49 protein-coding genes and 1 tRNA gene (1 of these 50 cut by a window edge) are annotated in these 57671 nt (G+C 65.2%); 17 read left to right on the top strand and 33 right to left on the bottom strand.

The annotated features are described in order from the left end of the window. The first annotated feature begins 9 nt into the window (after positions 1–9). On the top strand, positions 10–1383 hold the full coding sequence (locus tag ACSYHF_RS15890; protein ID WP_447575792.1) for a sigma-54-dependent transcriptional regulator: 1374 nt from the start codon (positions 10–12) through the stop codon (positions 1381–1383). Positions 1384–1552: 169 nt separating this feature from the next. Here ACSYHF_RS15890 and pilB read toward each other — a convergent pair whose 3' ends face one another. The 3 genes from pilB to ACSYHF_RS15905 form a co-directional block, all read right to left on the bottom strand. Beyond that, a complete protein-coding gene (gene pilB / locus ACSYHF_RS15895) occupies positions 1553–3283 on the bottom strand; it encodes a type IV-A pilus assembly ATPase PilB (RefSeq protein WP_053499192.1) in 1731 nt (576 codons plus the stop codon). A 224-nt stretch (positions 3284–3507) separates the two neighbouring features. Beyond that, entirely contained in the window at positions 3508–3915 is a 408-nt protein-coding gene (locus ACSYHF_RS15900; RefSeq protein WP_262090268.1) for a pilin, read from the bottom strand. A gap of 80 nt (positions 3916–3995) precedes the next feature. Next, entirely contained in the window at positions 3996–4409 is a 414-nt protein-coding gene (locus ACSYHF_RS15905; RefSeq protein WP_075076079.1) for a pilin, read from the bottom strand. 356 nt (positions 4410–4765) lie between these two features. On the opposite strand from ACSYHF_RS15905, the gene ACSYHF_RS15910 reads away from it, so the two are divergent. The 4 genes from ACSYHF_RS15910 to ACSYHF_RS15925 all read left to right on the top strand — a co-directional run bounded on the left by ACSYHF_RS15910 (position 4766) and on the right by ACSYHF_RS15925 (position 8177). Beyond that, positions 4766–6025 carry a type II secretion system F family protein gene (locus ACSYHF_RS15910; protein WP_447575793.1) on the top strand — a complete coding sequence of 420 codons (1260 nt, stop codon included), beginning with the start codon at positions 4766–4768 and terminating at the stop codon, positions 6023–6025. A 7-nt stretch (positions 6026–6032) separates the two neighbouring features. After that, entirely contained in the window at positions 6033–6896 is an 864-nt protein-coding gene (locus ACSYHF_RS15915) for a prepilin peptidase (RefSeq protein WP_005418626.1), read from the top strand. 11 nt (positions 6897–6907) lie between these two features. Continuing rightward, positions 6908–7519 (top strand): dephospho-CoA kinase, encoded by a 612-nt coding sequence (gene coaE, locus ACSYHF_RS15920; RefSeq protein ID WP_447575794.1) that lies wholly within the window; start codon positions 6908–6910, stop codon positions 7517–7519. Positions 7520–7643: 124 nt separating this feature from the next. Beyond that, a complete protein-coding gene (locus ACSYHF_RS15925) occupies positions 7644–8177 on the top strand; it encodes a hypothetical protein (RefSeq protein WP_447575795.1) in 534 nt (177 codons plus the stop codon). A 609-nt stretch (positions 8178–8786) separates the two neighbouring features. Here the strand turns inward: ACSYHF_RS15925 and ACSYHF_RS15930 are convergent. From ACSYHF_RS15930 to ACSYHF_RS15975, 10 genes are all read right to left on the bottom strand, one after another. Then, positions 8787–8978: a hypothetical protein gene (locus tag ACSYHF_RS15930; RefSeq protein ID WP_134955241.1), complete on the bottom strand. Its 192-nt coding sequence runs from the start codon at positions 8976–8978 to the stop codon at positions 8787–8789. 443 nt (positions 8979–9421) lie between these two features. Next, positions 9422–14155 (bottom strand): RHS repeat-associated core domain-containing protein, encoded by a 4734-nt coding sequence (locus tag ACSYHF_RS15935; RefSeq protein ID WP_447575796.1) that lies wholly within the window; start codon positions 14153–14155, stop codon positions 9422–9424. Between the two features lie 486 nt (positions 14156–14641). After that, positions 14642–15028 carry a hypothetical protein gene (locus ACSYHF_RS15940; protein ID WP_005418641.1) on the bottom strand — a complete coding sequence of 129 codons (387 nt, stop codon included), beginning with the start codon at positions 15026–15028 and terminating at the stop codon, positions 14642–14644. Between the two features lie 541 nt (positions 15029–15569). Continuing rightward, positions 15570–16940 carry a sensor histidine kinase gene (locus ACSYHF_RS15945; protein WP_061479297.1) on the bottom strand — a complete coding sequence of 457 codons (1371 nt, stop codon included), beginning with the start codon at positions 16938–16940 and terminating at the stop codon, positions 15570–15572. After that, positions 16903–17580 (bottom strand): response regulator transcription factor, encoded by a 678-nt coding sequence (locus ACSYHF_RS15950; RefSeq protein ID WP_005410804.1) that lies wholly within the window; start codon positions 17578–17580, stop codon positions 16903–16905. The genes ACSYHF_RS15945 and ACSYHF_RS15950 overlap by 38 nt, the downstream gene beginning before the upstream one ends. A 162-nt stretch (positions 17581–17742) precedes the next feature. Beyond that, positions 17743–18204: a hypothetical protein gene (locus ACSYHF_RS15955; protein ID WP_065178936.1), complete on the bottom strand. Its 462-nt coding sequence runs from the start codon at positions 18202–18204 to the stop codon at positions 17743–17745. Between the two features lie 115 nt (positions 18205–18319). Further along, a complete protein-coding gene (locus ACSYHF_RS15960) occupies positions 18320–18790 on the bottom strand; it encodes a hypothetical protein (RefSeq protein ID WP_005418647.1) in 471 nt (156 codons plus the stop codon). Positions 18791–18884: 94 nt separating this feature from the next. Then, positions 18885–19364 carry a hypothetical protein gene (locus ACSYHF_RS15965; RefSeq protein ID WP_447575797.1) on the bottom strand — a complete coding sequence of 160 codons (480 nt, stop codon included), beginning with the start codon at positions 19362–19364 and terminating at the stop codon, positions 18885–18887. A gap of 258 nt (positions 19365–19622) precedes the next feature. After that, positions 19623–20501: a 30S ribosomal protein S6--L-glutamate ligase gene (gene rimK / locus ACSYHF_RS15970; protein ID WP_005418651.1), complete on the bottom strand. Its 879-nt coding sequence runs from the start codon at positions 20499–20501 to the stop codon at positions 19623–19625. Positions 20502–20598: 97 nt separating this feature from the next. Then, positions 20599–20841: a hypothetical protein gene (locus ACSYHF_RS15975; RefSeq protein WP_005418653.1), complete on the bottom strand. Its 243-nt coding sequence runs from the start codon at positions 20839–20841 to the stop codon at positions 20599–20601. A 145-nt stretch (positions 20842–20986) separates the two neighbouring features. Between ACSYHF_RS15975 and ACSYHF_RS15980 the strand changes: the two genes are divergently transcribed. After that, positions 20987–21490 (top strand): hypothetical protein, encoded by a 504-nt coding sequence (locus ACSYHF_RS15980; protein WP_141239336.1) that lies wholly within the window; start codon positions 20987–20989, stop codon positions 21488–21490. Positions 21491–21540: 50 nt separating this feature from the next. Here the strand turns inward: ACSYHF_RS15980 and ACSYHF_RS15985 are convergent. Both ACSYHF_RS15985 and ACSYHF_RS15990 read right to left on the bottom strand, forming a co-directional pair. Next, positions 21541–21614, bottom strand: a tRNA-Gly gene (locus tag ACSYHF_RS15985). Positions 21615–21730: 116 nt separating this feature from the next. After that, positions 21731–23584: an autotransporter outer membrane beta-barrel domain-containing protein gene (locus tag ACSYHF_RS15990; RefSeq protein ID WP_447575798.1), complete on the bottom strand. Its 1854-nt coding sequence runs from the start codon at positions 23582–23584 to the stop codon at positions 21731–21733. A 207-nt stretch (positions 23585–23791) separates the two neighbouring features. On the opposite strand from ACSYHF_RS15990, the gene thiS reads away from it, so the two are divergent. The 4 genes from thiS to ACSYHF_RS16010 all read left to right on the top strand — a co-directional run bounded on the left by thiS (position 23792) and on the right by ACSYHF_RS16010 (position 27513). Further along, positions 23792–23992: a sulfur carrier protein ThiS gene (gene thiS, locus ACSYHF_RS15995; RefSeq protein ID WP_005418796.1), complete on the top strand. Its 201-nt coding sequence runs from the start codon at positions 23792–23794 to the stop codon at positions 23990–23992. Between the two features lie 117 nt (positions 23993–24109). After that, entirely contained in the window at positions 24110–24904 is a 795-nt protein-coding gene (locus ACSYHF_RS16000; protein ID WP_005418798.1) for a thiazole synthase, read from the top strand. After that, positions 24904–25638 (top strand): tRNA (guanosine(46)-N7)-methyltransferase TrmB, encoded by a 735-nt coding sequence (gene trmB / locus ACSYHF_RS16005; RefSeq protein ID WP_111201586.1) that lies wholly within the window; start codon positions 24904–24906, stop codon positions 25636–25638. Before ACSYHF_RS16000 ends, trmB begins: the two co-directional genes overlap by 1 nt. A gap of 27 nt (positions 25639–25665) precedes the next feature. Continuing rightward, positions 25666–27513 (top strand): SLC13 family permease, encoded by a 1848-nt coding sequence (locus tag ACSYHF_RS16010; protein ID WP_005418803.1) that lies wholly within the window; start codon positions 25666–25668, stop codon positions 27511–27513. 132 nt (positions 27514–27645) lie between these two features. Here ACSYHF_RS16010 and ACSYHF_RS16015 read toward each other — a convergent pair whose 3' ends face one another. Next, the gene (locus ACSYHF_RS16015; RefSeq protein ID WP_065185296.1) at positions 27646–27981 is read right to left on the bottom strand and encodes a Rieske (2Fe-2S) protein; all 336 of its coding nucleotides are present in this window, start codon (positions 27979–27981) and stop codon (positions 27646–27648) included. A 178-nt stretch (positions 27982–28159) separates the two neighbouring features. On the opposite strand from ACSYHF_RS16015, the gene ACSYHF_RS16020 reads away from it, so the two are divergent. From ACSYHF_RS16020 to ACSYHF_RS16035, 4 genes are all read left to right on the top strand, one after another. Further along, positions 28160–28441, top strand: coding sequence for a hypothetical protein (locus tag ACSYHF_RS16020; RefSeq protein WP_005410817.1), 282 nt, complete (start codon positions 28160–28162; stop codon positions 28439–28441). A 75-nt stretch (positions 28442–28516) separates the two neighbouring features. Continuing rightward, positions 28517–29233 (top strand): fumarylacetoacetate hydrolase family protein, encoded by a 717-nt coding sequence (locus ACSYHF_RS16025; protein WP_005418807.1) that lies wholly within the window; start codon positions 28517–28519, stop codon positions 29231–29233. A 54-nt stretch (positions 29234–29287) separates the two neighbouring features. Continuing rightward, entirely contained in the window at positions 29288–29692 is a 405-nt protein-coding gene (gene mscL, locus ACSYHF_RS16030) for a large-conductance mechanosensitive channel protein MscL (RefSeq protein WP_005418809.1), read from the top strand. Positions 29693–29935: 243 nt separating this feature from the next. Beyond that, on the top strand, positions 29936–31357 hold the full coding sequence (locus tag ACSYHF_RS16035) for a M28 family peptidase (RefSeq protein WP_447575799.1): 1422 nt from the start codon (positions 29936–29938) through the stop codon (positions 31355–31357). 127 nt (positions 31358–31484) lie between these two features. On the opposite strand, the gene ACSYHF_RS16040 is transcribed toward ACSYHF_RS16035, so the two are convergent. The 10 genes from ACSYHF_RS16040 to ACSYHF_RS16085 all read right to left on the bottom strand — a co-directional run bounded on the left by ACSYHF_RS16040 (position 31485) and on the right by ACSYHF_RS16085 (position 45973). Further along, a complete protein-coding gene (locus tag ACSYHF_RS16040; RefSeq protein ID WP_065179504.1) occupies positions 31485–32936 on the bottom strand; it encodes an alanine/glycine:cation symporter family protein in 1452 nt (483 codons plus the stop codon). Between the two features lie 10 nt (positions 32937–32946). Then, positions 32947–33933: a hypothetical protein gene (locus tag ACSYHF_RS16045; protein WP_447575800.1), complete on the bottom strand. Its 987-nt coding sequence runs from the start codon at positions 33931–33933 to the stop codon at positions 32947–32949. A gap of 182 nt (positions 33934–34115) precedes the next feature. After that, positions 34116–34949 (bottom strand): TrmH family RNA methyltransferase, encoded by an 834-nt coding sequence (locus ACSYHF_RS16050; protein ID WP_005418814.1) that lies wholly within the window; start codon positions 34947–34949, stop codon positions 34116–34118. Beyond that, positions 34950–36458, bottom strand: coding sequence for an alanine/glycine:cation symporter family protein (locus ACSYHF_RS16055; protein WP_447575801.1), 1509 nt, complete (start codon positions 36456–36458; stop codon positions 34950–34952). It abuts the gene before it with no gap. Positions 36459–36636: 178 nt separating this feature from the next. Continuing rightward, positions 36637–37221: a GNAT family N-acetyltransferase gene (locus tag ACSYHF_RS16060; protein WP_447575802.1), complete on the bottom strand. Its 585-nt coding sequence runs from the start codon at positions 37219–37221 to the stop codon at positions 36637–36639. Beyond that, the gene (locus tag ACSYHF_RS16065; RefSeq protein ID WP_447575803.1) at positions 37214–40339 is read right to left on the bottom strand and encodes an efflux RND transporter permease subunit; all 3126 of its coding nucleotides are present in this window, start codon (positions 40337–40339) and stop codon (positions 37214–37216) included. The genes ACSYHF_RS16060 and ACSYHF_RS16065 overlap by 8 nt, the downstream gene beginning before the upstream one ends. Further along, on the bottom strand, positions 40336–41442 hold the full coding sequence (locus ACSYHF_RS16070; RefSeq protein WP_447575804.1) for an efflux RND transporter periplasmic adaptor subunit: 1107 nt from the start codon (positions 41440–41442) through the stop codon (positions 40336–40338). The genes ACSYHF_RS16065 and ACSYHF_RS16070 overlap by 4 nt, the downstream gene beginning before the upstream one ends. A 273-nt stretch (positions 41443–41715) precedes the next feature. Next, the gene (locus ACSYHF_RS16075; protein WP_375365956.1) at positions 41716–43779 is read right to left on the bottom strand and encodes a TonB-dependent copper receptor; all 2064 of its coding nucleotides are present in this window, start codon (positions 43777–43779) and stop codon (positions 41716–41718) included. A 72-nt stretch (positions 43780–43851) separates the two neighbouring features. Next, positions 43852–44271: a DUF2946 family protein gene (locus ACSYHF_RS16080; RefSeq protein WP_005418850.1), complete on the bottom strand. Its 420-nt coding sequence runs from the start codon at positions 44269–44271 to the stop codon at positions 43852–43854. A 718-nt stretch (positions 44272–44989) separates the two neighbouring features. Continuing rightward, positions 44990–45973, bottom strand: a complete 984-nt coding sequence (locus tag ACSYHF_RS16085) for a LysR family transcriptional regulator (RefSeq protein ID WP_005418854.1) — start codon at positions 45971–45973, stop codon at positions 44990–44992. A 209-nt stretch (positions 45974–46182) separates the two neighbouring features. Here ACSYHF_RS16085 and cysK point away from each other — a divergent pair, with 209 nt between their 5' ends. Both cysK and ACSYHF_RS16095 read left to right on the top strand, forming a co-directional pair. Further along, positions 46183–47142, top strand: coding sequence for a cysteine synthase A (gene cysK / locus ACSYHF_RS16090; RefSeq protein WP_005418856.1), 960 nt, complete (start codon positions 46183–46185; stop codon positions 47140–47142). A 210-nt stretch (positions 47143–47352) separates the two neighbouring features. Further along, entirely contained in the window at positions 47353–47952 is a 600-nt protein-coding gene (locus tag ACSYHF_RS16095; protein WP_447575805.1) for an O-acetyl-ADP-ribose deacetylase, read from the top strand. A 92-nt stretch (positions 47953–48044) separates the two neighbouring features. Here the strand turns inward: ACSYHF_RS16095 and ACSYHF_RS16100 are convergent, their stop codons facing one another. From ACSYHF_RS16100 to ACSYHF_RS16120, 5 genes are all read right to left on the bottom strand, one after another. Then, the gene (locus ACSYHF_RS16100; RefSeq protein ID WP_447575806.1) at positions 48045–49187 is read right to left on the bottom strand and encodes an ABC transporter substrate-binding protein; all 1143 of its coding nucleotides are present in this window, start codon (positions 49185–49187) and stop codon (positions 48045–48047) included. A 129-nt stretch (positions 49188–49316) separates the two neighbouring features. Next, positions 49317–50321 carry a class I fructose-bisphosphate aldolase gene (locus ACSYHF_RS16105; RefSeq protein ID WP_329916192.1) on the bottom strand — a complete coding sequence of 335 codons (1005 nt, stop codon included), beginning with the start codon at positions 50319–50321 and terminating at the stop codon, positions 49317–49319. 224 nt (positions 50322–50545) lie between these two features. Next, on the bottom strand, positions 50546–52012 hold the full coding sequence (pyk, locus tag ACSYHF_RS16110) for a pyruvate kinase (protein ID WP_005418863.1): 1467 nt from the start codon (positions 52010–52012) through the stop codon (positions 50546–50548). Between the two features lie 178 nt (positions 52013–52190). After that, on the bottom strand, positions 52191–52844 hold the full coding sequence (locus ACSYHF_RS16115; protein WP_329916193.1) for an HAD hydrolase-like protein: 654 nt from the start codon (positions 52842–52844) through the stop codon (positions 52191–52193). Beyond that, positions 52841–54016 carry a phosphoglycerate kinase gene (locus tag ACSYHF_RS16120; RefSeq protein ID WP_329916194.1) on the bottom strand — a complete coding sequence of 392 codons (1176 nt, stop codon included), beginning with the start codon at positions 54014–54016 and terminating at the stop codon, positions 52841–52843. The genes ACSYHF_RS16115 and ACSYHF_RS16120 overlap by 4 nt, the downstream gene beginning before the upstream one ends. 738 nt (positions 54017–54754) lie before the next feature. Here ACSYHF_RS16120 and ACSYHF_RS16125 point away from each other — a divergent pair. Continuing rightward, positions 54755–55669, top strand: a complete 915-nt coding sequence (locus ACSYHF_RS16125) for an IS110 family transposase (protein WP_111126928.1) — start codon at positions 54755–54757, stop codon at positions 55667–55669. Between the two features lie 214 nt (positions 55670–55883). Here the strand turns inward: ACSYHF_RS16125 and ACSYHF_RS16130 are convergent, their stop codons facing one another. After that, a complete protein-coding gene (locus ACSYHF_RS16130) occupies positions 55884–57260 on the bottom strand; it encodes a DUF3999 domain-containing protein (protein ID WP_329915713.1) in 1377 nt (458 codons plus the stop codon). Further along, positions 57257–57671: the end of a DUF2339 domain-containing protein gene (locus tag ACSYHF_RS16135; RefSeq protein ID WP_065185304.1), read on the bottom strand. 2258 nt of this gene lie beyond the right edge of the window; only the last 415 of its 2673 coding nucleotides appear in the window; its start codon lies off the right edge, out of view — the gene reads right to left on this strand; the stop codon is at positions 57257–57259. Before ACSYHF_RS16135 ends, ACSYHF_RS16130 begins: the two co-directional genes overlap by 4 nt.

Below are 57671 nucleotides of genomic sequence, written 5' to 3' on the forward strand. Positions count from 1 at the left end.
TTCACGCCCATGAACGAAACCCGCAGCGCCCTCGTCGTCGACGACGAACGCGACATCCGCGAACTGCTGGTCCTGACGCTCGGCCGCATGGGGCTGCGCATCAGTACCGCAGCCAACCTTGCCGAAGCGCGCGAACTGCTGGCCAGCAATCCGTACGACCTGTGCATCACCGACATGCGCCTGCCCGACGGCAATGGCATCGAGCTGGTCAGCGAGATCGCCCAGCACTACCCGCGCACGCCGGTGGCGATGATCACTGCCTTTGGCAGCATGGACCTGGCGGTGGAAGCGCTGAAGGCCGGCGCCTTCGACTTCGTCAGCAAGCCGGTGGACATCGCCGTGCTGCGTGGCCTGGTCAAGCACGCGCTGGAACTCAACAACACCGAGCGCCCCGTGCCCGGCCCCGCCGCCGAACAAGGGGCGCGCCTGCTCGGCGATTCGCCGGCCATGGACGTGCTGCGTACCACCATCGGCAAGGTCGCGCGCAGCCAGGCGCCGGTCTACATCCTCGGTGAATCCGGCGTGGGCAAGGAGCTGGTCGCGCGCACCATCCATGCCCAGGGTGCCCGCGCGGCCGGCCCGTTCGTGCCGGTCAACTGCGGCGCCATTCCCGGCGAGCTGATGGAGAGCGAATTCTTCGGCCACCGCAAGGGCAGCTTCAGCGGCGCCCACGCCGACAAGCCCGGGCTGTTCCAGGCCGCGCATGGCGGCACCCTGTTCCTGGACGAAGTGGCCGAGCTGCCACTGCAGATGCAGGTGAAGCTGCTGCGCGCGATCCAGGAAAAGTCGGTGCGTGCGGTCGGCGCCGCCACCGAGGAGCCGGTGGACGTGCGCATCCTCTCGGCCACCCACAAGGACCTGGCCGAGCTGGTCGAGGACGGCCGTTTCCGCCACGACCTCTACTACCGCATCAACGTGATTGAGCTGAGGGTGCCGCCGCTGCGCGAGCGTCGCCAGGACCTGCCGGAACTGGCCGCGTCGGTGCTGGCACGGCTGGCCCGCAGCCATGGCCGCCCGACGCCGTTGCTGGCGCCGTCGGCACTGGACGCACTGGCCCAGTACGCCTTCCCCGGCAACGTGCGTGAACTGGAGAACATCCTGGAGCGTGCACTGGCACTGGCCGAAGAAGACCGCATCGGCGCCGACGACCTGCGCCTGCCGCAACATGCCCCGCGCACGCCCGGCAGCGCAGCACATGCCGAAGCCGTGGCTGACCTGCAGCCCGGCAACGCCGCCCTGCCCTCGTACATCGAACAGCTCGAGCGCAGCGCCATCCAGCGCGCGCTGGAAGAAAACCGCTGGAACAAGACCCGCACCGCCGCGCAGCTGGGCATCACCTTCCGCGCGCTGCGCTACAAGCTGAAGAAGTTGGGCATGGAGTAAGGACAGGGCCCGACGCGGGCCCACCAACCTGGTAGTGCCGGCCGCTGGCCGGCAAACTCATGCATCGCGGCATCCACGCATGGCGTGGATCTACCCACCAATGTGGTAGTGCCGGCCGCTGGCCGGCAACCTCATGCATCGCGGCTTCCACGCATGGCGTGGATCTACCTCAATCCTTGGTAACGCGGTTGATCTCGGCCAGGCTGGTGATGCCCGCAGCGGCCTTTTTCAACGCCGACTGGCGCAGATCGTTCACCCCGATCTGCTGCGCGGCCTCGGCAATCTGCAACGCATTGCCGCCAGCCAACACGATCGTGGCGATCTCGTCGGTCATCGGCATCACCTGGTAGATACCGGTACGGCCCTTGTAGCCCTCGGTGCACTCATCACAGCCGACCGCCTCGTACAGCTCGATACCCGCGTCCAGCTGCGCCTGGGTGAAGCCTTCGGCCAGCAGCGCATGCTCGGGCAGGTTGGCCGGGCGCTTGCAGTTGTTGCACAGCCGGCGCGCCAGGCGCTGCGCGATCACCAGCGTCACCGAGCTGGTGATGTTGTACGGCGCGATGCCCATGTTCATCAGGCGCGCGATGGTCTGCGGCGCGTCGTTGGTATGCAGCGTGGACAGCACCATGTGGCCGGTCTGCGCCGCCTTGATCGCGATCTCGGCCGTTTCCAGATCGCGGATTTCGCCGACCATGATGATGTCCGGATCCTGTCGCAGGAACGAGCGCAGTGCCGCGGCAAAGGTCATGCCGCGCTTGTTGTTCTGCTGCACCTGGTTGACACCGGGCAGGCGGATTTCCACCGGGTCTTCGGCGGTGGAGATGTTGCGCGTCTCGTCGTTGAGGATGCCCAGCGCGGTGTACAGCGACACGGTCTTACCCGAACCGGTCGGGCCGGTCACCAGCACCATGCCGTACGGCTTGTGGATGGCTTCCAGGAACAGCTTCTGCTGGTCCGGCTCGTAACCCAGCTTGTCGATGCCCAGCTTGGCCGCGCTGCCATCCAGGATACGCAGCACCACCTTCTCGCCGAACAGGGTCGGCAGGGTGCTCACGCGGAAGTCGATCTGCTTGGTCTTGGACAGGTTGAGCTTGATGCGTCCGTCCTGCGGCACGCGCTTCTCGGCGATGTCCAGCTGCGCCATCACCTTCAGGCGTGCGGCAATGCGCTGGTTCAACTTCACCGGCGCGCGCGCGACCATCTTCAGCAGGCCATCGATGCGCAGGCGCACGCGGTAGTCGTCTTCATAGGGCTCGAAGTGGATGTCCGAGGCGCCCTTGCGGATCGCGTCCACCAGCACTTTGTTGACGAACTTCACCACCGGGGTGTCGTCGCCCTTGGCATCGATGCCGGAGTCGCCGCCGGCGCCGAGATCCTCGTCTCCGGCTGCAACATCGAGGTTGCCCATGCCATCGTCGTCACCGCCCAGCGCGTCGCCCAGCGTGTCATGGCTGGCATGCCACTGCTCGAGCGTGCGGCGGATCTGGTCTTCATCCACCAGGATCGGCTCCACCACCAGATTGGTGTGGAACTTGATCTCGTCCAGCGAATGGGTCGGGTTGCTGGTGCCCACGAACAGCTTGCCGCCGCGCTTGAACAGCGGCAGCACGTTGTGCTTGCGCAGCAGCTCCTCGCTGACCAGGCTCATCGCGTTCTGGCTGGCGTCGAACGTGGACACGTCGAACAGCGGCATGCCGAACTCGACCGCATTGGCGGCCGCCAATTGAGCAGCCCCAACCACCTTGTTCTGCGCGAACCAGGTCGGCAGCGGCTGGCGGGCCGCAGCGGCCTTGGCCATGGCGTCGCGGGCGGAAGCCTCGTCCAGCGCACCATCCTGGACCAGGCGACGGGCCAAGCCGGTGATGCCGACGAGATTGGCGGTGGTTACGGCGTTCATATGAATCCTTGGCTCATCATGGGTCAGGCAGTGCGGCGCGCCCTCCAAGGGCACCGCACAGGGCAGCAGAACCTGCCGCGACCCGCTGGCCGACGACGACGCCAATCCTTCAGCATGACTGCCTCGCCCGGCACTCCCAGCCCGGCAGGCACGATCCTGACTCCCCCCGGGATGATAGCCCCGTCAACGGCCCGCCGACATCCCATTGGCAGGCCGAAGTGTGATCAACAGCCGGTTGGGCGATAGCGCGCTTCGAAGGCACTGCCGTCGCAGGTCCAGGTGCCGTCGGCTGCGCGACGGAGGACCAAATTCTTGCCCGATACTGGCGCCCCTCCAACGAGAGTGCACGTGATGCTGCCCGCGCCCGTCGTCGCCAGTTCCGCTGAAACCGCAGAACACCTCGTACTCGGCTTGAGCCCAATGTATTCCGCGTTAACCAGAGATGCGTTCTGGTTGTCCTGGGCAACGGACTCCATCGTGGTCTTACCCGGCCGGATATCCGACAAAGCTGCGGCCAAATCAGCCTTGGCCACGTAATCCTGATACATCGGCAATGCAATAGCTGCCAGGATGGCAATGATGGCAACTACTATCATCAGCTCGATCAGTGTGAAACCCCTAGTTCGCTTCATGGCTCCCCCAGCTCATGAGTGAGTTATCGCCCTTCCAAACGAAAGAAGCCCCGCTTTCGCGGGGCTTCTTCCGGAGCGCATTAGGCGCCGGTGCAGCCCGTCGGGGCGTACTTCTTCAGTACGGTCGTGGCACAGGTCCAAGTACCGTCAGCAGTGGCGCGGGTCAGGGTGATGGTCTTGTCCTTCACCTGAGAGTTACCAGCAAGGGTGCAGGCGATCGAGGCTGCACCGGAAGAGGCGGTGCCCTTCACGGTGACGGTCGGGCAACGGGTCGAAACCTTCAGACCGATGTCAGCCGGATCAGCGAAATCCTTGCCTTCGTTGAGTGCGACCTCAGCAGCGGTCTTGCCGCTGGTGACTTCAGCCAGACCCGCAGCGGTCTGCGACTTGGCCACGTAGTCCTGGTACATCGGCAGGGCGATGGCGGCCAGGATGGCGATGATCGCAACGACGATCATCAGTTCGATAAGGGTGAAGCCCTTCTGGTTCTTCATTTTGGTACATCCCCAAGATAAGTGGTGGTTGATTTCAGAGCACAGGATCGGTCTGGTCAGCGGCCAGCTGAGCGGGTCCTGCCCCCTGCGGGTGGATCAACGCAGGTTGCGTGCCAACCCCGGCACGCCTCCCCCTGGATTTCCCCGCGCCCATGATGGCAGCTATTTCTCGGATGGGAACCCCCCGGATGCGAATCTGCGATGGACGCGGCAATGTGACGCAGTGCGTCACCTTTGGTCGGCACCCGGCACGAATTCGCATCATGGGCCCCTTGGCAACTGCCCAGACGGGCATGAACCCGCTACCATCGACGGCTAGACGCCCGCCTGGGGATGGCGGGTCTTGGGGAGCCGATATGTCTGTCAGTCGCAGTGCGATCAAGAAGGAGCCCGTGGCGCGCAGCACCACGGAACTGCAGCCGTTTGTCTGGGAGGGGACCGACAAGCGGGGCGTGAAGATGAAAGGGGAGCAGGCCGCGAAGAACGCGAACCTGCTGCGGGCTGAACTACGCCGCCAGGGCATCAATCCCGGCGTGGTCAAACCCAAGCCCAAACCGCTGTTTGGCGCGGCCGGGAGCAAGATCACACCCAAGGAAATCGCGTTCTTCAGCCGGCAGATGGCCACCATGATGAAGTCAGGCGTACCCATTGTGGGATCGCTGGACATCATCGCGAACGGGCACAAGAACCCGCGCATGAAGAAGATGGTGGATGGCCTGCGCACCGACATCGAGGGCGGCTCGTCGCTCTATGAGGCTGTCAGCAAGTACCCGGTACAGTTCGACGAGCTCTATCGCAACCTGGTGCGGGCTGGTGAAGGCGCCGGTGTGTTGGAAACGGTGCTGGACACTGTTGCCAACTATAAAGAGAACATCGAAGCCCTGAAGGGCAAGATCAAGAAGGCGATGTTCTACCCGGCAATGGTGCTGGCAGTGGCCCTGCTGGTCAGTGGCATTCTGCTGGTCTGGGTGGTGCCGCAGTTCGAGGACGTGTTCAAGGGCTTCGGCGCGGACCTGCCCGCCTTCACCCAGATGATCGTGAACATGTCTCGATTCATGGTTTCGTGGTGGTGGCTGATCCTGCTGGTCATCATTGGCTCGGTAGTAGGCTTCATCGCCGCTTATAAGCGTTCACCGAAACTGCAGCACAGCATAGATCGGCTGATACTAAAGCTGCCGGTCATTGGGCAGATCATGCACAACAGCTCGATCGCCCGCTTTGCCCGTACCACCGCCGTCACCTTCAGGGCCGGCGTGCCTTTGGTGGAGGCCCTGGGCATCGTGGCCGGCGCCACCGGCAATACGGTTTACGAGCATGCCGTATTGCGTATGCGCGACGATGTGTCGGTCGGTTACCCGGTCAACATGGCCATGAAGCAGACCGCCCTGTTCCCGCACATGGTCATCCAGATGACCGGCATCGGTGAAGAGGCGGGCGCCCTGGACGCCATGCTGTTCAAGGTGGCCGAGTACTATGAGCAGGAGGTCAACAATGCCGTTGACGCCCTGAGCAGCCTGCTGGAGCCTGTGATCATGGTGATCATTGGTACCATCGTCGGCGGCATGGTCATCGGCATGTACCTGCCGATCTTCAAGCTCGCTTCCGTCGTCGGATAATCACTACATGGCATTTCTCGACCAGCATCCCGGCCTCGGCTACCCCGCCGCGGCCGCCCTGGGGCTGCTGCTGGGCAGTTTCCTCAACGTCGTCATCCTGCGCCTGCCCAAGCGGCTGGAGTGGCAGTGGAAGCGCGATGCGCGCGAGGTCCTGGAAGAACCGGACTTCTACGAGCCCCCACCACCGGGGATCGTGGTCGAGCCCTCGCACTGCCCGCACTGCAAGCACAAGCTGAGCTGGTACGAGAACATCCCGCTGTTCAGCTGGATCATCCAGGGCGGCAAGTGCCGCCACTGCAAGGCGCCGATCTCGCTGCAGTACCCGCTGGTCGAGGCCCTGACCTCGGTGCTGGTGCTGGCCTGCGTCTGGCAGTTCGGCTTCGGCTGGCAGGGCTTTGGCGCCATCGTGCTGACCTGCTTCCTGATCGCTTTGTCCGGCATCGACCTGCGCACCCAGCTGCTGCCCGACCAGTTGACCCTGCCACTGATGTGGCTGGGCCTGATAGGCAACATCGACAACCTGTACATGCCGGCCAAGCCCGCCTTGGTCGGCGCGGCGGTGGGCTATCTGTCGCTGTGGATGGTCTGGTGGCTGTTCAAGCAGCTGACCGGGAAGGAAGGCATGGGCCACGGCGATTTCAAGCTGCTGGCCGCCCTCGGCGCCTGGTGCGGGCTGAAGGGCATCCTGCCGATCATCCTGCTGTCGTCGGTGCTGGGCGCCATCATCGGTTCGATCTGGCTGTACACCCGGGGCCGTGACCGCGCCACGCCGATTCCGTTCGGCCCCTACCTGGCCATCGCGGGCTGGCTTTACTTCATGTGGGGCGCGCCGGTGGTCGAGCAGTACCTGGTGTTGAGCGGACTGCGCTGAGGGGAATCCCCATGAGCCGGTATGTGGTGGGCCTGACCGGTGGCATTGCCGCCGGCAAGAGCGAGGTGACCCGGCGCTTCGAGGCGCTGGGCATCGTGGTGGCCGACGCCGATCTGGCCGCCCGCGCGGTGGTTGCTGCCGGCAGCCCTGCCCTGGGCCGCATCGCCGAGCGTTTCGGCGCCGACATGCTGCAGGCAGACGGCGGCCTGGATCGGGCACGCCTGCGGGCCCACGTGTTCGCCGACCCGGCCGAACGGACCGCGCTGGAAGCGATCACCCATCCGGCCATCCGCCTTCTGATGCAACAGCAGTGCGAGCAGGCCACCAGCCCCTATGCGATTGCCGCCATTCCGCTGCTGACCGAGGTCGGCGGGCGGACCGCCTACCCGTGGCTGGACCGGGTGCTGCTGGTGGATGCGCCCGAAGCCGTGCAGCACGCCCGGCTGATGCAGCGCGACGGCATCGACGCCGCACTGGCCGACAAGATGATCGCCGCCCAAGCCAGCCGCACGCAGCGGTTGGCACTGGCCAATGATGTGGTGGTCAACGATGGCCACCCGGAAGACCTGCAGGCGCAGGTGGAAGCGCTGCATGAGCGCTATTTGGATTTGGCTGGGGGCTGAGCCGTCCGCATTGCGCGGAAGCGCTTTCACACACAACTTGGATCTCCTGAGATATTTCATCCACTCATCTCGATCGGCCTCGGCGTCCCTTTTTCCGCCTACGCCTTTCCGCAGATCCTTTTCCATGCCAAACCACAATGGAAACAAAAATGAACATCACCCCCGCAACAACCCAGGAAAAGCCCATCAACTTGTTATAGACCGATTGCCCGAACAAACGAATCAAGGCGCTATACAGACCGCAGTTCGCTCGGCAAGGACTTGTCCCAATCAATGCATCGTCCATGACCGCCACGCCATAGACGACCATCAGCACACCTACGAGACATCCGAAAAGACGCACGGCAACCATCTATCTTCCTGTGTGCGCACCAAAGACTCTGCTATGGGCGCGAAGAACGCCAATCTCTTGGTGGATGAATCAAGCCCCTCAGCTCTACGGCTCAAGAATTCCCGATCGCCCTCGCTCGATCAAAGTGAAGTCGTACTCAGCGTCTGCACAGTGCAGCAGACCGAATCCAGGCGCTCGCAACAACGCACCTCGTCCGAGGTACCGCCACTCTTCCGCGGAAAAGCCAACTGCATAAGACTCATCATCGATCACGGCAACCACGATCCCGCGCGTTCCGCCACCAAGATCAACGGTGTCGCCAAGTAACACCTTTTCCCCATGTGGGTAGTTCATAGGAAGCACTCAGGAAAGTCCATGAATGTCGACGAGATCAGAGCGGGCTTCGAGCTCAAGCATGCTTCGGATAGCGCCATACGGGGCGGCCGATTCGGATCTCCATTGTCGGCCACCAACAGGACCGAGCTAGACATACGGATCGAAATCCAATGAGACTCCACTAGACGCCATCAGTCTGATCACGTCACAAGAAAGATTGAAACCCGGCCACACCCCGCGCTGACTCGATAGGCGTACTCCCACCTCCAGCGCCCACACCTTCGCCTCTCCTCCCACCTTCTCAAGGCCGCGCTGCAACGCTTCATGAACTCCCCCTTGGATGTCGCCAGTTCCATATTGCTGGCGCTCGACTCTGGAAAGGATGACTTCTTCACCACTTACAGGAGAGTCACCAACGAGAACGACAACCAGCTCAGGTCGCGTCGATGGAGCACATTCCTCCTCCAATTCCAAACCATCTGCGCCGCCGTCTCCAGTCAACTCGGGATCAAAACTTAATGAGGCAGATATAGATGCCATCTTTTCAAGGGTTGCGGAAGAGAGATTTAGACACGCCCTATCTCCCTCGCCTACCCGAACTCACACGGTGATCTCAGGAGCCTGATGGGTCGACTCAGCCAGGATTGCCGCTCCGCGACATTCAATGACTTTCCTGATCAGAACATCCGCAGCATCCAGCTCATTCACTTCGCGCGACAGCGGCGCCATCAAGTCACAGCTCGCACAGCCAGTTACCGAAGCCGTCAATTTCACTTCAATCTCAGGATGCATCACTTCCACCGATGATTGGCAACTTCCACGAATAGAGCAGCGGATTATACGAACACCAGAATGATGCAATCGAAGCTTCGCTGCGGACCGAGCCGCTTGCAATGCGCGGAAGCCCTTTCGCGCATGACTTGGATTTACTGAGACATTCCATCCACTCATCTCTATCGACGTCGGCGTCCCTTCTTCCGCCTACGCCTTTCCGCGAGTCCTTTTCCGCGCCAAACCACAACGGAAACAAAAATGAACATCACTCCCGCAACAATCCAGGAAAAGCCCATCAATTTGTTATAGATCGACTGGCCGAACAAACGAATCAAGGCGCTATACAGACCACAGTTCGCTCGGCAAGGCCCTGTCCCAATCAATGCATCGTCCATGACTGCAACGCCATAGACGACCATCAATAGACCCACAAGAAAGCCGAATATCCGCAGGACCACCACTTATCTGCGCCCCTTCCAATTGATTAACGTGTCGCGCACTATCTCAATGATATCGGCAGACTCGACCTCGGGCCTTGATAGAAGTGGCGGATACGGATTTTTATAGTAGGCGCTCGCACAAGAGCAGCCGCGCGCATGAACCTGCGCCACAGTTGGATCAGACGGAAATCCGCCCACCATTACGTCGCCACTGGTACAGCGGTCCTGAGATGCCCTGCAAATTTCAACGGCACAATACTGGGTGTAGTCATGCTCACTCACAAGACTTGCCGCGTTCTCCAATGACCCCACGTCCTCAGGCGAAAGCCCCCGTGAATAGATGGGCGAGGAGAGTGAGTTCGATTGAACCGCTCTTACTTGCGCACGAAGCGCCTGCCTTCTCTGTGCTGAGTTCCCGCCCCCATGTCTATTCATGTTCGGCGGGGCTCCGCCTCTCAGCCCCAGTGGGTCCACTAGTGACAACGGATCTCCTTCGACATAGGAAAACGTTGACAACCCACCCCATAGTCCAATGGGATCACTCTGCAGATATCGTCCCGTCTCAGAATCATAGTCGCGGCGGTAGTTGTAGAAGAGTCCATTTGCATCCGTGGTCTGTTGCCCCGGAAAGCGCAGCGCCAGCTCGAACGCCACACCGTCTCCGTCCGGATCGGCATTCGGAATCTGGTTGCCGAACACTTCACTCTTACTGCTCCACTCCCAGATCGCCGAATCGCGCGCCGGGTCGATCACCACGCGCGGCGTGCCCAGATGATCCGGCTGGACATAGGCCAGCTCCGGAACACCGTTACCCCGCACATTGATCAGCGCCACCGGATAGTTTTCCAGCCAGATGGCTTGCTGCTGTGCCTGGCCCGTGGCCGAATAGTTGCCCAGCCACTTCCCCGCTTCGTCATACAGGGTGATCTGAGCAGCGCCACCGGCTGGGGTGCGCAGCACGCGCTCACCGCGATGGTTGTAGGCGTAGCTTTCCAGCACAGCTTTGCCCTGCTTCACCGCGTTCATGCGATTGGCATCGCTATAGGTGAACGCCTTGCTGCCGATGCTGGTGGTGTTACCCGCTGCGTCATGGCTACGTGCCTCGCCATCCACCGCGGTCAACCGGTGGCTGGTTGCTGGATAGGTGTAGCTGGCGGTACCTGCCGAGGTGGTCAGCGCGGTCCGATTACCGGTGGCGTCATAGGCATAGGTTTCAATCGGCGTGCCGGTTGCACCATCCCGGGTCTGAGTCAGGCGGCCCAGCGCATCGTAGCCATATCGCGCCAGCGTGGTCGTCCCGGTGCCGTCCTTGACTTCAACAATATTCCCATCCGCGTCGTAGCCGAATCCGATGGACAAGCCTCCGGGCGCCGCGTCATACACCCGAGTCGGACGGTAATCGGCATCCAACTCCCGAAGCAGATGGCGGCCGTTACCGTACGCCCAACCCGTCATCGGGCCAAACGGTGCGTACGTGATGTTGGTAACGACCACCTTCCGAGCCTGCCCTGGAAGCGTCAGTCCTACCTCACTGGCACGGCCCAGATTGTCGTAGGCATAGTCGGTGATACTGCCATCCGGATAGGTCAACCGCTCCAGCCTCCCCGCCTTGGTGTAGGAGTAGCGCAGAGTCAAACCAACCCCGTCGACCGTCTGTACCTTGCGTACCAACTGACCGAAACGGTCATAGCAGTATGCCGTACTGCCACCCGCATGCAGCACCTGACCCACGCGCCCCTCGCCGAAGCGCTCACCAGCCGGGCAGACCGCAGGGGCAGCATCATAGGCGTAGACCACATCCAGATTCGGGTCCGCATAAGTGATGCTCTTGAGGCGGTTAAGCACATCGTAGCTGTAGGTCGCTTTCACACCGCGCGCATCGGTGCGCGTCGTGCGATTGCCCATAGCATCCACCGTGAAACCGTCACTGCCAGTATCGGGACTAAGCTGGCCCTGGGGAGCACCAAAACCATCGTATGTGTACTGAGTGGCAAGGCCCTTGGGATCGACGACCTGCTCTACCTGCCCGTTGGCGGAATAGGCATAGCGGACTTCGGCATTGATCCCACCCGCGTCTTGAATCTGCACTTTGGGGCGATCTGCACCATCATAGGTACTCTTTGAAACAACACCCAGCGGACTCTCGGTCTCCAGCACGTTGCCATTGGCATCATGACGGAAGAGGAAAGGCTGTCCGTCAGCACCCACCTGTCGGGTCATCTGGCTATGGGTGTCGAACTGACGATCCCCAAACCGCTTCAACGCACCACTACTGTCCCGAACTTCTTCGCGGACGCGGTTGCCAGCGGCGTCCAGGATGTAGGTGACACGGTTACCGGCCGCGTCCTCGATGGCCACCAGTCGATCAGCCGTGTCATAGACCATGCGAACCCACACACCATCTGGCCCGGTGACACGAGTCCGCTTGCCCGTTGAGCTGTACTCATAAAGGCTGATGCGGTCATTGGCCGGCACATCGCCCTTGAGCGTCTCCGTCAGAACGCGCCCCATCGAATCGAACAACCGCTCGACTACGGAACCATCGATGCCACGAATCTGAACCGGGTTACCGAGCGCGTCATACTCCAGCAACTCGGTGCGCTGACCCAACGCATTGACGATTGCCCGCAGGTCACCCTTGCGATGGGAACATGCGCCCCCTGCATCACAGCCCGGGTCATTTGCAGCGAAGTACTCAAACTGCGTGACATTGCCCGCCGGATCCTTGATCGAGCGCTGAAGACCCACGAGAGGGCATAGCAGTGCATTGGCGGCCACATCTGCATCCGTGCAATAGGCACGTGCCGTCTGCCGAACATTGCCAGGCGCAACGGGTAGAGAGCCACATACGTAATCCGTGCCCTGCGTTGCATCGTACTGGCATGAATAGAGAGCACGCCCCGATGCGTCCAGCACCTCTCTATCAAGCGAAACGAGCTGTTCATTGCCAGCGGTCTTCTGGCTCACACGCTGCTCAATCACCCTGTTGCCCGAATCACGGACTGTCCGCGTCACCCGCCCCAATGATTCCTCTGTCGTCGTCAGCACCTGCGAAACCGGGCCACTACTGGAGTCAGCGTAGGCGTATGACGTCCGATTCCCCAGCGCGTCCTGCGTATAGGAGGGTCGGCCATTTGGCGTAAACCCGAACGACTTGCTCCCCTTTGAATCCGTGGTTTGGGTGATCTGCCGGAACTTCTCACCGCCAATGAAGTTCTGACGGACCTCACCCAGGCTGTTCACGGTCGTCGCCGAGCCATCACTGTTGTAGTTAATGGTGATGGCATCCACAGACTGGCCCGCCGACCAGAGATGGCTCCCCGTGACCTTGGCCTTCTCGTTGTACGAGAACGTTGCGTACCGCGCGCCGCCTTCGACGATGCCCGTCAACAGGTTACGCCCCGCCGCCGGGGCGAGCCCAGGCTCCGCGTACAGATACTGTCGAGAGGTGCCATCGGGCCTTACGACCCCTGTAAGGTTATCGAAGTCATCGTAGGTGTATGTAGCCGCTGAGCCGTCGGGGAGCGTAATTGAGATCAGCCTGCCACGTTCGTAGGCGAAGACCAATGACCGACCCAACCCATCAACGGCTCGCCGCAGTCTGCCATTCGCATCGTAGTGAAGCGATACGCCGTTCTTTGGATCAGGGTCGCCGATCGCAATCAAACGTCTCTGCGCATCGAAACGCCGTGTTGATCCTGACGCCTCAATGAGCTCGAAGCCACCGTCAGGAAGCTTCCTGAGCATCTCTGCAGAAGCGCGATCCCCGCGTCCGGACAGATACGTCTCCAGGTAACCTCTTTCTGTGAAGCGCCCGGTGCCATAAACAGTCGTCAGCATTCCCATGTAAGTATGGGACCAGTTCACGCCCAACTCGGGTGAGATCTGGATCTGCCCCAGCGAGTGATAGGAACGGACGAAGTCCTTCCCTGCAAACTGAAAATCCACTTCAAACCGAGCTTTGTCGCCCGTGGCGGGAAAACACGGATTACAGTTGCCGCGCGCAGATTCAGTCTGGGTCGTGTTGTAGATGTAAATTGCCGATGCCGGAATTTTCGGCGTGCATAGCAGCGGCCAATCCAGAGCGCGCCCACGCGGGACATAGGCAGGGTTGTCGGCATACTTGGGCTTGAAACCAACCGGACAATCAAAGTTCTGAATCTTGACAAGTGACCAGTCTCGGGGCGAAGGGGGTTCGTTGCCATTTCCCCACCCTGGGCACCAGATGGTGTACTTGTACTTTCGCTGCTCTGCACCGGCGTGCGCTGAAGTGAACGAGATCGCCCCGTACCCATATGTATCCCGGACGCTGACATAGGGAGATCCATAGTTCCCCTCATATCCTCCTTCAACGAAGGTGCAGGTGGGAAAGGTGGCGCGAAAGTGCGCCATCATTCCCGCTACTGCCTTCTGTTCATCTGCACACTTGGCCTTGTTGTAGGGATCCACCTCTGGCTCACAGATTCCCTGCTCGGAATTCCAGCCCCCCACGGTGTAGCCCGGCGGATACAGCTTGCTTGGGGGCTGATCATCCACCGTATACCTGACCATCAGACTCGGACCGCTGGCCGTATCCATATACTGGCTCGTCTCCCCCCTGCGCCATAGACTTCCATATGGCCCTGCCTTCTGGCGCAGCTCTGCCTCAGCCTCGTGCATGCTTTCAAAGCACGTTTCGTAGCAATAGCGAGGTACGCGCTGTTGTGCATTCGCATCGCCAGACGACAGCACACCCAGCATCAGCAATGCGATCATCAGTCCCAAGCGAGTTGCCGCCAGATAACATCTGGCAATTCCACATCCGTTCAATGAAATGCTTGGGCCCAATGCGCAGCCAGATACTACGCGCGGCAAGAATTCACTTGAACCTGAAAAAAAGACACTCACAACCACCTCCCTGTGGAAATAGCACAGCAACTAACGCCGACCAAAGCATGACTGCCTTACCAAACGCGCGAAACGTTGATACCAACAACAGTGGATTTAGAGCTTGTCGACCGCATCGCCCCCCCTTTCGTCCAAATCGGAAGTGGGCGCTCAAGTCCGTGACCCACTCCATTGGAACTTGCTACCGCGTCGCTCGGACTTTACACAGGAGACGCTTCCTGTGAAACCTTGGCGGCACATCCAGACGCAGACCACTGGGTTGAGGCAATTGAGCCGCAACCCGTTCCTGCCTCAGCGTACGCACGACCCGAGGCAGCTGCGGCAGCGCACTGCGCATCCACGCATTGCGTGGCTCTACTCCAGCTGCAGGCGGGCATAGCGCGCCAGTTCTCGTGCACCAAGCAGCAATCCATCTACGACATCCGGGCTGAGTTGCTGGTGGGCACCGCCCTGCTCGCGGGCGGCTTCGGCGGCGTGCAGCACCTGCATGAGTGCATTCAAGCCGGCCAGGGTGCGGCTGAGGCCGGCCATGGTGGCCGCCTGGGCAGGGCTGAGGCCCTGTGCTTCCAATCGCCGCCCGTCGGCTGCGTCGCGGCCATCCATGCGGGCCAGCAGCGCGGGCAGCAGGTCCTTCGGATCGTCGAGCAGGGTTTCGATGCGCTCGGCGAGGTCGGCCGGCAGCAGGTCAGCGGCTTCGCCAATCAGTGCGTGCAGTTGGGGGAACAAGGGGCGTGCGGACATGGTGAATCTCCTCGCAGTCGGCGAGCCACCTGCGGATGCAAGGTGGCGGACGGTGCGGGTTGGCGTACCGGAGACCCAACAATTCAAAAGCTAAGGAAAAAGACTCCAGCGGATTCTGACGAATCCCCACGCACCATCCGCCGAAACGAGGCAGGTGATGCATTTTCCATGATGGTCGCTGCACATCTGGAGCTTTTGAATTGTCGGTTTTTTTCAGGACGCCAATCCCGGCCAGGGCACCTGCCCCGGCCGACCCATCTGGCCATCACGCAGCGCTGTGATCTGTAAGGAAATTCTCAAGCCGCAGCTGAGGCTACGAATGCGTGCATGTGGACACGCACGCGGCGTGGCGGCGGTCACGGTGATGTCGTGTTGGGCTTCTGGCGCATCACGTCTGCGAAGCTAATTCGATGGCACAAGCGACACAGGGCGCAACACGAACCCGGTGTAGAGCCGAGCCAATGCTCGGCTCCGGGAAGCCACCGCAGCCGAGCGCGGGCTCGGCTCTTCAAATGTGGAGCACCCACCAAAGTAAAGCCCCTTACAACGGCTTCGGCGAGAACGTCAGGGTGGCGATCACACCACGCTCGCCACCGGGGCGCACGCTCACCTGCCAGCCATACAGATCGCACAGGCGGCTGACGATCGACAGGCCGATACCACCGCCCTGCGAATGGCCGGCGTGCGTGCCGCGATAGCCGCGCTGGAACAGCTTGGCGGCATCCTCTTCGCTCAGGCCCGGTCCGCTGTCGGTTACCGACACCGAATTGCTGCCGACAAAGACGCGCACTTCGCCATCCTGCGAGTACTTCACCGCGTTGCCGATCAGGTTGCCCAGTGCCACCGACAACGCGGCTTCCGGCGCATCGATCACCAGGTTGCGCTCGCCTTCCAGTGCCAGTTCCAATGGCTTGCCGCCCAGCTGTGCACGGTGGGCGTCCAGCAGCTGTTCGGCCACGCGGGCGACGTTGCTGGTGCCCTGCCCGCGTTCGTTGCGCGACAGCAGCAGCAGCGCGCCGATCAGGTCGCTGCACTGTTGTTCGGCGCGCTGGATGCGCTGCAGACGCTGCAGCACCTTCTCATCCAGGCCGGGCCGGGTCAGCAGCAGCTCGGTGGCGCCACGGATCACCGCCAGCGGCGTGCGCAACTCGTGGCTGACGTCGGCATTGAACTCACGGTCGCGCTGCACCACTTCGGTCAGCCGCGACGAATAGTCATCCAGCGCCTGCGCCAGCTGCCCCACTTCGTCATCGGGGAAACGTGGCGCCAGCGGCTCGGGCTCGCTCGTGCCGCCGCGATAGGCGCGCAACCGCGCAGCCAGGTCCGAGACCGGCTTCATCACCTTCGATGCCGACCACCAGCCCAGCACCAGCGACAGCAGGCTGAACACCAGCACCGATAGCACCAGCGCGCGGTTGAGTTGCTGCCCACCGCGCACGCTGTCGGTCATGTCGTAGGCCAGGAACGCCCAGGCGTCGGGTGTTTTGCGCACGGCCAGCTTGTACGCATACGGTTGCCCGCGCTCGTCCACGCCAGAGATGTTGTGATTGCCATCGGGCAGCGCAGCCCAGTCCGGCTCTTCCTCGCGCAACGCCTCGAACTTGTCGGGTTTGACGAGGCGCGCACGCATCTGCTGCACGGGCAAGTCGGGGTTGCGATCCGGGCTCTCGTAGAACCGCCGCACGTACTCGTTGATGTTGCGGTTCATCACGTCTTCCACCAGCTGGTTTTCCACGCGCATGCGGGCCCAGTTGGTGGCGAACGCGAACAGTGTTGTCAGGCAGAAGCCCAACAACACGAACGAGACGATGATGCGGCTGCGCAGGCGCCGCCGATACGGCGAACGCCGGCGCTCCCCCTTGGTTGCCACGGAATCAGGCTTCCGGGGTGGCGATGCGGTATCCGATGCCATGGCGGGTCTGGATCAGCGGCACTTCAAACGGCTTGTCGACCACCGCACGCAGGCCGTGGATGTGGACACGCAGCGAATCCGAGTCGGGCAGCTCTTCGCCCCAGACGCGGGTTTCCAGCTCCTGGCGGGTGACCACGGCCGGCGCGGCTTCCATCAGGGCCTGCAGGATCTTCAGCGCGGTCGGATTGAGCTGCAGCAGCTTGCCTTGGCGACGCACTTCCAGCGTGTCCAGGTTGTATTCCAGATCGCCGGTTTCCAGCACGCGGGTCTGCACGCCCTTGCCGCGGCGCGACAAAGCGTTCAAGCGCACTTCCACTTCCTGCAGCGCGAACGGCTTGATCAGGTAGTCGTCGGCACCGGAATCAAAACCGGCCAGCTTGTTGTCCAGCGAGTCGCGGGCGGTCAGCATCAGTACGGGGGTCTGCTTGCGCGCTTCGTTGCGCAGCTTGCGGCAGACTTCAATGCCGTCCATGCCCGGCAGGTTCAGGTCCAGAACGATGGCGTCGAACTCGTGGACCACCGCCAGGTGCAGGCCGGTCACGCCGTCGGCGGCGAAGTCCACGGTGTGGCCACGATCCTCAAGGTAGTCGCCAAGGTTGGCGGCGATGTCGCTGTTGTCTTCGATTACGAGAATGCGCACTGGGACCTCTGGTTCTTGAAGGGTCGTCGGGGGGCCAGGCCCACCTGCTCAGGATGCCCCTGTGCGGGTGGACGCGACGTCTACCTGCTGAACGATACAGGTTCCATTCTTAACATTTCGTACCGGAGGGACGACACCGGCAAACGCCCCCGGGGCGAGCGCTCAGCGGCTGATGCGCTGCTGGTCGGTCAGCGCCCGGCGGCTCTCTTCCTGGGCTTTGCGACGCTGGGCCACGGTCAGGCAGACGCTGGTCGGCATGTTGCTGCCGGTCAGGCGCTCGCGGCGGCAGATCATGCGGCTGTCGGCCTGGGCGCGGGTCATGATGGTGTTGACGATCTCCTGCTCGTTGAACAGGTCGTTGCGCTCCTGCGGGGCCAGCTCATCCAACTTCTCGCGGCCATTCATCTTGATCCGGATCCGGTTCAGCGCCTGTTGCACGCGGCTCTTGTCCTCCAGCCCGATCTCGCTGTAGTCCTCGCTGCCCATGGCCGTTTCAACGCGGCGGATCTGCTCGGATACCGGGGTGAAAGAATCCATCTGCACGGTGTCCTTCTGCGCCTTGGCCTGCACGGTGGCCACCAGGCCGAGCGACAGCATCAGGGCGAGCATAGTGGTGCGGTACATGACGAGCTCCATGTTCGTCCATGAATAGGGTCTCGACTTTACGGTTGCGCCGATGCGTCCACAAGGGACGCACGGCAGGGTGACCGATGGCGGCCTGCGACCGGTCCAACTACGGTTACGGCTTGTAGTTGTTGAAACGCTGGTTGTCGTTGAGGGCCTTGCGGCTGTCTTCCTGCGCCTTGCGGCGCTGGGCCACGGTCAGGCAGACGCTCTGCGGCATGTTGCTGCCGGTGGTGCGCTCGCGGCGGCAGACCATGCGGCTGTCGGCATGGGCGCGGGTCATGATCGTGTTGATCACTTCCTGGTCGTTGAAGATCTCGGTGCGGTCCTGCGGGCTCAACTGCTCTACCCGTTCGTGGTCGCCCATCTTGATCTTGATACGGCCCAGCGCCTGCTGCACACGGCTTTTGTCTTCCAGCCCGATCTCGCTGTAGTCCTCGGTGTTGATCGCCGTCTCAACGTTGCGGATCTGTTCGGCCACCGGTGCGTTGGCGTCGAACTTCACCTGCCCTTTCTCGGGCTTGGCGTGCGCGGTGGTGGCCAGTGCCAGGCCCAGCATCAGGGCGAAGGGGGTCATGCGCTGCATTTTTACCTCCAGGTTCTTCCATGAGTGGAACACCGACCCTGCGGTGCCACCGATACGCCGTTACGGCACCCCGGTGGACCGAAAGGCGGTGCGGTCAACGCCCGGCGGGCGGTGGGCTGAGCGTGTTGTAGCTGCGCTGGTCGTTGATCAGCGCCTTGCCTTTCTCTTCGATCCGGCGCCGTTCGGCCACGGTCAGGCAGCGGCTCCTGGGCATGTTGCTGCCGGTGGTGCGTTCGTACCTGCAGATCTGCCGGCTGTCGTCATGGCCACGCGCCATCAGGGTGTTGATGCGTTCCTGCTCGTTGAAGACCTCGGCCTGCAACTGCGGCGGCAGCTCCTGCACGGTCTGGCGTTCGCCCATGTGCTGGCGGATACGCGACAGCGCCTGCTGCACCTGGCCGCGATCCTCGGCAGACAGTTCGGCATAGTCGGGGGCAGCCAGCGCGGTTTCCACCTGGCGCATCTGCTCGACGACCGACCCCTGCCGGTCCATCTGTACAGCGACCTTCTCCGGCTTGGCAGCAACAGCGCCAGACAGGCCCAGCAGCAACGCGATCGTCATGATGCGGTACATCGCCAACCTCCCGATCCATCCCGGAACGAAGGGCCAACTCTACGACCGTCACGCGGCCTCCACAAGAGACCTTGGGCACAGAGCCGACAGGCATAAAAAAGGCCCAGGCGGTGCACCCGCCTGGGCCTGAAGTCGTATCCCGATACCGATCCTGCTGAGAGGCAGAGCTGCGGTTCGCTGAAGCCTACGCCGGGGCCGATTAAAGCCTCGTTAAAGCCCCGGATCATTTACCCATGAGAATCACAACCCCATGAATAATCAAGGCTTTTTGATCTTCTCTACGTGTTCGATGATGCGTGTGGCCACGTCCACACCGCAGGCCGCTTCGATGCCCTCCAGCCCCGGCGTGGAGTTGACCTCCAGCACCAGCGGGCCGCGCGCGGAGCGGATCAGGTCCACGCCGCACACCGACAGGCCCAGCGCCTTGGCCGAACGCACCGCCACCTGCTGCTCGGCGCGACTGGCCTTGGCCGCCACGGCGGTGCCGCCGGCGTGCAGGTTGGAGCGGAAATCACCCTCCGGTGCCTGCCGCTGCATCGACGCCACCACCTGGTCGCCCACCACGAAGCAGCGCAGGTCGGCGCCCTTGGCCTCGCCGATGAATTCCTGCATCAGGAAGTTGGCGTACAGGCCGCGCAGCGCTTCGACAATGCCGCGCGAGGCACTGGCCTTTTCGGTCAGGATCACGCCGCGACCTTGGGTGCCTTCATTGAGCTTCACCACATGCGGCGGCGGACCAAGCATGGACAGCAGGTCGACGGTGTCATCGGGGTTGTCGCCGAACACGGTAACCGGCATGTCGATGCCCTTGGCCGCCAGCAGCTGGTGCGCGCGCAGCTTGTCGCGCGAACGCAGGATGGCATCGGACGGATTGGGCGTGCGTGCGCCCATCAGTTCGAACTGGCGCAGCACGGCGGTGCCGTAGCGGGTGATCGAGGCACCGATGCGCGGAATGACCATGTCCACGCCGGTCATCGGCCGGCCCTTGTAGTGCATGGAAAAGCCATCGGCGGCGATGCGCATGTAACAGCGCAACGGGTCGAGGATGCGCACGGTATGGCCGCGCGCGCGCGCCGCCTCGACCAGCCGACGGGTGGAATACAGGGAGCTGTTGCGGGACAGGATGGCGAGCTTCATCGCGGCGGGATCGGTCGGCAGGCGCGCAGCATAGCGCGGGCGTGTGGCGGGCGGATGATGCCCGTCGTCGACGATCTCGAGCGTTGTGGATGAAGCTTCAGCTGTCCCGTTCAGCACTGACCTGGAAGCCACGGGCCGCTTCGCCCAGCGCCGCCACGCAGGCCATCTGCAGGGCAGAATTGCTGAACGCCTGCTGGTAGATCTGCTCGAGCAGTTCCGCGGCCTTGGGACCACCGGCACGCCCCAGAGCGCGCACGGCTTCAAGCTGCTTGTTCGAGCCGACGCCGGCGGAAAGAAAGATCCGATGGATGCGCTCGACGACGTCGTTCCGGCAGTTCATGGAAGGCAGCTCCTGATCAGTATCCGCTCACGCTAGCTGCTCAGTGGCGGCCTGCCCATGGGAAAAGTTTGAAGCGTTACGCGCCCCTCCGCAGCGCCTCTAGGAGTTCTACGAAAATGTCGCTTTCGGCTGGAAGCAGGCGAGCGTGCCGATCACCATGGAAGCTCCTCCCAAAGCGGAAATCCCGATGTCGAAAATGGAGCAACTTGCACAGAAGCTGCAGCAATCTGCACACGCGGAGCAGGCCAGGGCCGCCGCCGTCGAAAAGCAGTACCAGGACTGGATCCAATCGCTGCATGTGCTGTTCGACACCCTCGAACTGTGGCTGCAACCGTTGGTGCAGGCGGAGGTGGCCACGCTGCGTCGGGACACGGTCACCATCACCGAGAATCCGTCATCCGGGGAACTGAAAACCTACGCGGCCCCCGCACTGACCCTGAACGTCAATGGCAAGGCCGCCGCGATCAAGCCTCTGGCCCGCTTCTGCTTCGGCTGCCAGGGACGGGTGGATATTCTGGCCCGGGAAAACCAGTGGCACCTGACACGGCACTTGGAGCCGGACGAGGTCTGGTACCTGCACACGCATGATCGCGCCCAGGGACGCGTGCTGGACGCGGACGCGTTGGCCGCGGTGTTCGCGGCGTACTGAGGCTGTCTGAAGGAACCTGCGCGGCGGAAACGCGGCGCGGTCTTGAAGGATGGAGCGGGCGATGGGAATCGAACCCACGTCAGTAGCTTGGGAAGCTACAGCTCTACCATTGAGCTACGCCCGCAGTGCGCGGTGAAAGTCTATGCGGTTGGGCCAGTGTTGCGCAATGGCGGCCACCGCATCCGCGAGGGGTCAGAGCCCTTTCCTCGCGGAAAGGGATCCGACCCCGGCGGTTGCTGCTTAGAACGTGCCGCTGAAGTTGGCGAACAGGGTGGCGTCCTGCGCGCGCTTCTGGCCGGTCGACGCGCTCAGGCCGAAGTTGCTCTGCAGCCCGAACAGTTCGGTGCGGGCACCCAGCACGACGGTGGCGTAGTTCTTGTCGAACTTCAGGCCCGGCACGCGGTAGCTGCCCAGTTCCGGCAGGGTCTGCAGCCAGGCGCTGGCCTGCTTGGTGTCCTCGAACTCGTGGTCGTAGGTCACCTGCGCGTACGGCTTGAGGGTGCCGCCATCGAAGCGGGCCTGCCAGCCGATGCGGCCGACGGTCGAATCGACGTTCTGGCGGTCGTAGCCCAGTGCAGTGGCCAGCGTGCCGGCCGCGGCGCTTTCGGTGTAACCGTCGATCTTCACCTTCTGCCAGATCACCGAAGCGATCGGGCCGTGGCGGAAGCCGCCTTCAGTGCCGAACTCGTAACCGGCGTTCAGGGCGGCGGTCAGGTTGCTGCCGTCCGGCGAACCACCATGCTCACGGGTGGCCGGGCCCAGCTGGACCTTGCGGTTCACGTCATAGGACAGCCAGGTGTAGCTGACCTGACCGTTCACCCAGATGCGGTCGCCGTACCAGCCAGCGAACAGACCGGCCGTGGTGTCCTTCTGGGTGAAGTCGCCGCGGTTGTTGCCGAAGTCGGCGCTGAGGCGACCGAAACCGGCGAAGCCGCCGAACACCATGCCGTCGCGTGCCCAGTCGATACCGAACAGGCCGGCCGGGGCCAGCCCGTCGTACAGGTCGGCGTGGTCGTAGCGCTGCAGGTCACCCCGCACGCCCCCCCACCAGGACAGGCCGTCAGCCGGACGGCTGCCCAGGTGCATGCTGACCTGGTCGGCGCGCGAGCGGCCGATGGTCTGCGCCGAGTGACTCAGCACCTGCTGCAGGCGCGGCGCTTCCAGCACCGACACGGCGTACTGGCCCAGCAGCTGATGGCCGGCGGTGGTCGGGTGCACGCCATCGGCGAACAGGTAGGTGTTGGCCGCATCCGGGCTGACGTAGCTGGTCGGGTTGCAGGTCAGGATGCTCTGCGTCGAGTTGGCCGGATCGATCTTGCAGGCGGTGCTGGTGACGTTGGTGAAGCCGTACATGCCCGGGTTGGCGGTCACTTCACGCAGGATGCTGAAGGTATCGAGCGGAATGAACTCGATGCCCGCCTGCTTCAGGCCACCGTACAGGGCCTTGTTGTAGCCGGCCGACAGTGCGGTGGCGGCGGCGGCATTGGGGCCGCGGAACTGCGGGGTGATGCCCACATCCGGCAGGTTCGGTACCAGCACGTACTGGGCGCCGGCCTGCTTCAGCGCACCCACCAGCGCGATCTGGTCGGTGACCGCTGCGCCGATGATGCCCTGCACCTGGGCCTGCGACGCGCCACCTGCCGCCGCGCGGGTGGCCGCGAACAGATCATTGGCGCCTCCCCATACGGTGTACAGGGCGTTGCCGTCAGCCTTGCCACCGTTCGCGGCAAGGTAGCGGGTTGCTTGCGACTTCAGCGACGGAATCACGCCCAGGCCACCGGCCTCGTCCACCGACACGCGGGCACCGCCGACTGCATAGTTGTCACCGCTCTGGCCGTTGCCGTTGGCGGCGCCATTGAGGCCATAGTAGTTGGCGACCTGCTGCGACCACACCCAACCCGGGTTGGTGGTGAACTGGCCGGTCACCGGACGCACATCGGCCGGCAGCAGCGGGCGGAAATAGCCGGCATCGGTCAGGCTGTCGCCGAAGAACACGGCCTTGGAATACGGGGATTCGCCTGCCATGGCCGGAACCGCGGCCAGCGCGATCGCGGCCGCCATCAGGGAGCGGATCGGGCGTTTGCTGAGCAGCATGTAAGAAACTCCTGTGGGGATATCGTTGAGGACCCGGCGGACGTACGCCGGCGCACGGTGAATGGTTTCACTGCGCCGCGTTTTGCTCACGCTGCGCCGCCGCATGGATTGTCGCCCGGCAGCGTCGGACAACGCTGTGCCGGGGCTGGCGGCCGAGGCAATTTGCAAGGGTTCCGATCCGCGCAGGCCGTAGGCGACAATGTGCCGATGAACATCCAGCTCAACGGCGAACCTCGTACCCTGCCCGCCTCGGCGACCCTCCACGATCTGCTGCAGGCCGAGCAGTTGCTGCAACGCCGGGTCGCGGTCGAGGTCAACGGCGAAATCGTCAGCCGCAGCCGCCATGGCGAGCACGTCCTGGCCGAGGGCGACGTGGTGGAGATCGTGCACGCGCTGGGTGGGGGCTGAGGCTGCGCGGGTGTTCAGGGGTCAGATCCCTTTGCCGGTGGCAAAGGGATCTGACCCCACGCTCGACCCCGCCCTCTACGTGACCCCATCTTCAGGCGGATAAGCGATAATCGCGCCATGAACGTTCATGTCTCCCCCGATTCGCTGGTGATCGCCGGCAAGACCTATGGCTCGCGGCTGCTGACCGGCACCGGCAAGTTCAAGGACCTGGAAGAAACCCGCCTGGCGACCGAGGCCGCTGGTGCCCAGATCGTCACCGTGGCCATCCGCCGCACCAACATCGGGCAGAACCCGGGCGAGCCGAACCTGCTGGACGTGCTGCCGCCGGAGCGCTTCACCATCCTGCCCAACACCGCCGGCTGCTACACCGCCGAGGACGCGGTGCGTACGTGCCGCCTGGCCCGTGAACTGCTGGACGGCCACAACCTGACGAAGCTGGAAGTGCTCGGCGACCAGAAGACCCTGTACCCGGACGTGATGCAGACCCTGAAGGCCGCCGAGCAGCTGGTCAAGGACGGTTTCGAGGTGATGGTCTATACCTCCGACGACCCGATCCTGGCCAAGCGCCTGGAAGAGATCGGCTGCGCTGCGGTGATGCCGCTGGCCGCGCCGATCGGTTCGGGCCTGGGCATCCAGAACAAGTACAACCTGCTGCAGATCATCGAAGACGCCAAGGTCCCGATCATCGTTGATGCCGGCGTGGGTACCGCGTCGGACGCGGCGATCGCGATGGAGCTGGGCTGCGACGGCGTGCTGATGAACACCGCCATTGCCGGTGCGCGCAGCCCGGTGCTGATGGCCAGCGCGATGCGCAAGGCGGTCGAGGCCGGCCGCGAGGCCTTCCTGGCCGGGCGCATCCCGCGCAAGCGCTACGCCAGCGCCTCCTCGCCGGTGGATGGGCTGATCGGCTGATGACCAATCCTTTTGACAGCGCCGGTTCCAAGGCCCCGCCCAAGCCCTTCACCGTGAGCGAGGGCCGCCGCGAGGTGCGCAGCTTCGTATTGCGCCAAGGCCGTTTCACTCCCGCCCAGCAGCGCGCGTTCGACGAACGCTGGCCGCGCTTCGGCATCGATTACAACGGCCAGCCGCGCGACCTGGACGCCACCTTCGGCCGCCCGGCACACAAGGTGCTGGAGATCGGCTTCGGCAACGGTGCCGCGCTGCGCTTCGCGGCCCAGCACGACCCATTGCGCGACTACATCGGCATCGAGGTGCACGCCCCGGGCGTGGGCCGGCTGCTGAACGCGCTGGCCGAGGACGATGCCGACCACGTGCGCCTGTACCACCACGACGCGGTGGAAGTGCTGCAGAACGAGATCGCCGACGGCGCACTCGATGAAGTGCGCATCTACTTCCCGGACCCGTGGCACAAGAAGCGCCACAACAAGCGCCGCCTGCTGCAGCCGGCATTCGCCGAACTGCTGGTGCGCAAGCTGCGCCCGGGGGGCCGCCTGCACTGCGCGACCGACTGGGAAGACTACGCCGAGCAGATGTGGGACGTACTCGACGCAACCGCCGGGCTGGTCAACCGCGCCGGCCCGCGGGGCAGCGTGCCGCGCCCGGACTGGCGCCCGCAGACGCACTTCGAGACCCGCGGCCAGAAGCTGGGCCACGGCGTCTGGGACCTGCTGTACGACCGCACCTGACGATCGCCTGAGGACGCCGCGCCCCACATGGATACCGCGCTGACGCTGACCAACGACATGAAGCTCGTGCTCGGGCTGGTCGGCTTCACGATGGCGATGTTCCTGTTCGAGCGCATCCGCGCCGACGTGGTCGCGCTGGTGGTGCTGGTGGTGCTTGGTGTCACTGGGCTGATCGCGCCGGAGGAGATCTTCGGCGGTTTCTCCGGTAACGCGGTGATGAGCATCATCGCCACCACCATCCTCGGTGCGGGCCTGGACCGCACCGGGGCGCTGAACCGGCTGGCGGCCTGGCTGCTGCGGCGCGGCCACGGTGTCGAGCAACGGCTGCTGATGATGACCACCGCCATCGCCGGCCTGAACTCCTCCTTCATGCAGAACCCGTCGGTGATGGCGTTGTATCTGCCGGTTGCCTCACGACTGGCAGCGCGCACCGGGCTGACGATGCAGCGCCTGCTGCTGCCGATCTCGGCGGCGATCGTGATGGGCGGTGCACTGACCATGGTCGGCAATTCGCCGCTGATCCTGCTGAACGATCTGCTGGCCTCGGCCAACAACAACCTTCCCTCCGGCCTGGCCACCATCGAGCCGCTGCGCATGTTCGCGCCGCTGCCGATCGGTGTGGCGTTGCTAATCGCTTCGTTGCTGTACTTCCGCTACTACGGCGACCGCAAGCTGATCGAAGAGGAAAGCCTGGTCAATGACGGGGTCACCCCGGCGCGCACCGAGAGCTACTTCGCCAAGACCTATGGCATCGAAGGCGATGTGTTCGAGCTGGTGGTGACCGCCGAGAGCCCGCTGGTGGGCATGACCCTGGGCGAGGCCGAGACCCTGCACGATGCGCCACTGCTGCTGGCCCTGAAGACCGGCAACGACACCCGCCTGGCGCCGCCGGCGGAGATGCGCATCTGGGTCGGCAGCGTGCTCGGTGCGATGGGACCGCGCCAGCAGATCAGCGACTTCGCGCAGAACCAGTTCCTGCGCATGTCCTCGCGCCTGAAGCACCTGGGTGACCTGTTCAATCCCAGCCGCGCCGGCATTTCCGAGGCAGTGGTGCCACCGACCTCGAACGTGATCGGCAAGAGTGCGGCCGATCTGCGACTTCGCAAGGAGCGCGGCATCAGCCTGCTGGCGATCAACCGCGACAAGCAGGTGATCCGCGAGGACGTGCGCGACGTGCAGCTGCGCGCCGGCGACATGCTGGTGTTCCACAGCATCTGGACCGACCTGGCGCAGGCCGCGCGCAGCCGCGACTTCGTGGTGGTGACCGACTATCCGACCGGCGAGCAGCGCCCGCACAAGTTCAAGATTGCGATGGCGATCTTCGCGCTGACCATCCTGATCGCGCTGACCAGCAAGCTGCCGGTGGCGCTGACGCTGATGACCGGCGTGGCCGGCATGCTGCTGACCGGCGTGCTGCGCATGGACGAGGCGTATGCCTCGATCAACTGGAAAACGGTATTCATGATGGCCGGGCTGATTCCGCTCGGCTGGGCGATGGACTCCAGCGGTGCGGCCGCGTGGGTGGCCGGCCATACCATCGACAAGCTGCCGACCGGCATTCCGGTGTGGGTGCTGGAGGTGGCGCTGGCGCTGCTGACCACGGCGTTCTCGCTGGTGATCAGCCATGTGGGTGCGACCATCGTGATGGTGCCGATCGCGGTGAACCTGGCACTGGCGGCGGGGGGCAACCCGACCGCGTTCGCGCTGATCGTGGCGCTGTCGGCGTCCAACAACCTGATGACGGCCTCCAACCCGGTGATCTCGATGATCACTGGCCCGGCCAACTACACCCCGCGCGAGATGTGGCGGGTCGGCGGCCCGCTGTCGCTGATCTATACCTGCGTGGTGGTGCTGATGATCAACCTGATGTTCTGAGGGTTAGGTTCTACAGTAGATCCACGCCATGCGTGGATGCCTTTTGTAGCGTCGAGCCATGCTCGACTGCTCCTGGTTTGATGGGGTCAGAGCCGTTTTCCTGCGGAAAACGGATCCGACCCCCAGCTGGCCTCAGGCCAGGTAGACCAGCCCGTCGCGTACGTCCACCGGCACCGTACGCAGGCGGTCACCCTTGCACGGGCCGGCGATGCAGTCGCCGCTGTCCAGCGTGAACGAGGCGCCATGCGCGGCGCATACCAGGTGGCCCTCGCGGCTCTTCAGGAACTGGCCTGGGGCCCAGTCCAGGCGGCGGCCAGCGTGCGGGCAGATGTTCAGGAACGCGCGCACCTGCGCGCCGTCGCGGTACAGCACCAGCGATTCGGCATCGCCATCGACCACCGCTTCGACCTCGGCAAACGCGCCATCGGCAATGGCATCAAGGGCGATCAGGGCAGCAGCGATAGTCATGGCGAAGGCTCGGACGGTAAACCGGAATTGTCGCATGCCTGCTCAGGTGACTGGCTGCGACATGAACACAAGTCATTGATCCGTAATAAGCACAGGCTATATTTAACGAGTTTTTCACTCAATGACAGTGGCGCGTCCCGATACTCTGTTTTCGCTGATCCCAGCCTATCGAGCCGCCATGTTCAATCGCGCATCCGCCTTCAACCAGTTCCGCACCCTGTTCGCGCCGCGTAAGCCGCGTCATCCGCTGGTGCGCGTCGCCGTGGGCCTGCTTGGCCTGGCGATCCTGGCGGCGATGGTGTTCATCGGTGTGTTCGTTGGCGCGGCGATGATCCTGGTCGGCCTGGCGTGGAAGCTGCTGGCTTCGCGCAAGCCGGGCGTTGCACGTCCGGTTGACCCGACCGTGGTTGAAGGCGAGTACCGCGTGGTGCGCAAGCCGGTGTTGCCGGCCTCGCGCTGATCCAGGCCTTCCGCGCCCGCTGACGGCGGGCGCCATGCGTTCTAGACTGCGGGCACGCCCTTCCTGGATGCCCGCATGTCCGATGTCTCCGATGTGATCCCTGCCGTAGCCCTGCCGCGTGTACCGGTAGCCGGTGGCGGCAGCTTCCCCGTGCACCGCATCTACTGCGTCGGCCGCAATTTCGCCGACCACGCCCGCGAAATGGGCGCGGCGGTGCCGGCGGCCGATGACCGCGGCCGCCCGATGTTCTTCAGCAAGCCGGCCGATGCGATCGTGGTCGGCCACGACGATGCCATCCCCTACCCGCCGGCGACCGCCAACCTGCACCACGAAGTGGAACTGGTGGTGGCGATCGGGCGCGATGCGCCCACCGGCGAGCTGGCCGTGGCCGACGCCGATGCGCTGGTCTATGGCTACGCCGTCGGCCTGGACCTGACCCGCCGCGACCTGCAGGCCGCAGCCAAGGACAAGGGCCACCCATGGGACGCAGCCAAGGGCTTCGACGCCTCCGCGCCGATCAGCGAAATCGTCCACGCCGAGGAAGTCGGCGACCTGGCCGCGCTGAACCTGTCGCTGGAGGTCAACGGCGAAGTGCGCCAGCAGGCACTGCTCGACCAGATGATCTGGAACGTGCCGGAGATCCTGCATGAGCTGTCCAAGCTATGGCAGCTGCGTGCCGGCGACCTGGTGTTCATGGGCACCCCGTCCGGGGTGGCTGCGTTGAAGCCCGGCGACCGCTTCAGTGCCCGCCTTGAAAACGTGGCCGAGCGCCACGGCGTGATCGCCGGCTGACATCACCTGCGCTACCCTGCGCGCTGTCCACTTCCCCACCGGAGAAAAACAACAATGGGAATGCTTACCGAGTTCAAGGAATTCGCCATGCGCGGCAACGTCATCGACCTCGCCGTCGGTGTGGTGATCGGCGCAGCCTTCGGCAAGATCGTGACGGCGCTGGTCGAGAAGATCATCATGCCGCCGCTGGGCTACCTGATCGGGCGCGTGGATTTCTCCAGCCTGGCCTGGACGTTGTCGCCAGCCCGGCTCGGACCGGATGGCAAGGAGATCCCGGCGGTGGTGGTTGGCTACGGCGACTTCATCAACACCGTCATCCAGTTCGTGATCGTGGCTTTCGCGATCTTCATCGTGGTCAAGGCGATCAACCGACTGTCGCGGAAGAAGGAAGCTGCCCCGGCGGCGCCGGCCGAAGAAGTGGTGCTGCTGCGCGAGATCCGCGACAGCCTGAAGAAGTAAGGTGTCGGGCGCCTATGGCGCCCCTCCCACCTGTAGAGCCGAGCCCACGCTCGGCTGATCTGCAAAAGGCAGCCGAGCATTGGCTCGGCTCTACAGAAGCAGGCGAAAGCCCCGTCCTGGCGGGGCTTTCGCTTTGCCGGTCATGGCGGAAAACAGCGTTCGCGCCAGCCATGACCTCCCGCCCATGCGCCGGGCTGAACGACTGTTAAGCTCCAAGGCTTAGGTCCCTTCCCGGAGTTGTCCATGCGTCGCCGCGTCCTTGCCATCGCATCCTCCCTCGCCCTGCTGGCCGCCCCGGCCTTCGCGGCGCCGCATACCACTACCCTGCCCCCGGCGTCGCTGGCCACCGCCGCACAGCTGCGCGACCAGGCGCTGGCCGATGACACCGGCTGGAAGGTGGTCGAGTCGCTCACCACCGAGATCGGTCCGCGCATCGCCGGCAGCGAAGCCGACGCCCGCGCCGTGGCCTGGGCCGAAGCCAAGTTCAAGGCCCTCGGTTTCGACAAGGTGTGGAAGGAGCCGGTGACATTCCCGAAGTGGGAGCGGCGCAGTGAACACGCCGCCGTGACCGGCAGGAACCCGCAGCCGCTGCAGATCACTGCACTGGGCGGCAGCCCAGGCGGCAGCGTGGAAGCCGAGGTGGTGCGCTTCGCCGACCTGGCCGCGCTGCAGGCCGCACCAGCGGGTTCGCTGAAGGGCAAGATCGCCTTCGTCGATTACCAGATGCTGCCGTTCCGCGATGGCCGCGATTACGGCCGCGGCGGTGCGATCCGCAGCAAGGGGCCGTCCGAAGCGATCCGCAAGGGTGCGGTCGGTTTCCTCATGCGCTCGGCCGGTACCGACTCGCACCGCGTGCCGCACACCGGCATCACCCGTTTCGATGAGGGCCTGACCCCAGTGCCGTCGGCCGCGCTGTCGGTGCCCGATGCCGACCAGCTGGCCCGCCTGCTGGCGCGTGGCAGCACCACGGTGAAGATGGCATTGGATTGCGGTTGGGATGGCACCGCCACCTCCTACAACGTGATCGGCGAGATCACCGGCCGCAGCCTGCCGAAGGAAGTGGTGGTGATCGGCGGTCACCTGGATTCGTGGGACCTGGGCACTGGCGCGGTGGATGACGGCGCGGGCGTGGGCATCACCATGGCCGCCGGCCACCTGATCGGCCAGCTCAAGCAGGCACCGAAGCGCACCATCCGCGTGATCGCCTTCGCCAATGAGGAACAGGGGCTGTATGGCGGCAAGGCCTATGCCGAAGCGCACGCGAAGGACGTGGCCCTGCACCAGCTGGCCGCCGAGAGCGATTTCGGCGCAGGCCGCATCTACGCCTTCAATACCGGTTCGCCGAATCCGGACGGCTCGCGTGAAGCGACGAAGCAGATTGCCGAAGTGATGAAGCCGCTGGGCATCGAGTACCAGGCCGACAAGGGTGGCCCGGGCCCGGACGTCGGCCCACTGGCCGCCAAGGGCGGTGCGTGGGCGTGGCTGGCGCAGGATGGCTCGGACTACTTCCACCTGCACCACACCGCCGACGACACGCTGGACAAGATCGACCCGAAGGCACTGGCGCAGAACGTAGCCGCGTACACCGTGTTCGCCTACCTGGCGGCGGAAGCGGATGGCAGCTTCGGCAGCGAGGCCAAGGCGACCACGCCGCCGAACGAATGATGCTGTAGCGTCGGGCCATGCCCGGCGAGCGCAGCGGGAAAAGTGGTGCGAACCGCGGTTCGCACCCACCGGGCAATGGCGTGGATCAGAGCCCTCGCCCTTGGCGAGGGCTCTGACCCCGATCCTGTCAGCCTTCCCACACGCTGGTGTTGCGCACGCCCAGCAGTTTCGGGTTGAACAGCGGATCCTTGCCGGCCTGGCGATGCTGCTCGTAGTCACGCAGCGCCGCCAAGGCCGGTTTCTGCAGCAGCAGGATGGCGATGATGTTCAACCAGCTCATCAGGCCGACGCCGATGTCACCCAGCGACCAGGCCACCGTTGCACTGTTCACCGCCGAGTACCCGGTCGCTGCCAGGAACAGCAGCTGGAAGCTGCCCATCACCCACGGCGTCGGCCGATCGCGGCACAGATAACTGACGTTGGTCTCGGCCATGTAGTACAGCGCGAGGATGGTGGTGAACGCGAACGGCAGGATCGCCAGCGCTACGAACGAACGGCCGAAGCCCGGGAGCGCGGATTCCACCGCATGCTGCACGAAGCGTGGCCCGGCCTCGACACCCGGCAGATTGCCCAGTAACAGGCGCGCCTCATCCGGAATGCCGTTCACCGCGGGGTCGTAGACGTTGTACAGGCCGGTGGACAGGATCAGGAAGGCGGTCGCACTGCACACCACCATCGTGTCGATGTAGACCGAGAACGACTGCACCAGGCCCTGCTTGACCGGATGCGAGACTTCCGCGGCGGCGGCCGGATGCGCACCACTGCCCATGCCGGCCTCGTTGGACAGCACGCCGCGACGCACGCCCCACTGGATAGCGGTACCGATCATCGCGCCGAACGCTGCGTCCACGCCGAATGCACTGCGCAGCACCAGCATGATCACCTCCGGCACCTTTTCCGCGTTGAGCACCATCACCAGCGCCGCAACCAGCAGGTAGGCCACGGCCATCAGCGGCACCACCCATTCGGCCACGCGCGCAATGCGCCGCACACCGCCGATGAGGATGGCACCCAGCACCACCAGCAGAACCGCGGTGGTGGTCATCACCGGGACGTCCCAGGCTTCGTTCACCGCGCTGGTGATCGCATTGGACTGGGTGCCAGCCAGCATCGCGCCCGCCAGCACCGTCACCAGTGCGAACAGCACTGCATACCAGCGTTGGCCGAGGCCTTTTTCGATGTAATACGCCGGGCCGCCCCGGTACTGCCCCTTGCCGTCGCGATCCTTGTAGATCTGCGCGAGCGTGGATTCGATGAAGGCACTGGATGCGCCAAGGAAGGCGACGATCCACATCCAGAAGATCGCGCCGGGGCCGCCGAAGGCGATGGCCATGGCGACGCCGGCGATGTTGCCGACGCCCACGCGGCTTGACAGCGAAATGGACAACGCCTGGAACGGCGACACGCCGGCATCGGAGCGCTCATGGCGGAACATCAGGCGCAGCATGTCCGGCAACGCACGCAACTGGATGAAGCGCGTGCGCACGCTGAAGTACAGGCCGGTGAGCAGGCACAGCACCACCAGGTAGGGACTCCAGACGACGCCAAGGATCGTGTTGACGATGGATTCGATGTTCATCGGCGGCCCCTCAGAAGAACATGCCCAAGGCAATCTGGGGGCTGACGATATGGCTGGTGTTGCGGCCCGCCACGCTGAACTCCACGCCGGCGATCAGGCCCAGCGTCGGGCTGAAGTGGTACTCCACGGCCGGCGCCAGGGTGACGCTGCGGCTGGCCGGGCGATGCTCTTCGATCCGTTCGATCGCACCGCTGCTGTTGCGTGCGAAGCCGCTGAGGCGCTGGCCTGTCTCGCGGCTGGCGGCCACCTCCATCACGCCCACCCAACGCGAATTGAAGCTGTACTCGGCGCCGACCGACAGGCCCAGCACCGACCCGCGGGAGATATGTCCCTGGAAGCTGTCATCGGTGCCGTAGACGCTGGTGCCGGATATGGCGGTGCGCGACGGTGCCGGCCCGGCACTGAGCTGGGCACGCCAGCGCACGGGGCGGTCATTGCCCAGCCACACGACCTGCTGCACGCCCAGCGCTGCAGTGGTGCGCTGAACGCCGTCGCCCTGCGCATCGAGCGGATTGCCGGCGATGCGATCGTGGCTGCCGGTGCTGAAACGCTGCACCAGCGCGACCGAGATGGCCGGACGGGTGCCATCGGCATTCGGCGCCTGCAGCAGGTACTGCAGCCGCGCGGTGGTGTCACCGGCACGGAAGCCGCTGCTGCGCGCACCGCCGGACTCCGAGCGCGATGCACTGAGATAGACCTGGCCCATCACCCGGTCGCTGAAGCCATAGATGATCGGCACCACCGTGGCCCATGCACCGCTACGTTGCCCACTGCGGCGGCGATGGCCGCCATCGTCGTAATGATCGCGACTGTCGATCCGCACCAGATAGGGTTCGATGTACCAGTTGCCCTGCGGCAGGCCGGCCGGATTGGGGGTGATCAGCGGGCCGGTGAAGTTGACACCGTCAAGACTGCGTTCGTCAGCCGCTGCGTGGGCACTGGCAAGGACGTTGGCCAGCACCAGCAATGCGACGAGGGTACGGCGAGGATGATGCATGACAGCCACTCCTGGACAGCATGGGATGGAATTCCACCCTGCGTCGCCAGAAGCGGCTGACCAATAAGGAAACTTTCAAAACATCATGCGTGCTTGACGCAATTGCCGGCCCCGGAAGGGGTCAGAGCCCTCGCCTGCGGCAAGGGATCCGACCCCGAACATGGCGAGCCGCTGGGGTCGGATCAGCCGCGACGGCTGGCCCATTGCGCCAGCAGTACCGCCGTGGCCGAGGCTACGTTCAGGCTCTCCACCGCGCCGCTGCCGGGAATCGAGACCTGCAGGTCGCACGCCCCCGCCAGGCTGCGGTCCATGCCCTCGCCTTCGGCACCCATCACATACACCAGGCGGGCCGGTAGCGAGCTGCGGAACACGTCATCACCGCCCTCGACCAGGGTCGCGGCCAGGCCGAAACCGGCTGCGCGCAATTGCGCCATTGCCTGATCGGTCTCCGGCAGCTGCACCAGCGGCACCGCTTCGGCACCGCCTTCGGCAACGCGCGCGGCGGCGCCGGACAGGGCCAGCGTGCTGCCGGCCGGCAACAGCAGCGCCTTGGCACCGAAGTGCGCGGCCGAGCGCAGGATCGCGCCGAGGTTGTGCGGGTTGCCCACGCCATCCAGCCACAGTGCCAGCGCCGGGGCCTCGCCGACCTGCTCCAGCCACTGCGCCAGCGGCAGTGCAGGTGCACGCAGCACATCAGCCACCACCCCTTCGTGATGGGTGGTGCCGGCGAGCTTGTTCAGATCGCCATCCTCGACCACGCGGTAGCCCACGCGGTTGGCAACGCACCACTTCAACAGCGGCTGCAGGCGCGGGATGCGTGCTTCCAGCAGGTACAGCTTGCGCAGCGCCTGCGGCCGCGCTTCGAACGCAGCCAGCACGGCATTCAGGCCGTACAGACGCAGCTCATCGCTGCCACCGCGCCCACCACCGCCCGTGGCCGGCACCTCCGGGCGCGGCAACGGCGTTGCGCGCGGCGGACGGGCGGACGGGCGGCGGTTGTTCCAAGGGTTGTTCACTTACACACTCTCCTGCTTGCGCTGGCGCCAGAAATCGGCGTTCTTGATGCCCAGGGCATCAGGGTCGAACACCGGATCCAGGCCCAGCTTCTTCTGTCGTTCGTAGTCACGCAGGACCAGCATCGCCGGCTTCTGGATGATGAGGATGGCGATGATGTTCAGCCAGGCCATCAGGCCGACGCCGATGTCGCCCAGCGCCCAGGCCAGGGTGGCATTGTGGAACGCGCCGAACACCACCATGCCGATGATGCCCAGGCGCAGCAGCAGCACGGTCAGCGGCCGCTTCCTGTTGTGGTTCACATAGCTGAGGTTGGTCTCGGCCATGTAGTAGTACGCCATGATGGTGGTGAAGGCGAAGAAGAAGATGGCCACCGATACGAACGCCGAACCCCAGCCCGGCAGCACCGCTTCCACGCCGGCCTGGGCGTAACCGGCGCCTTCCGGAATGCCGGCCAGGCCCTGGAAGATCGGCGCGGCGCCCTCCACCGGCGAGTACACGTTGTAGGTGCCGCTGGCCAGGATCAGGAACGCGGTGGCGGTGCACACCATCATGGTGTCGAAGTAGATGGCGAAGGCCTGCACATAGCCCTGCTTGGCCGGGTGCGAGACTTCCGAGGCGGCCGCTGCATGCGGGCCCGAACCCTGGCCGGCTTCGTTGGCGTAGATGCCGCGCTTGATGCCCCACTCCACGGCCAGGCCCATCATGGCGCCGAATGCGGCATGCGTGCCGAAGGCACTCTTGAAGATGATGCCGAACATTTCCGGCACGCGGTCGTAGTTGATGACCATGATGATGATGGCCATCAGGATGAAACCGGCAGCCATGAACGGCACCACCACTTCGGCGAAGTTGGCGATGCGTTTGACGCCACCGAAGATCACCACGCCCAGCAGCAGCGCGACCACGATGCCGATGCCCAGCTTCAGCGCCTGCACCGATTCCATGCCGAAGGCCTGGCCGTCGAGCGGCCCGCACAGCGCGGTGCCACGGCAGGCGTTGATGATGCTGTCGGCGATGGCATTGGCCTGCACGCCCGGCATCAGGAAACCTGCGGCGATGATCGTGGCGATGGCGAAGGCCAGCGCATACCACTTCAGGCCCATCGCCTTCTCGATGTAGTACGCCGGGCCACCGCGGTAGCGGCCTTCGGCGTCCTTGGTCTTGTAGATCTGCGCCAGGGTGCATTCCACGTACGAGGTGGACGCGCCGAGGAAGCCCATCACCCACATCCAGAAGATCGCCCCGGGGCCGCCGAAGGCGATGGCGGTGGCCACGCCGGCGATGTTGCCGATGCCCATGCGGCCGGCCATCGACATGGCCAGCGCCTGGAACGAGGACACACCGGCGTCGGATTTCTCCCCCCTGACGGTGAGGCGGCACATCTCGAAGAAGCCACGGATCTGCATGAAGCGGGTGCGCAGGCTGAAGAACAGGCCGGCGCCCAGGCACACGAAGATCAGTGCCTTGCTCCAGATGATGCTGTTGATGAAGTGTACGGTTGCTTCCACGCGCGCTCTCTCCAGTCGGCGGGTTGTAAGGACGTCCCGTCGGCTGGAGGGGACCGGTCGATTCTCCCTGATCGAAGGCCGCTGCGGTAGCGCCATTGGTCGCGCCGGGCCATGACCGGAGAGCGGAGAAGGGGTCAGATCCCTTTTCCACTGGAAAAGGGATCTGACCCCGGGCCGTTCAGGGCAGCTGCGTGCGCACCCGGGCGAAACGGCGCAGGTCGTGCAGCACGCCGCGCTTGTAGACCGCGCAACGCTCCACGCCCTCTTCCTGGAAGCCGTTCTTCTCCAGCACCCGGGCCGAGCCGAGGTTGAAGTCGACCACGCTGGCCTGCAGCCTGAACAGGCGCAGCTCATCCATCACCCACGGGGCGAACAGGCCGACCACGCGGGTCATCAGGCCCTGCCCCCAATAGGCCCGGCCCAGCCAGTAACCCAGTTCGGCGGTATGCCCACGCTCGGCCAGGCCCTGTTGGGCACCGACGCTGCCGCAGGCCTGGCCGTCGATCTCGATGGCCAGGTTCAGGGTGCCGGGAGCCAGCACGCGGCCGGCGAGGAAGGCCTCGCCATCCCCGCGCGTGTACGGGTAAGGGAAGCGGTCGCGCAGGCCGCGCGATACCTCGGCGTCGTTGGCGTGGCGCAGCAGGGATTCCAGGTCGCCGGGCTGCCACGGGCGCAGAGTGAAGCCTTCGCCCTGCAGTGGTGGGGTCAGAGCCCTTTCCCCTTGGGAAAGGGATCCGACCCCGTCGACAGGCCGGTCAGGCATGACCACCCACCGACGGCGATTCCGCTTCCTGCTTCTCCAGCTCGCGCTTCACCGCTTCCGGCGAACGGGTGTACGGCGCCAGCCGCGCGTAGAACGCCGGCACCACGAACAGCGACAGGAAGGTCGAGAGGGTCACACCGAAGATGATCACGGTGCCGATCGTGCCACGGCTGGCCGAACCAGGACCACCGGCGACCACCAGCGGGATCGCGCCGACCACGGTGGCGATCGAGGTCATCAGGATCGGGCGCAGGCGCACCATCGCCGACTCGATGATCGCCTCGCGCACGCTGCGCCCATCGTCGCGCAGCTGGTTGGCGAATTCGACGATGAGGATGCCGTTCTTCGCTGCAAGGCCGACCAGCATCACGATGCCGATCTGGCTGAACAGGTTCACCGTACCGCCACTCACCCACAACCCGACCAGCGCGCCGAGCACGCCCAGCGGCACGGTCAGCATGATGGTGAGCGGATGGATGAAGCTCTCGAACTGCGCGGCCAGCACCAGGTACACCACCAGCAGCGCCATCGCGAAGGTCAGCATCACCGCGCCGCCGGCGCTCTGGTACTCGCGCGATTCGCCCTTCCAGTTCACCTGCGCGTACTGCGGCAGCTCTTCCTGGGCTACGTTCTGTGCCCAGGCAATGGCTTCGCCCAGCGGATAACCGGGCGCCAGGCCGGCACTGATGGTGATCGAGCGCAGTCGGTTGAAGCGGTTCAGGGTGCCGGCCTCGGCCACTTCACTCAGCGTGACCAGGTTGGACAGCGGCACCAGCTCGCCGGAGTTGGCGCGCACGCGGATCGCGGCCAGGTCGGCCGGGCTGGCACGACCATCGCGACCGGCCTGCACCAGCACGTCGTACTCCTCGCCGTTGTCGACGAAGGTGGTGACGCGACGCGAGCCCATCATGGTTTCCAGCGCCGAACCGATCGCGGTGACCGGCACGCCGAGATCGGCCGCACGCTGGCGGTCAATGTTCACCCGCATCTGCGGCCGGGTTTCCTTGTAATCGGAATCGGGGCCGACCAGGCCGGGATTGTCGGCCATGCGCAGCAGGATGCGGTCGCGCCACTGCGCGATCTCGGCATATTCCGGGCCGCCCAGCACGATCTGGAACGGTTGGCCGCCGCTGCGCACCAGGCCACCACCCACCTGCGTGCGTACGCGCACGCCGCGGATGGTATCCAGTTCCTTCTGCAGTTCGTTGGCGACTTCGGGCGTACCCTCGCTGCGCTGGCGCCACGGCTGCAGGAAGATGCTGACGCGGCCGGTATGCATTTCCTCGCTGGCGCCCCAGCCGCCCGGCACGCGGGGGTTGGCACGCACGATCGGCTTGTCCGGGCCGACATGCGGTGCCAGCAGCGCTTCCACCTGCTGCACCTGCTGCACGGTGTAGTCGTAGCCGGCGCCTTCCGGGCCGTCGATCATGATCTGGAACGAACCACGGTCTTCGGCTGGCGCCAGTTCCGACGGCAGCAGCTTGAGCAGGCCCCAGCTGGCGGCCAGCGCAGCCACCATCACCAGCAGGTAGATCCAGGTGCGGTCGACATGGTGATCGAGCACCCGCCCATAGGCACCCGCAAGGCGTTCCAGGTTGCGGTTGATGAAGCCGTGCAGGCCCCGCGGGGCCTGCCCGGTATGCGGCTTGAGCAGCTTGGAAGCCATCATCGGCGTCAGTGTGAGCGCAACGAACGCGGACAACGCCACGGCAGCGGCCAGCGCCACGGCCAGTTCGCGGAACAGTCGCCCGGTGTTGCCCTCCAGGAAGCCGACCGGCAGGAACACCGCCACCAGCACGGCAGTGGTGGCGATCACCGCGAAGGCGACCTGCGCGGTGCCGCGCTTGGAGGCCACCAGCGGTGGTTCGCCCAGGTCGATGCGGCGCTGCACGTTTTCCACCACCACGATCGCATCGTCCACCACCAGGCCGATGCACAGCACCAGCGCCAGCAGGGTCAGCAGGTTGATCGAGAAGTCGAACGCATACAGCGCGATGAACGCCGCCACCAGGCAGACCGGCACCGTCACCGCCGGAATCAACGCGGCGCGGAAGCTGCCGAGGAACAGCCAGATCACCGCCAGCACCAGGATCATCGCTTCCACCAGGGTGGCGTAGACGCGGTCCACTGCAGCTTCGATGAAGGTGGTGTTGTCGAAGGCGACGAAGATCTGCGTGCCCTTGGGCAGGGTCAGCGCCACCCGCTCGGCCTCAGCGCGCGCAGTGCGTGCCACGTCCAGCGAGTTGGCGGTGGAGGTCTTGACGATGCCCAGGCCGATGCCGGGCTCGCCGTTGCTGCGGTAGTACGCGCGGCGTTCGGCCGAGGCCAGCTCGATCTTCGCCACGTCGCCCATGCGCACCACGTAGCCGTCGCGGCCCTTGCCCAGCGGGATGGTCGCGAAATCCTCGGGCTTGATGTAGTTGCGTTCCACGCGCAGGGTGAAATCGCGGTCGGTCGACTCGATGCGGCCGGCCGGCAGCTCCACGTTCTCGTTGCGCAGTGCGGTTTCCACGTCGCCGGTGGTCAGCCCGCGCGCGGCCAGCTGGTCACGGTCCAGCCAGATCCGCATCGCATAGCGCTGGCGGCCGCCGATGCGGACCTGGGCCACGCCATCGAGGCTGGAGAAACGATCGACCACGTAGCGGTCGGCATAGTCGCTCAACTCCAGCGTGTCCATGGTCGAGGACACCATGTTGAACCAGATGATTGGGTCGGCATCGCTCTCGACCTTGGCAATCTCTGGTGGCCGCGCCTCTTCCGGCATGCGGTCGGCGACGCGGCTGACCGCATCGCGCACGTCGTTGGCCGCCGCTTCGATATCACGGTTGGAGGTGAACTCGATGCTGACCTGCGAGCGGCCGTTGGTGCTGCGCGCGTTGATCGTATCGATGCCTTCGATGCCGGCCAGCGCATCTTCCAGCACCTGGGTGATGCGGCTTTCGATGACCGCCGCCGACGCGCCGGTGTAGTCCACCGACACCGAAACGATCGGAGGGTCGATGGCGGGCAGTTCGCGCAGGGTCAGGCGGGTGAAGGACATCACGCCCAGCACCAGCAGCAACAGGCTCATCACCACGGCGAACACCGGCCGCTGGATGGAGATGTCGGACAGCTTCATCCGCCGTGGCCCTCGGTCGCGACCGGCGCCGGCGCGTCAGCCGGTTTGGCGCCAGAGGCCGGTGCGGCGTCCTTCGCAGCGACCTTCAGGCCCGGGCGCAGCTTGCCGGTGCCATCGACCACGATGCGCTGGCCTGCTTCCAGGCCCTGCCGGATCTCGACCACGCCGGCACGGCGCGCGCCGGTGACCACGTCCACCCGCTCGACGCTGTCGTCGGCCTTGATGCGGTACACGAAGGTATCGCGGCCGACCTGTACCACGGCGATTTCCGGGACCACCAGCGCCGGGCGCTCGGGGCGGAACAGGCGCACGTCCAGCAGCATGCCCGGGCGCAATTCGTGGTCGCCATTGGCGAAATCGGCGCGCACGGTCACCGCACGGGTGGCCGGATCGATACGCGCATCGATGGTGCTGACCACGCCCTCGAAGGTGCGACCCGGCCAGGCCACGCTGGTGGCACTGACCTTGTCACCAACGCCCAGCGCAGCCAGCTCCACTTCCGGCACCTGGAAATCGACATGCATGTGCTCGATGTCGTCGAGCGTGGCGATGACCGTGGTCGGGGTCAGCAGCGATCCCGGACTGACCTGGCGGATGCCAAGCACACCGGCAAAGGGCGCACGCACACGGCGGTCGCCAATGTCTGCCTGCATCTGCATCACGCGCGCCTCGGCGGCGTCGCGGATCGACTTCTGCGTATCCAGCGTGGCGCTGGACACCAGCCGCTGGGCGGCCAGTTCGCGCTGGCGCTTGTACAGCTGATCGGCTTCATGGAAGGTGGCCTGCGCCTGCACCAGTGCGGCTTCCTGGGCCTGGCCGCGCAGCGTCACGATCGGCGCACCGGCGGCAATGTGCTGGCCGCTCTCGAAGTGCACTTTCTCGACGATCTCGCTGACTTTGGCAGTGACGCTGATCGACTCGCGCGCCTTGGCCGTGCCCAGTGCCTGCAGGGTGTCGTTCCACTGCGTGGGCTGCACGACCTGCGCGGTGACCGGCACCGCTTCGCCCTGCCGACGTGCGGCGGCCTCCTGTTTGCCTGCGCACCCGGCCAGCACGGCCAGGCTGAGGCCGAGGGCCAGGGTCGAAGCGATACGAGCCAACATGAACGGTCCTGATTGATCCACGGCCGCCGAGTGTAGGCAAGTGCCCATAAAAGCGGTATGTGCCAAGCGTTTACCGGCGTGGAACCTAGGCTGCGATAGCGCCTTGAACCCGTTCCGTGCAAGGCTGCCATGGGCAGTGTCGGCGTGTGTCGGGGTGTATCCAGTGGTGCAGCACCGCGGCCGTCATCGTAGAGTCGAACCTGCCCGACCGAGGGCGTCGGGCGGGGACGGATCCTGGCGGGGATCCGGCCCCGTTTTTTTATGCCCGGCGGATCAGTACCGGTAGTTCAACTTCATCCACACGCTACGCCCCGGCTCGTTGATCCGCACCGGGTCGGCCGGGAAGCCGAAGTCGGCGCTGCCGGCCAGGTTCAGGTGCTCGCTGTAGGCGCGGTCGAACAGGTTGTCGACGCCGGCGCTGAGCTGCAGCTGCGAACTGAAACGGTACGCGGCATTGAGCGCGAAGGTGGCAAACCCGGCGCTCGGCCCGAGGTCCTGCGCGACCACGTTGCCCTGTCCATCTGCGACACGATGCTGATGGGTCACCGCGCGCAGCAATGCGCCGGCACTCCAGCGCTGGCCCTCCCAGTTCGCGCTCAGGCGTGCTTCCAACGGCGGCATCTGCGGCAGCGGACGCTGCTGGTCGCGGTTCTCTCCCCAGGCATAGGCCAGCGTGCCGCCCAGCTTCCACTGCTCGGTCAGGCTCACTTCCAACCCGGCCTCGGCACCGGCAATGCGCGCCTCGACGTTGCTGGCCTGGCTCATGCCCATCATGCCGCTGCCGTGGTAGGTGAACAGGATGTAGTCCTGGATCTGCCCGGCATAGGCCGAGACCCAGGCCTGCACGCGCGGTCCCTTGTACTGCAGGCCCACGTCGAGCTGGGTGGTGCGTTCCGGCTGCACGCCAGTGAACGCGTTCACTGCGCCGGCCGGGCCGTGGTTGGGCGAGAACAGCTCCCAGTAGTCGGGCATGCGCTCGCTGTGGCCGAGGCCGGCGTACCAGGTCAGGCCGTCGGCCAGGTCCTGCTCGTAGCGCAGGAAGCCACTGCCGAGCCATTCCTTGCGACGCTCGCCGGCGGTGGGATTGGGCATGTTCCCCATCATCCCGCGGATCGACTGCCGCTCGTCGCGAGCGCTGGCGCGATCGATGCGCAGGCCGCTGATCCAGCGCTGATCGGTGCCGGCGCCGAGGGTCAACTCGGTGAAAACGCCATAGCGGCGGAAGCTGGCATCGGTCTGCCACGCCGCCTGGCGATAGGTGCCCCGGCCCATGCCCATTCGCCCACGATGGCGGCTGTCCTCGCCATCCACACCCGCCACCAGTTGCACGTCCTGCCAGCCCCACTCGGAACTGACCCGGCCGCCCTGGGTACGGCGGTCCACGTTCGACGCCATCGGCATCGGCATCATGCTGTGCGGATTCGGCGTGCGCAGCGTGTAGTTGTCCATCACGTGGTCGGCCTCGTTGTAGTACACGTTGGCCTGCAGCGTGTCCCACGCACCCGGCAGGTTGCGCTTCTCGAAGCGCGCGGCGTAGCTGGTGCGTTCGAACGCGGCACCGTCCATGCCGCGCCCCGCGTAGCGTGCGATCGCATCGCCGGCACCGGCAGAAACTTCCAGCAGCGTATCGGCATCCGGCGTCCAGCCGATCGCCACGTCACCGTTCCACTTGCGCCACTTCGATGGCACCACATCGCCGTGGCCGTCCTTGTAGTCATCGGCTTCGGAACGGTTGCCACTGGCGCGCACATAGCCGGCCGGGTTGCCCAGGGTCAGGTCCAGCACCTGGTCGTTGCGGTTGCGCGAACCGACCAGCGTACTGGCATCGGCACGCAGGCCCGGTTCCTCGAAGCGCGGTGTATCGCGTTCGAAGCGCACGGTGCCGGCCGAGGCACCTGCCCCCCAGCGCACGCTCTGCGGGCCCTTGATGATGGTCAGGCGGTCGAAGCTCTCCGGTGCGATGTAGGACAGCGGGTTGTCCATGCGCGAGGGGCAGGCGCCGATCAGGTTGCCGTCATTGCTGAGGATGTTCAGGCGCGAACCCAACATGCCGCGCAGCACCGGGTCACCGTTGGTGCCGCCGTTGCGGATGGCGGAGAAGCCAGGAACGGTCTTCAGGTAGTCGGCGCCGTCACTGGCAGGGACCGGCTGCCGCGGCAGGCGTGGATCGGTCACCCAGTGCAGTGACGACGAAGGCGCGGCGGCGGTGACCACCAGCGTATCGAGAGTGCGCGCCTCTTCGGCGGGCGCGGCATGGGCGAGCGTTGCAGCCGCGGCCAGGCCAAGGGCAACCGGCAGGCGCACGCAGGCGCCTGCGGGGCGGGAAGTCATTTTCATCGGAACAGCTCCAAGGTACGCACGCGCGCACGGCGCCCGGTCAGGCGTCGTGCGGCAGATTCGACAGGAAAATCAGCGGACGATGGAGGCGCGCGGTGGCCCACGCGCGGCGTGTGCCGGCCAGCGCAGTGCCGGCAGTACCTGCTGCGACCACGGGAATACCAGCCGCGGCCGCCACAGCAGCGGCAACAGCAGCACCAATACCGCCAGCCACGGCAGCAGGCGCATGGCCAGCACGCAGTATTCGCAGGCTTCGCCATGCATGGCGTGAGGATCGGCCGGTGGGGTCGGACTCCGTTGCCCGTGCAGAGGGCTCTGACCCACTGCGGCAGCGTCGTGGTGCATGTGCGCGTGGTCCATGCCTGCCATCGCCGCGTGGTCCATCGGCGGCGCCTGCAGCGCGCGGCTGACCAGTGGCGCAAGCACCATCAGCAGCGTCGCCAGGACGGCGAGCTGCAGCAGGAGGCGCTGCGGGCGGGACAGGCGGGTCACCCCGCTAGTGTAGAGGCGGGTCCAGGGTTGCCCGTGCGACGAACCGTCGCAGGCGTTTGCGACACCCCGTCGCGGGGGTGTTCGGCAGGGCTGCGCCCTGCACCTGCAGAGACCACGTCCACGGCAAGAGCCGAAGCAACAGCAAAAGCAAAAGCGGTTTCCTGTGGGTAGGCGGGGTGGGTCCGGTTGCGGGGGACGCCGTAAATACGTCCATGCAGGCTCGGTCGCCGCTTGCTCGTGTGCGCTGTCCTGCGCACACGGCAAGACCGGGGTTGGGCGTCCTGCCCAACCCGCCCGAGGCATGCCTCGGGCCCATGCGGCTCACGCCCCCGCAACCGGACCCACCCCGCCTTCGACAGTCTTCTGCGGTCTGTTGAAACGGCTCTTGGGGTCAGATCCGTTTTCCGCAGGAAAACGGATCTGACCCCAGATGCATTTCCATATCTGACAGATTTCATCCACGCATGGCGTGGGTCGACCGTGTCGACCAAGGTCGACACCTACCAACAGCCATCGGAATCTGTCAGAGGCGGGGCGGTGTGGGCAGGCAGGACCGTTGGCGCCATGGATGGCGCCATCGAGCCCCCAGGGATGGGTTTACGGCGTGTCCTGCCTGCCCACACCGCCCCGCCGCCCCACGGAAGCCAGCAGTTGCTGTTGCTTCGGCTTTTGCCTTTGATTCGGCAGGTGCAGGGCTGCAAGCCCTGCTCGACCCACCTCACACCGTGATGGTCTGGGTCAGCGACTCCCAGGTCGGTGGCACCGGCCACGCCGCCGCCTGGTTGCCATCCAGCACCCGCCGCAGGTCGCGCGGATCAATCTGTGGGGCCAGCACGTGCACCAGCTCCAGCGCGTAATCACGCAGCACGCGGTCGCGCGGCAACACCGCCCAGGCGATGCACTCGCTGATCGGATCCGGCGCCGGCCACGACCTCAGGTCTTCGTCATTGGAACTGACCGCCATCTCGGCCAGCAGGCCTACGCCCAGGCCCGTGCGCACGTAGGTCTTGATCAGGTCGGCATCGAGCGCGGTCAGCGCCAGGTCGGGCACCAGCCCATTGGCGGCGAAGGCGCGTTGCAGGGAAGAGTTCGGTCGGGTCGAGGATTCGTAGCTGATCAACGGCTGGCGGGCCAGCGCGGCCAAGTCCGGTGCGCGGCCGGCGCGGTCCAACGGGTGGCCCTTGGGTACCACCACCAGGCGCCGCCAGCGGAACAGCGGCACTGCGATGCCGTCGGTTGGCTCACCGCCTGCGGTGCTGATGATGGCGATATCGGCGTCACCCTGGTTCAAGCGGTCCAGCGCGTCGGTTTCACCGGCCTGCTGCAGGTGCACGCTGACCTGCGGATAGGCCTGCTTGATCGCCGCCACCGCCGGCGGCAACACGAAGCGCGCCTGGGTGTGCGTGGTGGTCAGGATCAGCTGGCCCTGGCTTTCGCGCCGCTGGTTTGCCGCGTACGTACGGATATTGTTGGCTTCGGCCAGCACCGCGCGGGCACGCGCGATGACTTCGGTTCCAGCCGGGGTAACCGACTCCAGGCTGCGCCCCTTGCGCACGAACAGCAGGAAGCCGAGCTCGTCCTCCAGCTGCTTGAGCTGCTTGGACAGGCCGGGCTGGGTGGCGTGCACGCGCGAGGCGGCCAGCGTGATGTTCAGCTCGGCGTCGGCGATGGCTACCAGGTAGCGCAGCTGGGTCAGCGTCATGGGCAGGCAGGCGGCATGGGGCGGAAGTCCACTCTAGGGTCAATTGCCGTCACCAGCTTATAACCAAAGGTTGTTTAAGAAAGGTATCTGGTCATTTCCGGGCGTCATATGCCGGCGCTACGGTCAGCCGGCAGCCGCTGGCCTGAACGGCCAGCCCTCCCCCCTTCGCCCGCCGTGACCCGTCGCGGCCCCGTTTCCGGAGCGCTCCCATGGCCCTGTACGACTCCATCCTCGATACCGTCGGCAACACCCCCATCGTCAGGCTGCAGCGCCTGGCGCCGCCACAGGTCAGCGTCTACGCCAAGGTCGAGTCGTTCAACCCGGGCGGCTCGGTGAAGGACCGCCTGGCGCTGGCGATCATCCTCGATGCCGAAGCACGCGGCCTGCTCAAGCCGGGCGACACGATCGTGGAGGCCACCTCGGGCAACACCGGCGTGGCACTGGCGATGGTCGCCGCCGCGCGCGGCTACAAGTTCGTGGCCACCATGGTCGAAACCTTCTCGGTCGAGCGCCGCAAGCTGATGCGTGCCTACGGCGCCAAGGTGATCCTGACCCCGGCCGCCGAGCGCGGCAGCGGCATGGTGCGCAGGGCGGCCGAGCTGGCCGAGCAGCACGGCTGGTTCCTGGCCAGCCAGTTCGCCAACCCGGCCAACCCGGCGTATCACCGCAACACCACCGCTGCCGAGATCCTGCGCGACTTCGCCGGCAAGCGGCTGGACTACTTCGTCAGCGGCTGGGGCACCGGCGGCACGCTCACTGGCGTAGGCGAAGTGCTGAAGGTGGCACGCCCGCAGACCCGCATCATCGCCACCGAACCGGCCGGCGCCGCCCTGCTCAAGGGGGATGACTGGAAGCCGCACAAGATCCAGGGCTGGACCCCGGACTTCGTGCCGGACGTGCTCAACCGCGACGTGGTGGATGAACTGGTCTCGGTCGAAGACGATCGTGCGATCACCACCGCGCGTCGCCTGGCCGCCGAGGAAGGCATCTTCGTCGGCATCTCCGCCGGCGCCACCGTGGCCAGCGCGCTGGACATCGCTGCCCGCGCTGAACCGGGCTCGGTGATCCTTGCGATGCTGCCGGACACCGGTGAACGTTACTTCTCCACGCCGCTGTTCGCCGATGTGAACGAAGGATCCGACGACGACTGGCTGGCCGGCCTGCCGTAACAGCAGGGGTCAGAGCCTTTTCCGTGCGGAAAAGGATCCGCCCCCTTCCCGCTTCAGCCTGCGTGAAGGCGTCGCCCGCCATCGTGCGCGAAGGCCGTTGGATCGCAGCGCGTGAGACGGTCATGACGCAGCATCGATGCCCTGTCCCCTACCGTGGGAACAGCCGGCGCAGATGCTGCGCGGATCACCTCACAGGCAGGAGACGGACGCATGAAGATCGAGGTTTGGCAGGGCGACATCACGACCCTGGCGGTGGATGCGATCGTCAACGCGGCCAATGAAACGCTGCTCGGTGGCGGCGGTGTCGACGGCGCGATCCATCGTGCGGCCGGCCCCGCCTTGCGGGCAGAGTGCGAGCGGTTGCCGGAGCTGCGCCCGGGCGTGCGTTGCCCGACGGGTGAAGTGCGCGCCACCGGTGCCCATGCGTTGCCGGCGCGCCATGTACTGCACACGGTAGGCCCGGTCTGGCACGACGCCCAGCGCGATGAACCGGCGTTGCTGGCCAACTGCTACTGGAAGTCACTGCAGCTGGCCGAATCACTGGGCGTGCAGTCCATCGCCTTCCCGGCGATCAGCTGCGGCGTGTATGGCTATCCGTTGTACCAGGCCGCGCAGATCGCTGTCACCGAAACACTGGCCTGGCAGCGCAGCCATGCGCAACCGATGCGCATCGTGCTGGTGGCGTTCAATACCGCGACGGCCAAGGCCTACCAGCAGGCGTTGAGCGCCGCCGGGCAAAGCGCGGACAGCGAACCGCGCGGGTCGCTGCTGCCGCCGCTGGGGGATACGGGCTTTGCCGCCGCGCACTGAACCGTGGTGCTTCAGGTAAAAGAAAAGGCCGGGCATTGCCCGGCCTTTTCCGTTGCAGCGTAGTGCTCTTCCACGCACGGCGTGGATCACACTCAGCGACTGGAGGCTTCCACCGCGGCGGCATCATCGGCCACGGCGGCTGCATCGGCTGCGGCACGTGCCGCCGAGGCTGCGGCCCCGTCGGCGCTCGCGCCATCCACCTGCACGCGCACTTCCACCATGCCTGCGCCATTGTTCAGGCTGGACACATCGACGGTGTAGTGACCGGCCGGCAGGGTTTCTTCCAGGCGTGAATTGGTACCGTTGCCGCCGTCGTCGTCGGTCAGCTCGACATCGCCGCCAACCACGCGCAGCAGGGTATCGACCTGGCTGGAGATCGCATCCAGGCGCACATCGGCCGGGCGGTCCAGGGACAGCAGGAAGCGGCGGCGGCCATCGTTGTCGAGCATCGTGTACACGCTCCCCGACTTCGGCAGCGCCGTACCATCGCGCTCGACCAGATTGCCGGGCAGCTCGATGCGGGTGGCCGACAGGGTGAACATGCCGCTGACGCCGTCGCCCAGGCCACGCGCGGTCAGGGTGTACTTGCCCGGCTTCAGCGACAGGGTCAGGCGCGAGTTGGTGCTGTCACCGCCGTCGTCATTCTCGGCATCCACGCCCTGGCCCGACAGCTTCAGCACTGGATCGAAGACATCCGACACCAGGCGGATCTCGTACAGGCCGGCCTTGTCCACCTGCAGGGTGTAGTCCTGCGAGTTGCTGGCCAGCATATCGACGATCTCGCCACTGCCCACCAGCGGCTTGCCGTCGTACGGCACCAGCTTCTCGGCACGCAGGCGGTACGGACCATAGTCGGTCGAGCCGTTGGCGTTGACCGCCACCTGGTAGATGCCGCCACCGTTGGCACGGAAGGCCAGCGAGACGTCGCCTTCGCGCTCGTAGCCGGTGTTGCTGCTGGCCACCAGGCTGCCGTTGTTGAACACGGCAATCGAGCCACTCAACGAACCGGTCAGCTTCAGTCCGACCAGTTGCTTGTCTTCCAGCTTGATCTGGTAGAGCTGGTGGTGGCTGCCGTCGTTGTAGTTGATGCCGCTGCGCGAGGTGATCTCGCCGGATACCGGCTTGTCGAAATCGAGCGACGCGGCCTTGCCCGCATCCGCGCCGCCGCCGATGCGGTTGCAACCGCCGGCGACCAGGACCGTGGCTACGGCCAGTGTGATTGCTGCCAAACGCATGTTGTTTCTCCTTGGCCTTCCATGTGGTTCCCACGCACCGGCCAGGCGCATGGGGGCGGAAAAGATACCCGCAAAAGCAAACGCCGGCGTGATGCCGGCGCTGCCTTGTTCATCCAGCGATGGGACGGATCAACCGTTCCACTTGCCCAGCGCCGCCAGGCCGTTGTCCCTGGCGCGCTCGTACACGGTCTTCTGGGCAGCAGCGTAGTTGCCCTTCATGTCCTTGGCCCACAGCTTCAACGCGGCCTGCTGCATGGCGCGGCCGTAGGAGAAGCTCAGCGGCCACGGCAGGTTGCCCAGCTGGTTCATCGCGTTCAGGTGCTCGGTGGACTGCTCGTCGCTCTGGCCACCGGACAGGAACACGACGCCCGGCAGGATCGCCGGCACGGTGCTCTTCAGGCACATCACGGTCGACTCGGCCACTTCCTCGATGTCGGCCTGCTCATCGCAGCCCTTGCCGGAGATGACCATCGACGCCTTCAGGATGGTGCCTTCCAGCAGCACGTTCTGCTGGTACAGGGCGTCGAACAGCGAACGCAGGGTGGCTTCGGTGACTTCGTAGCAGGTCTCGATGTCATGATCGCCGTCCATGATCACTTCCGGCTCGACCATCGGCACCAGGCCGCATTCCTGGCACAGCGCTGCATAGCGGGCCAGCGCATGGGCGTTGGATTCGATGCAGGTACCCGACGGGATGCTCTCGCCGATGTTGATGACTGCACGCCACTTGGCGAAGCGCGCGCCCAGCTTGTAGTACTCCTGCAGGCGCTCACGCAGGCCATCGAGGCCTTCGGTCACCAGCTCGCCCGGGCAGCCGGCCAGCGGGTGCGCACCCTTGTCCACCTTGATGCCCGGAATCATGCCGTGGTCGGCCATGTACTTGGCGAACGGCACGCCGTCCTTGGTCGACTGGCGGATGGTTTCGTCAAACAGGATGGCGCCGGAAATGTGCTCGTTGAGCTTCGGCGTGGTCAGCAGCAGCTCGCGGTAGGCGCGACGGTTCTCCTCGGTGTTCTCGATACCGACGCCGGCGAAACGCTTGGCGATGGTAGCGGTGGATTCGTCGATCGCGATGATGCCCTTGCCCGGGGCGACCATGGCCTGGGCGGTTTCAGCCAGCTGTTCGATGCTCATGTATTTCCTGTGGCGGGTGCGGGAAAAACATAAGTATAGCCCCGCGGCCCGTTGCCTCGCCGTGGAGGACAGGATGGAAACGCTTCCACGTCTACGCAGGACAAAGGATGTCCTGCGGCATGGGGTCAGAGCCCCCTCGGGGATCTGACCCCTGGTCAGTACGGGGTCAGATCCCCGCAGGGGCTCTGACCCCAGATCGGCAGCGCCGACCCGACCGTCAAGGCTTACAGGTCGCCCAGGCCGATGGCGCGGCCGTCCTCACCCACTTCCAGCAGGCGCAGGGTATTGGTGGCACCGTGGGTTTCCATGTGCTCGCCACTGGTGAACACGACGCGATCACCGGCCTGCAGCAGTTCCGATTCCACCAGCAGGCGGATGCTGCCGCGCGCGGCTTCACGCGGGGTCAGGCCGCGGCTGTCGAAGTTGATCGGGAACACATCGCGCATCAGCGCCATCTGCCGGCGCGCACCGTCATGGCGGGTCACCGCGAACACCGGCGCCTTGGCCCTGAAACGCGACAGGTAACGTGCGGTGCCACCGGATTCGGTCATCGCCACGATCGCGCGCACGCCCACGTGCTGCGACAGGAACATGGTGGCCATGGCAATCGCCTGGTCGGCACGTTCCAGGTTGCGCGGCGACGCGTTGAAGTCGGTCTCGGTCTGGAACTGGCGCTCGGCACCCAGGCAGATGCGTGCCATCGCCTCCACGGCCTTGACCGGGTAGGCGCCAGCGGCAGTTTCCGCCGACAGCATCACTGCGTCGGTGCCGTCGATGACCGAGTTGGCCACGTCCAGTACTTCGGCGCGGGTCGGGATCGGGCTTTCCACCATCGACTGCAGCATCTGCGTGGCGGTGATCACCACCTTGTTCTGCGCCAGCGACGCCTTGATGATCTTCTTCTGCAGGCCCGGCAGCTCGGCATCGCCGATTTCCACGCCCAGGTCGCCACGGGCGACCATCACCACGTCGCTGGCCTCGACGATTTCTTCCAGGTTCTCGATTGCCTCGGTGCGCTCGATCTTCGACACCAGCGCGGCATCACAGCCGTGCGAACGGGCGATGTCGCGCGCATCGTTCATGTCCTGCGCATTGCGGCAGAACGACACGGCGATGAAGTCCACGCCAATCTTGGCAACGATGCCGATCAGCTCCTTGTCGCGCTCGGTCAGCGCACCCAGCGAGAGGCCGCCGCCCTGCTTGTTCAGGCCCTTGCGGTCGGACAACACACCATCGTTGAGCACGGTGTTGACGATACGGTCGCCCTGTACTTCCACCACCTGCAACTGCATCAGGCCGTCGTCGAGCAGCAGCACATCACCCGGGCCGACGTCCTGCGGCAGGCCGAGGTAGCTCACGCCCACCTCGCTGGCAGTGCCCGGGCCGGCGTTCTCGCTGGCGATCAGGTCGAAGCGGTCGCCCGCCTTCAGCTGCACCTTGCCTTCGGCGAAGCGCTCGATGCGGATCTTCGGGCCCGGCAGGTCGGCCAGGATGCCCACTTCCACGCCCACGCGGGCCGCAGCGGCACGCACTTCGGCGGCACGCTTGGCCTGGCCGGACGGATCGCCATGGCTGAAGTTCAGGCGCACCACGTTGACGCCGGCGCGGAACAGATCCTCCAGCACGCCCGGCGGGTCAGTGGCCGGACCGAGGGTGGCAAGGATCTTGGTGCGACGCTGACGCTCGAACATGGTGGATGGGCCTCTCCCGATAAAGAACGGAAATTAGCACATCCTTCACGCCGCATGTATACGGTTACAGCCTTGTGCCGCCTGACTTCGCGGGTCATGGAATGGACATCATCCGGACATACGCTGGCGCAGGGGGGCGGTTCTGTGGAGCCGAGCATGGGCTCGGCTCCACAGGAAGCTAGGCCAGCAGCGCTTCCAGCTGCGCCGGCTCACGTGCCAGCTGGCTGGCACCGGCTTCGGTCAATTCCGCCTCTCCGCCAAAGCCCCACAGCACGCCGACACTACGCAGGCCGTGGTGGCGCGCGCCTTCGATGTCCATGCGCCGGTCGCCGATCATCCAGCACTGTGCAGGCTGCACCTGCAGCCGGCGCAGTGCCTCGCCGACCAGTTCCGGCTTGTGGCTGCGCGAGCCATCCAGGGTTGAACCGACGATCTCCTCGAACAGCCCACCGAACGGCAGGTGGGCGAGGATGCGGCGCGCGTGCGGCTCGTTCTTGGCGGTGACCACCGCCAGCCGGTGTCCACGGCCATGCAGCGTGCGCAGCGTGCCTTCCACCTGCGGGTACACCGTGTGCTCGCGCCAGCCTTCGACGTCGAAGCGCTCCCGGTAGTAGCCCACGGCCTGTTCCACCCGCGCCGGTTCGACGAACAACGGCGCGAAGGTGGTGCGCAGCGAAGGACCGATCCAGCCCAGCAGGGTTTCCTGCGACGGCACCGGGTGGTCCATCTTCTGCAGCGCATAGGCGATGCAGGCGGTGATGCCCACCTGCGAATCGATCAGCGTGCCGTCAAGATCGAAGAACAGCACATCCTTGCCGCGCTCGGCGCTCATGCGCCGCGCGCGTCGAGTGCGGCGACAGCCGGCAGGGTCTTGCCTTCCAGGAATTCCAGGAACGCACCACCACCAGTGGAGATGTAGCTGACGTCGCCGGCGATATCGAACTTGTCGACTGCGGCCAGGGTGTCGCCACCGCCGGCGATGGAGAACGCCTTCGAGCTGGCGATCGCGCGGGCCAGCGCTTCGGTGCCCTTGCTGAAGGACTCGAACTCGAACACGCCGACCGGGCCGTTCCAGACCACGGTGCCGGCCTTCTCGATCAGCTGCGCGTACTGCGCGGCGGTCTGCGGGCCGATGTCCAGGATCAGGTCGTCTTCGGCAACGGCATCGACCGCCTTCACTTCCGCGGCAGCGTCGGGCAGGAACTGCTTGGCGGTGACCACGTCAACCGGCAGCGGAATGTCGGCGCCGCGTGCCTTGGCATCGGCCACGATCTTCTTCGCGGTATCCAGCAGGTCCGGCTCGTACAGGGACTTGCCGACGTTGTAGCCAGCTGCGGCGATGAAGGTGTTGGCGATGCCGCCACCGATGATCAGCTGGTCGACCTTGCCAACCAGATTGGCCAGCAACTCCAGCTTGGTGCTGACCTTGCTGCCGGCGACGATGGCCAGCAGCGGCTTGGCCGGTGCATCCAGCGCCTGCGCCAGCGCGTCCAGCTCGGCCATCAGCAGCGGGCCACCGGCCGCGACCGGTGCGAAGCGGATGACACCATGGGTGGAGGCCTGCGCACGGTGCGCGGTACCGAAGGCATCCATCACGAACACGTCGCACAGGGCGGCGTACTTCTTCGACAGGGCCTCGTCATCCTTGCCCTCGCCGACGTTCATGCGGCAGTTTTCCAGCAGCACCAGCTGGCCCGGCTGCACGTCGACGCCGTCGACCCAGTCGCGCACCAGCGGAACGTCGCGGCCCAGCAGTTCGGACAGGCGCTGGGCGACCGGTGCCAGCGAATCGGCCTCGCTCCACACGCCTTCCTTCGGGCGCCCCAGGTGCGAGGTGACCATCACCGCCGCGCCCTGCTCCAGCGCGCGCTTGAGCGTCGGCAACGAAGCGGTGATGCGCTGTTCGGAGGTGATGCGGCCATTCTCGATCGGCACGTTCAGATCCTGGCGGATCAGCACGCGCTTGCCGGAGAGGTCGAGGTCGGTCATGCGGACAATGGACATGGGCAACTCTTTGGCTCGGGGACGGGATGCCGGTCTGCGGCAGACGGCCATTGTATCGGGTGCGGCTGGTGGGAGGGCCGATGCCTGCGGCAGGCAGAGGCGCAGGGCAAATGCAACAGCAACAGCAACGGCCAAAGCGCTGGCGCTTCGTGGTGCTGTGAGTGGGCCGGGGTGGTGTGGGCTGGCAGGGGACGCCGTGAATCCATCCCTGGAGGCTTGGCAGCCGCATCCATGCGGCTGACACCCCTGCCAGCCCACACCGCCCCGGCCTCGACAGGCACCTGAGGTGATGCAGATGGCAAAGGCAAAAGCGGTTTCTGGTGTCGGAGAAAAATGTAGAGCCGAGCCCGTGCTTGGCTGGGTCTATCGCGAACAGCAGCCGAGCATGGGCTCGGCTCTACAAAGAGCGCCCTGCCAAGCAGCTTTTGCTCTTCTTTTTTCTTTCCGTGGGTGGACGCACACGGAAATTGTCAGAGGCCGGGCGGGTGGGTTCGCGGGGGTGCCAGCCGCATGGATGCGGCTGCCAAGCCTTATCTGATGGAAATCTGTCAGCGTAGGTGTCGAGAGCCGGCGTGGGCCGCCGTACGAGCCTGGATCTCGACGATCGCCATGTAGCTTGGCGCCCACACCGGATTCTCCCTTGATCCGCCCGAACAGTTGCTGGAGCTGACACTCGAAGCGATAAGACTGGGCAAGCGGGGGAGCTCTCGACCCTTCCAGACTATACGGAGTCGGGCAATGAACGGGATCGGGATCGATGTGAGCAAGCGCCGACTGGATATCGGCACGACAGACGGCGAGACTGTGCAGGTCAGCAATAGCCCCTCTGGCTATGCTGAATTGAGCACTTGGTTGAGCACGCGGCCGGCCATTCAGATCGTTCTGGAAGCCACTGGCGGCTATGAGCAGACTGTCCTGGACTTTCTTCACAAGGCCGGCCATCCGGTGATCCGCGCCAACGCCCTGCGGGCGCGTAGACTGGCTCAGGGGCTGGGTAAAGTGGCCAAGACGGACCGCTTGGATGCTCTTGTATTGGCGCAGATGGCCGCACTGGTGGAACTGCCTTCCTATCAGCCACTGGAGCCCTGGCAGCGGAAACTGCGCGAGTTTGTGCGGGCGCGTCGACAAACGATGCAGGCACTGACCGTAGCCCGCCAACAGCAGGAAATGGTGACTGACCGCGAGCTACGCCGGCAGATGCAAGGCAACATCATTCGCCTGCAGACACTGGTCGAGCGACTGGGGAAGCAGATCTCTGAACAGGTCGCGCAGCAGCCCCAACTGGCAGTGCTGAAGTCGATGAAAGGGGTTGGCCCGGCATTGCAGGCGGTGCTGGCCAGCTACCTGCCTGAGCTGGGTCAGATCAGCGGAAAAGCCATTGCCAGCCTGGTCGGCGTGGCGCCGATCTCCCACGACAGCGGGGCCATGCGAGGGAGGCGAAGCATCCACGGTGGCAGGGCCGAGATCCGCCAGGTGCTCTACATGTCGGCCATGTCGGCCATGCGACATGAGCCACGATTGCGGGACTTTTACCGGTCGCTGCGGGCCCGCGGCAAGGAAGGGAAAGTGGCCATCGTGGCGGTGATGCGGAAGATGCTGGTGATTCTCAACGCCCGCGTGCGTGACGCTCAAGGCGGATCGATCCCCGCCTGAAGCCAGCCTGCGCGTGCCCCAAAAGGCTGCCGGCCAGCGGCCGGCACTACCGTGCCCGTCTCATGGAGGGGCCAGGCCCCTCCGTCAACACAGTTGCTACAAGGACGTACTTGCGGCGTCCCCCACGAACCCACCCCGCCCGGCCAAGCGCGGCTTTTGCTTTTGCTTTGCACGACCAACCCCACCCACGAGGGGCTGCGCCGTTCGCCGGAACCTACGCCGAAGGCGCAGGCTTCTGCCGAAGCAGGCTGAGCGCCAGGCCACCCACCACCAGTACGCCCAGGCCCAGCAACGCCCACAGCAACCACGATTTCCAATCGCGCTGCGGCTTCAGCGCCGCATCGCCGGCCAGCGGCTCCGGGCTGCCTTCCAGGCGCGCCAGTGTTGGCTGCCACGAAGGATCGTTGCGCTGCCGAAGTTCCTCGATCAGCACCCCGATCGGCGCGTCCGTGCGGCGCGCGGTCGCGCTGCCCACCGCCAGTGCGTAGGGCGCCGCGCCCTGGCTCAGGAACACCAGCACTTCCGGCTGGTAACCCAGGCGCAGCGTCGGCGCGGTGGCGGTTTCCGCCGGATTCGCCACCAGCTTCCAGTAGCGGTCGCGGTGCACGCTGCCCAGCGGCTGTGCCGCCGACTGCTGGCGCTGGCCCTGCGTACCCTGCTGCACCTGGTAGGCGATCCACGGCGCGCTGCGACGTTGCCATTCCGCACTCTCGTCATCGCGGCTGAACAGCGTCCATTGCACCAGGCTGTTATCGGTGCTGGCGACATCGGCACGTGCCACCGGGAACCGGCCATCCATCTCGAAGGTGTACTCGCCCTTGCCCGACGACGTCGGCTCCAGCGACAGCCATTCCCAGGGCAGCGTGGCCGGAGCTGGCGGCAGTTCCGCCAGTACGCCGCGCAGGGTCGGCAGGCGCGAGTCGCCCTGCGCCAGGATGCGCAGGTAGCGTGCAGCGCCGTCCACCTGCAGGCGGCGCTGCAGCAGGCGCTTGCCGGCGCGCTGCAGATCCACCAGCGGCACGTCGCGGCCAATCGATCGCCAGTGCTGCAGGTCGTCACTGGCATCCAGCTGCACCTGCACCTGCAGCGGCTGGCCGCTGTCGTTCCAGTCCAGCACCAGTGCCGCCAGCGGCTGCTGATCGAGCATGCTGGCGTCGATCAGCCAGCCGCCCTGCCCGCTCGACCCAGCCCCGCCACCCACCCGTGCTTCGACCCGGCGCACGCGCCCATCGGTATCACGCTCGGTCAGCAGCTGCAGGTCGTTGCGCTGTGCATCGGCCAGCGGCGGCAGCACGAACCACGGCAGTTCACGCTGCACCGGCGACTGCGCCAGCGGCTGGTCCGGCGCCAGCAGTGCCGACGGCAACAACTGGCTGGCCGCGTTGAACACTTGCAGATCGCTGAGATCGGCGGTCACGGCACGGCGGTAGATCGCCGGCTCCAGCACGATACGGTAGGCACCGGACTGCGCACTGGACAATGTGAGCGGCCATTGCTCGGCATACTGCGTGCGGTAATCAGCCGCCTGTACCACGACGGCGGCCAGCATGCCGAACATCGCCGGCAGCAGCGCCCTGCTCCACTTCCTCATTGCGTTTCCTCCACGGTCGGCGCCGCGCTTGGCGGTGCCGGTGCCAGATAACCCACGACCGTGCACAGCAGGCCGTAGGCGATGAACGATGCGATGCCCAGCAGGTTGCCCAGGTGCTGGCGATCGACAATAACCAGCTTGGCCAGCACCACGCCCATCAGCACGGCACCGACCATCCACAACACACGCTGGCTGCGACGCGAACCCCACACCCAGGCAATCACACCCAGCACGCTCCACAACACGGTCAGGCTGGTCTGCGCCAGGCTGAAGCGCATCATCGAGGCATTCCACGCCAGTCCACCCCATTGGTGCACGCCATGCAGCACCAGGCTGGTCAACGCGAGGAAGGCCGCCAGTGCCAGCAGCGGCATGCGGATGTTCAGCAATGCCTGCGGTGCCTCACTGCCG

The organism is Stenotrophomonas maltophilia group sp. P373, assembly GCF_053295075.1.

What these genes read in the sequence shown, in the direction of transcription:
- ACSYHF_RS16040 (WP_065179504.1), bottom strand. Translation starts at nt 32,936, where the DNA reads ATGAACATCGAATCCATCGTCAACACGATCCTTGGCGTCGTCTGGAGT.
- ACSYHF_RS16010 (WP_005418803.1), top strand. Translation starts at nt 25,666, where the DNA reads ATGGATACCGCGCTGACGCTGACCAACGACATGAAGCTCGTGCTCGGG.
- trmB (WP_111201586.1), top strand. Translation starts at nt 24,904, where the DNA reads ATGACCAATCCTTTTGACAGCGCCGGTTCCAAGGCCCCGCCCAAGCCC.
- ACSYHF_RS15960 (WP_005418647.1), bottom strand. Translation starts at nt 18,790, where the DNA reads ATGCAGCGCATGACCCCCTTCGCCCTGATGCTGGGCCTGGCACTGGCC.
- ACSYHF_RS16065 (WP_447575803.1), bottom strand. Translation starts at nt 40,339, where the DNA reads ATGAAGCTGTCCGACATCTCCATCCAGCGGCCGGTGTTCGCCGTGGTG.
- ACSYHF_RS15945 (WP_061479297.1), bottom strand. Translation starts at nt 16,940, where the DNA reads ATGGCATCGGATACCGCATCGCCACCCCGGAAGCCTGATTCCGTGGCA.
- ACSYHF_RS16025 (WP_005418807.1), top strand. Translation starts at nt 28,517, where the DNA reads ATGTCCGATGTCTCCGATGTGATCCCTGCCGTAGCCCTGCCGCGTGTA.
- pyk (WP_005418863.1), bottom strand. Translation starts at nt 52,012, where the DNA reads ATGTTCGAGCGTCAGCGTCGCACCAAGATCCTTGCCACCCTCGGTCCG.
- ACSYHF_RS15955 (WP_065178936.1), bottom strand. Translation starts at nt 18,204, where the DNA reads ATGTACCGCACCACTATGCTCGCCCTGATGCTGTCGCTCGGCCTGGTG.
- ACSYHF_RS15925 (WP_447575795.1), top strand. Translation starts at nt 7,644, where the DNA reads ATGCCAAACCACAATGGAAACAAAAATGAACATCACCCCCGCAACAAC.
- ACSYHF_RS16015 (WP_065185296.1), bottom strand. Translation starts at nt 27,981, where the DNA reads ATGACTATCGCTGCTGCCCTGATCGCCCTTGATGCCATTGCCGATGGC.
- ACSYHF_RS15940 (WP_005418641.1), bottom strand. Translation starts at nt 15,028, where the DNA reads ATGTCCGCACGCCCCTTGTTCCCCCAACTGCACGCACTGATTGGCGAA.
- ACSYHF_RS16020 (WP_005410817.1), top strand. Translation starts at nt 28,160, where the DNA reads ATGTTCAATCGCGCATCCGCCTTCAACCAGTTCCGCACCCTGTTCGCG.
- ACSYHF_RS16000 (WP_005418798.1), top strand. Translation starts at nt 24,110, where the DNA reads ATGAACGTTCATGTCTCCCCCGATTCGCTGGTGATCGCCGGCAAGACC.
- ACSYHF_RS15975 (WP_005418653.1), bottom strand. Translation starts at nt 20,841, where the DNA reads ATGAACTGCCGGAACGACGTCGTCGAGCGCATCCATCGGATCTTTCTT.
- ACSYHF_RS15915 (WP_005418626.1), top strand. Translation starts at nt 6,033, where the DNA reads ATGGCATTTCTCGACCAGCATCCCGGCCTCGGCTACCCCGCCGCGGCC.
- ACSYHF_RS16035 (WP_447575799.1), top strand. Translation starts at nt 29,936, where the DNA reads ATGCGTCGCCGCGTCCTTGCCATCGCATCCTCCCTCGCCCTGCTGGCC.
- ACSYHF_RS16095 (WP_447575805.1), top strand. Translation starts at nt 47,353, where the DNA reads ATGAAGATCGAGGTTTGGCAGGGCGACATCACGACCCTGGCGGTGGAT.
- ACSYHF_RS16070 (WP_447575804.1), bottom strand. Translation starts at nt 41,442, where the DNA reads ATGTTGGCTCGTATCGCTTCGACCCTGGCCCTCGGCCTCAGCCTGGCC.
- ACSYHF_RS15965 (WP_447575797.1), bottom strand. Translation starts at nt 19,364, where the DNA reads ATGTACCGCATCATGACGATCGCGTTGCTGCTGGGCCTGTCTGGCGCT.
- mscL (WP_005418809.1), top strand. Translation starts at nt 29,288, where the DNA reads ATGGGAATGCTTACCGAGTTCAAGGAATTCGCCATGCGCGGCAACGTC.
- ACSYHF_RS16125 (WP_111126928.1), top strand. Translation starts at nt 54,755, where the DNA reads ATGAACGGGATCGGGATCGATGTGAGCAAGCGCCGACTGGATATCGGC.
- ACSYHF_RS16100 (WP_447575806.1), bottom strand. Translation starts at nt 49,187, where the DNA reads ATGCGTTTGGCAGCAATCACACTGGCCGTAGCCACGGTCCTGGTCGCC.
- ACSYHF_RS16130 (WP_329915713.1), bottom strand. Translation starts at nt 57,260, where the DNA reads ATGAGGAAGTGGAGCAGGGCGCTGCTGCCGGCGATGTTCGGCATGCTG.
- thiS (WP_005418796.1), top strand. Translation starts at nt 23,792, where the DNA reads ATGAACATCCAGCTCAACGGCGAACCTCGTACCCTGCCCGCCTCGGCG.
- ACSYHF_RS16085 (WP_005418854.1), bottom strand. Translation starts at nt 45,973, where the DNA reads ATGACGCTGACCCAGCTGCGCTACCTGGTAGCCATCGCCGACGCCGAG.
- ACSYHF_RS15890 (WP_447575792.1), top strand. Translation starts at nt 10, where the DNA reads ATGAACGAAACCCGCAGCGCCCTCGTCGTCGACGACGAACGCGACATC.
- ACSYHF_RS15910 (WP_447575793.1), top strand. Translation starts at nt 4,766, where the DNA reads ATGTCTGTCAGTCGCAGTGCGATCAAGAAGGAGCCCGTGGCGCGCAGC.
- ACSYHF_RS16120 (WP_329916194.1), bottom strand. Translation starts at nt 54,016, where the DNA reads ATGTCCATTGTCCGCATGACCGACCTCGACCTCTCCGGCAAGCGCGTG.
- ACSYHF_RS15930 (WP_134955241.1), bottom strand. Translation starts at nt 8,978, where the DNA reads ATGCATCCTGAGATTGAAGTGAAATTGACGGCTTCGGTAACTGGCTGT.
- rimK (WP_005418651.1), bottom strand. Translation starts at nt 20,501, where the DNA reads ATGAAGCTCGCCATCCTGTCCCGCAACAGCTCCCTGTATTCCACCCGT.
- cysK (WP_005418856.1), top strand. Translation starts at nt 46,183, where the DNA reads ATGGCCCTGTACGACTCCATCCTCGATACCGTCGGCAACACCCCCATC.
- ACSYHF_RS16115 (WP_329916193.1), bottom strand. Translation starts at nt 52,844, where the DNA reads ATGAGCGCCGAGCGCGGCAAGGATGTGCTGTTCTTCGATCTTGACGGC.
- coaE (WP_447575794.1), top strand. Translation starts at nt 6,908, where the DNA reads ATGAGCCGGTATGTGGTGGGCCTGACCGGTGGCATTGCCGCCGGCAAG.
- ACSYHF_RS15900 (WP_262090268.1), bottom strand. Translation starts at nt 3,915, where the DNA reads ATGAAGCGAACTAGGGGTTTCACACTGATCGAGCTGATGATAGTAGTT.
- ACSYHF_RS15990 (WP_447575798.1), bottom strand. Translation starts at nt 23,584, where the DNA reads ATGCTGCTCAGCAAACGCCCGATCCGCTCCCTGATGGCGGCCGCGATC.
- ACSYHF_RS15935 (WP_447575796.1), bottom strand. Translation starts at nt 14,155, where the DNA reads ATGATCGCATTGCTGATGCTGGGTGTGCTGTCGTCTGGCGATGCGAAT.
- pilB (WP_053499192.1), bottom strand. Translation starts at nt 3,283, where the DNA reads ATGAACGCCGTAACCACCGCCAATCTCGTCGGCATCACCGGCTTGGCC.
- ACSYHF_RS16075 (WP_375365956.1), bottom strand. Translation starts at nt 43,779, where the DNA reads ATGAAAATGACTTCCCGCCCCGCAGGCGCCTGCGTGCGCCTGCCGGTT.
- ACSYHF_RS16060 (WP_447575802.1), bottom strand. Translation starts at nt 37,221, where the DNA reads ATGCCTGACCGGCCTGTCGACGGGGTCGGATCCCTTTCCCAAGGGGAA.
- ACSYHF_RS15905 (WP_075076079.1), bottom strand. Translation starts at nt 4,409, where the DNA reads ATGAAGAACCAGAAGGGCTTCACCCTTATCGAACTGATGATCGTCGTT.
- ACSYHF_RS16045 (WP_447575800.1), bottom strand. Translation starts at nt 33,933, where the DNA reads ATGCATCATCCTCGCCGTACCCTCGTCGCATTGCTGGTGCTGGCCAAC.
- ACSYHF_RS16105 (WP_329916192.1), bottom strand. Translation starts at nt 50,321, where the DNA reads ATGAGCATCGAACAGCTGGCTGAAACCGCCCAGGCCATGGTCGCCCCG.